Origin of the sequence: Vibrio penaeicida, assembly GCF_002933855.1 — a bacterium.
GTDB classification, from domain to species: Bacteria; Pseudomonadota; Gammaproteobacteria; order Enterobacterales; family Vibrionaceae; genus Vibrio; species Vibrio penaeicida_A.
Genome location: NZ_BFAQ01000015.1, coordinates 1 through 57,671 on the forward strand (window position 1 = coordinate 1; position 57,671 = coordinate 57,671).

Here is a 57,671-nt window from a genome sequence, read left to right on the forward strand (position 1 = left end):
GCTCCAGAGATGAACTCTCGCCTTGTAGATATTATTTAGCAATTGAGCATTTCAATGCTCGGTTGTATTTGGACATAAAAAGACCCCCAATAATTGGTGTCCAACTATTGGGGGTCAGTTCACACTAAGCTGGCGTTTTTCATTTTGAAACATGAGTATCAATAGAAGCTATGAAACTTCGTTTACCAATCCCAACTCTGGTTTTTCGGGATCCGTTTTTTCTGACTCCGCTTTTCCAAGATCAGGAGTTTCATCTGATTTCACTTCTGCTTTAGGCTCTCTGCCAAGCATGAGCAAACAAGGCGTTAAAACCAGAGTTAACACTGTCGCAAATGCCAACCCACCCGCAACAGCGGTTGCTAATTGAGACCACCACTGTGTACTTGGCGCACCAAATTCTATCTTCTGATTAATAAGGTCAATGTTCATTTCCAATACCATTGGCAGAAGACCTAAAATAGTCGTCACAGTAGTTAACATAACCGGGCGAAGACGCTGTACTCCTGTACGCAATATCGCATTGGTTTTGTCTAAGCCGCGCTTTCTCAACTGATTGTATGTGTCAATGAGTACTATATTGTTGTTAACGACAATACCCGCCAGTGCAATAACACCAATTCCTGACATAATCACGCCAAATGGTCTTTGGAAAATCAACAAACCAACAAACACACCAACAGTAGAAAACAACACTGCACTCAAAATCAAAAATGCTTGATAGAAGCTATTGAACTGGGTAATAAGAATCAACGCCATCACAGCCAGTGCAATCAAGAACGCCTTTTGCAAGAATGCAGATGAGTTTTCTTGCTCCTCATTTTGTCCGCGGATTTTGTATTCCACACCTGCAGGAAGCTCTAGTGCTGCCAAAGCTTCTTCAATCTTTGGTAGTTCATTGGCCAGGTTGTATTCATCTCCCTCTTTCATGTCAGCCATGATGTTGATGATACGGTGCCCATCGAGACGTTGAATAGCGTCTTGCTTTTGATGCGGTTTAATATCTGCAAAGTTGGTAATTGGCACTAACCCCATTTGAGTTTTGACTCTCAATTGATCAAAGCGCCCAATATCTCGCTTGTCTTCAGGGAATCGAACCAGAATATCCACTTCTTCATTTGCATCATCGGGAAGATAGTCACCAATTTTCAATCCGTTTGTGACAAATTGAACCGTGTTTCCTACTAAGGTTGCGTCCGCTGCAAAACGTGAAGCATCATCGCGTCGAATATCGATTTGCCAATCGATACCCTCTTTACTTGATGTGTCATTCAGGTTTGTGAACGCAGGGTATGAATCCGCCCAGTGGCGTACAATTTTCGCTCCCTCATCCAAATTATCAGGTTGGCTTGAAGACATCTCGATGACCAAGTCATTTTCTACTGGGGGACCCGCATCTGGGAATTTATATTCGATCTCTACCCCTGCAAACTTGTTTGTCACTTCACGAAGTTCTTCGATAATGACGGTAACTTTACGACGATACTGCCAATCAATAGGGGTAATTTGGATCTGCCCTATCTCATCTTTTCCGCCTGTTTTGGTATAGACACTCTCAAACTCATCGTGCCCTAAAACCACCGCTTCAACTTCACGCATGATGGTGTCTTTTTCACGTAATGATAAATCGCCATGTGAGCGCACTTTTACAGTAAAGAATGGAGGATCAACTTCTGGGAAGAACTCCGCACCAAGACCAGCTTTGTTATAAGCAAAGCCAACGGCAACCGCCAGTAAAATTGCAGAAAATAGAATTTTGAGAGGGTGCTTAATCGCTACAGACAGCGTTTTATAATATGCCCTTGTTAAACCTGTCGCTTTTTCAAAGTCGCCATCATGCAGAGCCACCATTTCTTTCTGCTTCGCGGGGGAAACATACTGTTGTTTACCTAACAGTCCCCCAAGAACCGGAACAAACAATAGCGCCATGACCAAAGATGCACTTAACGTAGCAATCAGAGTCAGCGGTAGATACTTCATGAACTCGCCCGTGGTATCAGGCCAGAATAGCAAAGGAGCAAATGCCGCAAGCGTAGTAGCGGTAGAAGCGGTAATAGGCCATGCCATTCGTTTTGCAGCATCTCGGTAGGCATCTTTCTTATCTACGCCTTCTTGCATTCTTCTGTCTGCAAATTCGGTCACTACAATGGCACCATCCACCAGCATACCAACGGCCATGATCAACGAGAAAAGCACGACGATATTAACCGTTAAGCCAAATATCGCGAGAACCAGCAGCCCCGTAAGAAATGATCCAGGAATGGATACACCCACCAAGAAAGCCGTTCGCGTACCAAGAATCGCAATGATCACGATGACAACAAGAATGATCGCAGAAAGAATGTTGTTTTGAAGATCATTAAGCATGGTCTTCACATCTTTCGACTCATCCCAAGTATATTTAACTAACAGGTTTGAAGGCCAATCGTCTCGCTTCTGCGCCTCTGCTAGAACCAGCTTAACCAGATCAACCGTTTCAATGATGTTTTCGCCTGCTCGTTTCTTCACATCGAGAACGACAGCGGACTCACCATCGAGTCGAGCGTAGCTTTCTGGATCTCGGAATGCACGTCTTACTGTCGCGATATCACCAAACGTGATGACTTGTTTCCCATCAACTTTTACAGGCAACTCTAAGACGTCTTTTAGAGAATCGAAAACCGAAGGCACTTTGACAGAAAATCGTCCATAGCCAGTATCGACAAATCCTGCAGCAACAACTTTGTTATTTTGAGCAATCAGATTGTAGATATCGCCTTGATCAAGACCATAACTTTCCATAAGAAGTGGATCGACAATGATTTCAACAACATCATCGCGGTCACCAGCAATATCAACTTCAAGAACCTGGCGGAAACCTTCCAACTTATCTCGTATTTGGCGACCTACCTGAACAATAGTGCGTTCCGGTACTGTTCCGTACAGCACAACGGATAAGATCGGCTGCTCGGAAGCTAAAGTCACTTCATTAACGGTTGGTTCGTCACTGTCTGCTGGCAGCTTAGCTTTCGCTAAATCGACCGCCTCTCGGACATCAGCCATTGCTTTATTGAGGTCAACGCCGACATTAAATTCCAGCATGACAGAAGCATGACCTTCTGAAGCCGTGGAATTCATCTCTTTTACACCTTCAATTGAGCGTAGCTCTTGCTCAATAGGTCGAACAAGCAATCGCTCTGAGTCTCCAGGCGAGATACCTTGGTGTCCAACAGAAACATAGATAATAGGGATGGTAATGTCTGGGCTGGATTCTTTAGGGATCGCTTGGTAAGTCAATGCTCCTGCGACCAAAATCAAGATCAACAGAGTGAGCATTGTGCGGCTACGTGAGAGTGCCGCATCAATTACAGAATACATAATACAGCCCTCTTATTGGCGAGTAGCAATCACAGAGTCGCCATCACGGACGAACCCTTGACCGACAGTAATAATATCCACTTCACTGCCCAGACCTGTCAGCCAAACACCGTCTTGTTCCGCTTTAACCAATTGAATTGGAATAAACTTAACGACATCTTTAGCTTGAACCGTCTTCACGCCTAAGTTCCCAGATTCATCTAGAGCCAACATCGCTGGTGTAACTTTAACGGCGAGCTGAGTCTCTAGCTCAAGATCCACTTCAGCACTTACACCTGCTGGTGTTTTCTGCCCTTTGTTTGGAATTTCAATTTCGATGGCAAACGTATTCGTTGATAGAGAAGAGACACGAGAAAGATAGCGTAAACGCCCTTCAATAAGCTCACCAGTTACCAAGCGAATAGAAGCAAGTTGATTCAATTTAAGTTGATGTACATGACGCTCGCTGACATCTGCCTCAATAACCAACTTGGAAAGGTCTAAGACTTTCGCGACTGGATCACCCACACCAACGAAGTCCCCGACTTCAATCATCATGTCTTCAACAAAGCCCGAGAAAGGTGCTTTAACTTCAGTATTACTTAGTGCCAATTGTGCATTTCGAACACCAGCACGAGCATCAGTCAAAGAAGCTTGTGCATTGCTGTATGCAACTTCACCTTGTAACCCTCTTTTTTTCAGAGAGTTCGCTGCTTTAAATTCTTTCTCTTTAACAGTCAGTAACGCTTTAGCTTTCTCAAGCCTAATATCCAAATCTGCCTTGTCTATTTGAGCAATAGCCTGCCCTTTTTTAACAAAGTCACCTTTACTGGCTTTGAGCGCGACAATTTTTCCAGCGATTTCTGCACCGAGAGTGGCTTCACGGTTTGGTGCAGTACGACCATAGAGGTTAATATTTTTGGCGGTGGGTTGAGCTATAAAACTATCGACAACAACCTTTGCGAGTGGGATGGTTTCTTCCTGCTTATTACTTTGAGGGGATTCTTCCGCTTTTAGAATGCCAAGACCAAGCCAAACGGTGAGAATAGTAACGAGTATGAGGGAGACTAGCCAAGGGCGTTGAGAGAAAAAGCCATTAGTTCTTGCAACTGGCATACAAATTCCTTGTTATATTTTTTTGTCTTATACGACTTCCTAACGCAAAAGACTCAATTTAGATGGGGATTATATCTGAGCAACCTTAAGCTCAGATTAACATTGAATGACCCAATGCTAATCAAGTATACGGAAACAATACACCGTACCGAACGGTGTTTTGCATGTAATCTCACAAAAAAATGAAAAAACCCAGTAAATTACTGGGTTTTCATGGAATTAAAGGGCGTATTAAAACTGCGACTACACGCTAAATGATGCTCCACAACCACATGTTGTCGTTGCGTTAGGGTTGTTGACGAAGAAGCGACTGCCTTCTAAACCTTCAGTGTAGTCAACAATACCACCCATCAGGTACTGAAGGCTCATAGGGTCTACAACGAGAACAACACCATCATTTTCGATAATCGAGTCACCATCATTGACGGACTCATCAAACGTAAATCCGTATTGAAAACCACTGCAACCACCTCCAGTGATATATACACGCAGTTTTAGTTCTGGATTTTCTTCTTCAGAAATTAGGAGCTTTACACGTGCTGCCGCCGTATCTGAAAAGGACAAGGGTACATTTATTTCACTCACAACGACCTCTCTCACGCGGCTTATTTCTTCAATACGCCGACTTATTAAAATTTCGATTATTGGCTGATTATCTAATACCTGACTGTTACGTTCAAGTATTGCCTATTTCAACCTAAGTCACACAAAACTTTAAATTGGATAATGCAAAACTCGCGGTTACCGTTACAATGCGTGCGTTCAACTTAAATAAGGATTTCTCCATGACCAAATCAGCCGAGCTGTATCAAAAAGCGCAAGATATTATCCCGGGAGGCGTTAACTCCCCTGTACGCGCTTTTAATGGCGTCGGTGGCTCACCGCTATTTATAGAACGAGCTGACGGCGCATTTATCTTTGATGCTGATGGTAAAGCTTATATAGACTATGTTGGTTCATGGGGACCAATGATTCTGGGTCACAATCATGTCGCTGTTCGTGATGCCGTCGTTGAAGCCGCTAATCGCGGACTGAGTTTTGGTGCGCCAACAGAGATGGAAATCAAAATGGCGGAGTTGGTATCGACATTGGTTCCTTCTATGGAACAACTTCGTATGGTGAGTTCTGGGACTGAAGCCACTATGAGTGCTATTCGATTAGCTCGTGGCTATACTGGTCGAGACAAAATTCTAAAATTTGAAGGCTGTTACCATGGTCATGCAGATAGCTTATTAGTGAAAGCTGGCTCAGGAGCACTCACCCTAGGTCAGCCAAGCTCTCCAGGTGTACCTGCCGATTTTGCTAAATATACCCTTACTGCAACTTTCAACGATCTTGAGTCGGTAAAAGAACTGTTTGCAGCAAACAAAGGGGAGATCGCCTGCATTATTGTTGAACCTGTTGCTGGCAATATGAACTGTATCCCACCCGTCGATGGTTTCCACGAAGGTTTACGCAGCCTTTGCGATCAAGAAGGTGCTTTGCTGATTTTTGATGAGGTTATGACAGGGTTCCGTGTTGCACAAGGTGGTGCTCAGGCTTACTACAATATTCAGCCAGATTTGACTACGCTAGGTAAAGTGATTGGCGGTGGTATGCCAGTCGGTGCGTTTGGTGGTAAAAAAGAAGTCATGCAACATATCGCGCCAACAGGTCCAGTCTACCAAGCAGGTACCCTTTCTGGTAACCCCGTAGCAATGGCTGCTGGCTACGCTTGTTTGCAGGAATTAACCTGTGAAGGCAATGAACAACGTCTAGCCGACGTGACCAAGCAACTGGCTGATGGATTTAAAGAACTAGCCGATAAAAATGGCATTCCTTTGGTTGTGAATCAAGTTGGTGGGATGTTCGGGTTCTTCTTTACCGATCAGACTAACGTTACTCGCTATGAAGACGTCACAAAATGCGACATTGAGCGTTTTAAACGATTCTTCCACCTTATGCTTGATCACGGTGTTTATCTTGCACCTTCCGCATTTGAAGCAAGCTTCACTTCTTTGGCGCACGGCAGTAAAGAAATTGATGCAACGTTGGAAGCGGCAGACCGCTGTTTTGCGATCCTTGCTTCTGAAGCATAAATTCTTATACCTATTTTTAAATGAATAAAAATCGGTCTATTTAGGGCAGCCTTCGCTGCCCTTTTTATCGCCAATTGAGAATAACTAAAGCGATAAGCACACAATTACACAGTGTAAAACGCGATGCTCTCTTTCTTGTTCCTGAGCATGCTTTCTCTTTCCTACAACACGCCATAACGCTTTTCTTTTGTTGATAACCAATTGTATTACCGCCATTATAATGCACAGACTAAAAAGATTAGAGGCAATACCGTGTCAGATAAACTCAAGTTATCATCCAGTCACTGGGTACTCGTGCTCGCGCTTCTGGCTGCTGGTTATGCGTGCTATTTGCTTGTTCAACCCTACGTTAACTCTATTATCTTAGCGTTTATCATCTCACTACTGATGTTCCCTGTGCATGAGTGGTTAGAAGATAAAATGCCAAACTACAAAAACACCGCATCTGTCCTATCTTGCGTATTGCTCACTGTCATTATTGTTCTGCCTTTATTGGCTGTCTTTGCCGCCATCGTTCAGCAAGGATCTGGCTTTTCTCAAAATGCCTACAACTGGCTAACTCACGGCGGAATTCAAGAAGCCACATCTCACCCATTTGTAATAAAGGCTCTCGGTTTTGTTAATGAGTATCTGCCTTTTGATGCCATTGATCCTCAGCAAATTGCCCAGAAAGTTGCAGAGTTTGTCTCTCAATTTGGTTCTCAGTTAGTGGCATTTAGTGCCAAAGTGCTTGGAGATGCGACCAGCTTCTTAATGGATTTCTTTTTGATGTTGTTTGTGCTTTTCTTCCTTTTAAGAGATCACGACAAAATCATTAAAGCTATCCGCCATATACTCCCTCTTTCTCGCAGCCAAGAAGACCGGCTACTGGAAGAAATTGAGAAAGTATCAAAGTCTGCAGTTTTAGGCTCATTTCTCACTGCAATAGCACAAGGCTTGGCAGGTGGTATTGGAATGTGGCTAACGGGTTTCCCTGGGTTATTTTGGGGAACAATGATGGGATTTGCTTCCTTCATTCCACTTGTTGGTACCGCTTTAATATGGATACCTGCGGCAATTTACCTATTTGTTACTGGTGATACAGGTTGGGCAGTATTCCTAACCATATGGAGTGTCGTCATTGTTGGCTCTATAGATAATATTTTACGTCCGCTGCTAATGCAGGGCAGTGCTGGAATGAACACATTGATGATTTTCTTCTCTCTATTAGGGGGTATCCAGCTATTCGGGTTAATAGGTTTAATCTATGGCCCACTCATCTTTGCCGTCACTATGGTGCTGTTCACTATTTACGAAGAAGAATTCCAAACCTTCTTGAATAAACAAGACAACAGTTAAATTCTGTTGGCCTAATTCCTTCGTAGGCACTTCAAGCTATGGTCGGATTGTGCGAGAATCCGACCATATTTTCCTTTTCGAGATCCTTTCATGTCAGCATTTACCGCTCCTAGTCAAATTGCAGAGCGAAATCTGGAATATTTTAATGGCAAACACGTATTGGTTGCGGGCGAAGCAGAAGATCTGTTTCCAATAGAACTCGGCAAGAATTGTGAAAGTGTTTCCGTATTTACTACGCATTATGGTTACTATCACCAACTCGAAAACCACTCCTCTATTCAACGTTTTTTCGGTGAAGAATTCACGGCGCCAACCCAAGCCGATCTCATCTTGCTGTATTGGCCAAAAGCAAAAGCAGAAGCTGAATATTTGTTAGCGATGTTGATGAGCAAATTCGGTGTCGATACGGAAATTGTTGTCATCGGAGAAAACCGTTCTGGCATCAAAAGTATAGAAAAATTCTTTAAACCCTATGGTGTCATTAAGAAATACGATTCAGCACGCCGTTGCTCATTTTACTGGGGGCAATGCACCTCTGAGCCCGCAGAATTTAACATTCAGCAGTGGTACAAAAGCTATGCATTGAATATTGACGGTGCTGACTTAACCATAAAAAGCTTACCCGGTGTGTTTAGCCATGGTGAGTTTGATATTGGTACCCAACTACTATTGAAAACGCTCCCTAACTTAGCAGGAAAAGTGCTCGACTTCGGGTGTGGTGCAGGGGTTATTGGCGCTGCGATGGCGAATCAATTCCCAGAAATCAACTTATCTATGTGCGATGTCAGTGCACTAGCCGTTGCATCTTCCAAGGCGACCCTTGCAGCTAACAATATTGAAGGTCATGTGTTTGCAACAGACGTATATTCAGATGTGAATGATTCTTATGATTTTTTAATCTCCAATCCCCCATTTCATTCAGGCTTAGATACCAGCTACAGTGCGACAGAAACATTGTTGGCTCAGGCCCCTGCTTACTTGAATAAAAGAGGGACATTACACATCGTCGCCAATAGCTTTCTAAAATACCCCCCAATTATTGAAAAAGCATTTGGGCACTGCGAGTTAGCCGACAAAACAACAAAATTCGCTATCTACCAAGCAAATAAAGCATAACGGTTAGAGTATATCTGCCAGCCTGTTCTCTCATGCTGGTAGCGGCGTTTACTACGCTATTGACGCGACAGTTGCCTAGCTTCACTCAAATTTTGCGTTATTGACCACGATTTGTATGGGACTTACTTGATTAAGAAAAAAAACCTCGTATAAACGTTAAAATCGTCATTTCCCGTTTTGTCGTTTTCGTCGCAGCCTACGAAAACGGCTTGAGTTGTTAATAGGCTTTTTTAAACGACACTTATGTTTAAACCTAATAAAAAACAAAAATTTAAACGTCTTCAGCACACGTTAATGGTGGCTTTTCTCGTTTTGAGTATTACGCCACTGACTATGATCGCGCTGTTTTTTCTCCAGTCCCATAGTAAAGATTTACAAGAACAAAGTACGTCTCACCTCCTTTCAGTTCGAGATACAAAAAAACAACAGTTGCTCGATTACTTCGAAGCAAAAGAGTCCGAAGTGATGGGCTTTGTCCGCTCTGAACTCGCGTACAACAGTGGCGGGAGATTCTACGGTTTAATTAATGCTTTTAATAACTTAGGCGAAACCATCGAACAGGCGCGAGACTATGCGCAACAGCGCTATATACAAGGTTCTGGCGATCAAATAAAAACGTCGGTATTACCAGAATCCGAAGACTACCAAGGTAGCGAGCGCTACCGATTAATGCACAAACGCTATCACCGCCGCTACGTAGACTTGCTTAAACGTAGCGATTTTGACGATATCTTGTTAGTGGATATGGATGGTAATGTCGTTTATTCTCTAAACAAATACGACAATTACGGCACTAACCTAAATACCGGGAAATACAGTGAAAGTAATCTTGGAAAAACATTTAACGCACTAAAAGAAAAGGTTAAAAAGCACAAAGACAATCAAGATTTCACACCTATCGCCATGTCGGATTTTGCCTTAGAAGGCAATGAGCATGTGGCGTGGTTTGCCGCCCCCATTGTGCAGCATGAATACCTACACAGTTACGCGCTATTTCGCTTGCCCAGTACCAAACTTTTGTCGCTGTTTGAAGATGCTGCGACAAGTAAAACAATCAAGGCCTTCCTAGTTGGTGAAGATAAAGCAGCTCGTATTTTTAACGTATCTCAAGAAGAAATTGACGAAAGTGCCGAGATTATCGACCTTGCTTTAAATGATCAAACTTCAGTAAAAACGTTTGTAAACACCTCTGGCGAAAACATTATTGCCGCGTACACGAACATTCAAATTCAAAACATTGAATGGGCATTAGTTGCGGAGCGTACGGAAGCAGAAGCTTTCGCTCGAATACAACAGCTTGAAAAAGTGTTCGTGGTCGCGATGTTTATCGCCATTATCTTGGTGGTGATTTGTTCACATTATCTGTCTAATTTTATTACCTCCCCCCTTCTCAAGCTAACTTGGTCGGCAGAACGAGTATCTGCTGGTGATCTTGATGAAGTGATGTTTGAAACAAAACGCAAAGATGAAATAGGCAGGTTAGGTGTCAGCTTCCAGCGTATGCAGCGCTCAATACGCGAAAAAATCCTAACGATTAAATCTCAAAATGAAGAGCTTGAAGCACATTTGAAAGTGATTCAGACCCAAAATGATGAGTTACAACTCGCCAACAAGTTAAAAGATGAGTTTCTCGCAACAACCTCTCATGAATTGAGAACGCCACTACACGGAATGGTCGGTATTGCTGAAGCTCTCATCAGTGGGGCAAATGGTCCAATCCCTGCCAATCAGAAACACCAATTAGACATCATCATTAACAGCGGTCAACGGCTGGCGACTTTGGTCGATGATTTACTCGATTATCATAAGATGCGTTATGGCAGCTTAGACATTCAAGCTTCAGCGGTAAACTTATCCTCATCTACCCGGCTTGTTTTGGAATTGTCTCAGCACTTGTTGGGGAACAAATCCATTCGAATCATTAACCAAGTCCCGATGGATCTTCCTTTGGTTTCCGCGGACCCTCAGCGCATTGAGCAAGTACTTTACAACCTAATCGGTAATGCTATTAAGTACACGTCGGAGGGTAAAATCGTTATTTCCGCGACCGTACTCGACGAAAAACTTAGGGTACAAGTAGTTGATACCGGACAAGGTATACCAGCAGAACAGCTGGAACATATATTCGAACCCTTAATTCAAGCTGGGCAAGATTCTAGTCGCTACCGACAAGGTGCTGGGCTTGGGTTATCAATTAGCCGCCAGTTAATTGAGCTGATGGGTGGAACGCTGTATGTCAGTAGCCAACCTTTAGTAGGAACCACATTCAGTTTTTCATTACCTCTAGCGTCTGAAGAAGAGATTTCCATATCCAAACAACTGGGAACACAAAGCCACTTTCAGGCGCCTGATAATTCAGACAGCGCTAAACTGGATGAGAATTCATTACCTGAAAATCCAGATGGCCCGCTGATTGTCGTTGCAGATGATGAGCCTGTGAATCTACAGATTCTGGACAGTTTCCTCAAAATGGAAGGCTATAGAGTTAAAACAGCAAAAGATGGGACTGAAGCATTAGAATTGGTTCAGCAAGAGAAGCCTGAGCTACTCCTTTTAGACGTTATGATGCCAGGCTTAAGCGGTTATCAAGTATGTGAGCAAGTCAGATTGAGTTATGACCATTCAGAATTGCCCGTCATCATGCTCACCGCTTTAAGTCAAACTAACGATAGAATCAAAGGCTTTGACAGTGGGGCCAATGACTATCTCACTAAACCATTTAACAAGTTAGAGCTAGCATCACGTATTAAAGCTCACCTCGCTGCGGGTAAAGCCGAGCTAAGACGAATTGAAAACGACAAGCTTCAAGCTGAATTAAAACAGCGTGCACTAGTCGAGGCAAACTTGCTTGAAACGCAAGGTAGGTTGCTTGAGCAGTTAGAGTCGGCTCCCGAAGCGATTCTCTGCCTGCGAGATGACGGTAGAATTCGTTTCGCTAATGAAGCCGCAACAAAACTATTTAAACGAACACAAGAGCAACTTAAACGCTCTAATGGCGATGAAGTTATCGCCCCTAAATATCTCAACCTTCAGGAAGATCACTTCTGCGGCGGTATTGATGTATACGTCGACGATCGACGCGACCACATTTCTGCGGATGTGCTTAAGCTCCCCGAAGGGTCCGATATCCATTACATGTATATATTCAATGTCGGTGGTGGCTTAAATGCAGCCAGAATTAACAATCTAGAAACAGCGGTAGAGGCTTTGTCGAGCTACGCATTTGAGGGAGATAAGGGTAAGCTTCAGCAACTTAAAGAGCTAGGTGGGGAGTTTACACGCATCGCCGATAAAGTGTCGGGACGCGGTGGTGATAAACAGGAACTGATGAGAGAAATTCTCGTCGATTCGATGACAACAGCCATCGATTACTGGGAATCTGAAACAGGTCAGACTAAATTCTCTTTTGCCGAGCAAAGTGGGCTATGGCGTGTATACCTAGACAGAAGTACACTTCAAACCCGAACTCTTGATAAGTATTTGAGAGTAGAAACACTACCAAAAACACCTAGATGGCGAACTGTAATTAACTCTATCGAGTTCATACTAGAGCATTGCCATACGCCTAGCGGCCAACGTGAAAAGTTGATTACACTGAGAGACAAGCTGCAAAAACTTTTGACTTCGTAACTCATAAGGCTTTTTAAAAGCAGGGGTTTGAAAGTAAAGGGGTGTTAAAGCAAAAAGCATTAAAGCAAACGAAGGCTTCGATTATGAAGCCTTTTTTATTGCTAGTTTCAGTTACTCTTTCTACTCAACAAAATGCCTTATTCCAATCACATTCAACCATCCCTGTAGCGTATAAAGCGCAATATTCTGACCGCCCCAAACTTGATTTAAACAAAAAAGCCACAAACCTTCAAACCTCCTTTTCACCTCTAGAAAGGTATTATAATTGAGTGCTTTTCTATTCAACGCTCAGTATTTTTATTCAAGAAACCCTCTACAGAAACAAGGTTTTTTTTCACTGTTATCTTTCGCTTAATTTCACGAACAACAGGGTTATTTTACCGTTTAAATTAACCTTAAAATCGCACACCTAAATCACCCCTAATTTCGTTGTTTTTACGAATTTATCAGGTAAACACCCCGTTTTGTTACGTCTTTGAGAAGCCAGTCACAACAAATTGTCAGAATAATTTTATCGATGTAAATTAACGTAAGAACCGCATAGTGAGTAAGATCTCTTTAAAAAGACAACCCTGAAAAAAGCCATAAAGAACCAAGAACAAACAGTTAGCAAACACTAACTAAGATAATATAAAACAGCACTTTATTAGACATTGATCACACCAATAGAATTGATTAAAAAATACACACCAAGGCTTATTTTGACGTTTATGACGTAGTTAAACGTAGTTTTAACGTTTTTAACGTACACCCTATTTGACCATTTACTCTGCAAGGTGTTTTCTTAGCCTTGACCGAGGGCTATAGGCCACCCAACTTCTCTCAATTTTCGAAGTTGGCGGATGTTGGGATAGCCGCGGCGAGTGTTTATCAATTGATGACATTCACATCCATTTAGTGAAATAAAAGCAATGAGTAAGGAACAGCTATGCTTGCCAATATTAAGAAGACAGCGCTAGCAGTCGCAGTAGTTGCAGCAGCAACTGCCGTCGCTCCTGTAGTTTCAGCTGCAGAGCGTAGTGAACTGACAATTCACCCTAAAGAGTTCACCACGTTCGTTCGTAACTTCAACCCATTCTTGGGCGCAACTCACCTTCACACAACTTGGGACTTCCTATACGAGCCTTTAGTTGTGTTTAACGAAATGCACGGCAACACGCCAGTTATGCGTTTGGCTGAAGACTTCAAAATGTCTGACGACCTAATGAGCGTAACCTTTGACATCCGTAAGGGTGTGAAATGGTCGGACGGCGAAAAGTTCACTGCAGACGACGTTGTATTCTCTTTCGACCTTGTAAAGAAAACACCAGCTCTTGACCAACACGGTACAAACAACTGGGTTGCTAACGTTGAGAAAATCGACGAGTACAAAGTACGTTTCCGTTTGACTGAAGCTAACTCAAATGTACCTTACGAAATTGCTAAAGTTTCTATCGTACCTGAGCACGTTTGGTCTAAAGTTGAAGATCCAACAACGTTTATGAACGAGAACCCTGTTGGTTCAGGTCCGTTCACAGAAATTGCTACTTTCACACCTCAACTTTACGTTCAATGTCGTAACCCACAATACTGGGACAACGATAACCTAGAAGTTGATTGTCTGCGTGTTCCACAAATCGCAAACAACGACCAGTTCTTAGGCAAAGTTGTAAACAGCGAAATGGACTGGACTTCTTCATTCATTCCGGACATCGACCGTACTTACGCAGCAGCAAGCCCTAAACACCACTACTGGTACCCGCCAGCAGGTACTCAGGCGTTTGTTGTAAACTTCAAGCACCCTGATGCAGCGAAGAACGAAGCACTTAACAATGTTGAATTCCGTCGTGCATTCTCAATGGCTCTAGACCGTCAAACTATCATCGACATCGCGTTCTACGGTGGCGGTACAGTGAATGACTTCGCATCTGGTCTAGGTTATGCGTTTGAAGCTTGGTCTGATGAAAAGACTCACAACAAGTACAAGGGCTACAACACGTACAATGTTGATGGTGCTAAAGCACTTCTGAAGAAAGCTGGATTCAAAGACGTAAACAACGATGGTTTCGTTGACACACCATCTGGTAAGTCTTTTGAGCTGTTGGTTCAATCTCCAAATGGTTGGACTGATTTCAACAACACAGTACAGCTAGCGGTAGAGCAACTTCAAGAAGTTGGCATCAAAGCACGTGCTCGTACACCAGATTTCTCTGTGTACAACCAAGCGATGCTTGAAGGTACTTACGACGTTGCATACACAAACTACTTCCACGGTGCTGACCCGTACCTATACTGGAACAGTGCATACAACTCAAACCTTCAAGAAGGTGCAGGTATGCCTCGTTTTGCAATGCACTACTTCAAAGACAGCAAGCTAGATTCACTTCTAGACAGCTTCTACAAGACTGCAAACAAAAACGAGCAGCTTGAAATCGCTCATGGCATTCAGCAAATCATCGCATCTAACCAAGTAACGATCCCTGTAATGTCTGGTGCTTACATGTACCAATACAACACAGCTCGTTTCACAGGTTGGTGGAGTGAGAAGAATCCTAAGGGACGTCCAAATGTTTGGGCTGGTATCCCTGAGCGTCTGCTTCACGTACTGGACCTAAAACCAGTTAAGTAAGCAATAACCTTTGCGGTGCGCATTCCGTGCACCGCTCTCTAAACCCTCTTCCTAGTTGTTTAAGGTATGGCGCTCGTCGTCAGGGGGTTTTTCGTTCCAAAAAGAGCGTCCTGAATCCAGGATCAGGTAAAAAATCTGGGTGAGTAAGGTATAAGTTATGGGATATTTTTTAAGACGTTTGTCGTTTTACTTTATTGCGCTGTTAGTTGCAGCCACTTTGAACTTCATCATTCCGCGAGCAATGCCAGGTGACCCAGTTACCATGATGTTCGCTAACGCTTCTGTTCAGGTAACACCTGAGCGTATTGAAGCAATGAAACAACTTCTGGGCTTTGTGGATGGTCCAATTTGGGTACAGTATTTTGCCTACATGAAAAACATCCTAAGCTGGGAACTGGGCACTTCAATTCAGTTCTACCCTCTTAGCGTAAACGAGCTACTTGGTAGCGCGTTTGGCTGGTCTCTTTTCCTAGCCGGTACTGCCGTTGTTCTATCATTTTCAATCGGTTCTATTTTAGGTATTTTCGCTGCGTGGAAACGTGGTAGCCGTTACGACACCTTTATCACTCCAGGTATGCTGATCATTCAAGCGGTACCGCAGGTTGTTATCGCGATGCTAGCTCTGTTTACCTTTGCGATTGGTCTTAAGTGGTTCCCTACGGGTTACGCTTACACGGCGGGTACATTACCTGAATGGACAAGCTGGGAGTTCTACAAAGACGCCGCTTACCACGCTGTTCTTCCATTATTCTGTGCTTCAGTAGTGCAAATCGGTGGCTTCTTGGTGAACATGCGTAACAACATGATCAACCTATTGGCTGAAGATTATATCACCATGGCGAAAGGTAAAGGTCTGAGCGAAAACCGTGTGGTATTCAACTACGCAGCCCGTAACGCCTTACTTCCAAGTGTGACAGCACTGTCTATGTCTCTTGGTATGGCGATCGGTGGTCAGCTTATCATCGAAATCATCTTTAACTACCCTGGTCTTGGCTCGGTGCTATTTAACGCTATTCACGCTCGTGATTACCAAGTACTTCAGGGACAACTACTCATTATGACCCTGTTTATGCTGTTCTTTAACCTGGTTGCAGACATGTTGTATGTGGTTCTTGACCCACGCCTACGTAAGGGAGGCAAATAATCATGAAAGGTTTCGCTAAATTAGTTTGGAGCAACCCCGTTGCTATGATTGGTGTCGTTATTCTGAGCCTATTCTTATTCATGGCTTTGGCTGCACCTATTATTACGAAACACGCGCCAGATAAGCGTACTGGTAAGCCACATGAATACCCTGGCTTTGTTGTTAAAGCTGCTCAAAATAATCCAGACGGTTGGGTTGCAGAAAACTTAGCAACAGATCGCCGCACCCTGCTTATGTCGAAAAAAGCAGACCATATTTTCGGAACAACTCGCATGGGTCGTGACGTATGGTCTCAGCTAGCATACGGTGCTCGCGTGTCGCTTTCAGTCGGCTTCGGTGCCGGTATTACCGTGTGTTTCCTAGCCACTATCATAGGTATCTCAGCGGGTTACTTTGGCGGTCGGGTCGATGACATTCTGACAGCCGCAATGAATATCATGCTCGTTATTCCACAATATCCACTCCTGTTTGTACTGGCGGCGTTTATTGGGGAGGCAGGACCGTTAACCATTGCCATCATAGTCGGGTGTACATCCTGGGCTTGGGGCGCAAGGGTTATTCGATCGCAAACACTGGCGTTGCGTGAGAAAGAGTTTGTTAAAGCAGCAGAAGTATTGGGTGAGTCTTCTTGGAGAATCATCTTTGTTGAAATCTTGCCAAACCTTATCCCAATTGTAGGTGCAAGTTTCATCGGTTCAGTTATGTACGCCATCATGATGGAAGCGACAATCTCATTCCTAGGTCTTGGCGACCCAAGCACTATCAGCTGGGGCATCATGCTTTACAACGTGCAAACCTCTTCATCAATGCTAATTGGCGCTTGGTGGGAGCTAGTCGCACCGTGTATGGCTCTGACATTGCTGGTTACAGGTCTTGCCCTGCTTAACTTCGCAGTAGATGAAATTGCTAACCCGCAACTGCGTTCTCACAAGGGTATGAAGCGTTGGAAAAAACTCAACGCTCAAGACCAAAAAGAACGTCAACCAGAACTTCCACCACAAAATGCACTTTGGAGCGGAGACAAGTAATCATGACTGAGCCACTCATTTCTGTAAAAGATTTGTGCGTGGACTACATTACAGACGCGGGCGATGTCCGCGCTTGTAACCACGTAAGTTTTGACATAGGTAAAGGGGAAGTTTTCGGTCTGGCTGGAGAGTCTGGCTGCGGAAAATCCACCGTTGCTTTCTCACTGATGCGTCTTCATAAGCCACCAGCATTCATTACAGGTGGTCAGGTTATCTTCAATGGCGAAGACATCCTTCAGTACGGTGACGAGCGTATGCAATCGTTCCGCTGGAGTGAAATGTCGATGGTATTCCAGAGCGCGATGAACGCGCTCAACCCTGTTCTCACAATGGAAGAGCAGTTCTGCGATGTCATTATGCGTCATACCAATATGACACGTGAACAAGCTGTCCGTCGTGCAGAGGGGTTATTGGAAATAGTTGATATCCACCCTAGCCGCCTAAATGACTACCCGCACCAATTCTCTGGCGGTATGCGTCAAAGGCTGGTTATCGCTATCGCGTTAGCTCTAAACCCTAAAATGATCATTATGGATGAGCCAACTACCGCGCTGGATGTGGTTGTACAGCGAGAAATCCTACAAAAGATCTGCGCATTAAAAGAAGAATTTGGTTTCTCCATTCTATTCATCACTCATGATATATCGTTGATGGTCGAATTCTCCGACCGCATCGGCATCATGTATTCAGGTGAATTGATTGAAGTTGCCCCTTCTAAGGAAATATTGGAAAGCCCGTACCACCCATATACTAAAGGGCTGGGAAGTTCCTTCCCTCCATTAACTGGTCCAAAAACCAAGTTAACTGGCATTCCTGGCAACCCGTTGAACTTACTGGAAATTCCACAAGGTTGTCGATTCCAATCGCGTTGCGACCGCGTACACGAAGCATGTACGACTAATGCAACAACACTGCGTCAAATAGAACCAAACCGCTTCTCTAACTGCCATTTATATGGACAACCAATCGCGACGGCCAAAGCATAGAGCCAACAAAAAATAAAAAAAGCGAAAAGAGAAACTGGAGACAATTATGAGCAAAGATTTTGGCGAACTACTGGTTGAAGGCAAGAATGTCGTAAAAGACTTCCCTATCAACAGTAATTCCTTAAACCAACCTATGATGCGTGCCATTAACGACGTGTCATTCAAAATGTATAAAAGCCGCGGTCTGTCAGTGGTCGGAGAGTCTGGTTCAGGCAAATCCACAACGGCAAAAATGATCGCGAAAATGTACGCCCCAACTGAAGGCATTATCGAATATAAAGGTCGTGACATTCAAGGCATTAGTAGTCGCAAAGACATGATGCATTATCGCGAAGGTGTTCAAATGGTATGGCAAGACCCGTTTGGTTCATTGAACCCAACGCATAATATCTTCCACCATATTGCACGCCCATTGCTGATTCATAAGAAAATCACATCTGGCAATAAAAAAGAGCTCGAAGAACGCGTATACGATCTTCTTGAGCAAGTGGGGCTTATTCCGCCAAAAGAAACGGCAGAAAAGTTCCCTCATCAGCTTTCTGGTGGACAACGCCAGCGCGTTAATTTAGCAAGAAATATTGCCGTTGGCGCTGAGGTCGTTTTGGCTGATGAACCAACCTCGATGTTAGACGTTTCTATCCGTGCAGGTGTACTAAACCTGATGGAAGAGATGAAGTTTGAAAAGCAGATGTCTTTGCTTTACATCACTCACGACATCGCAACAGCGCGTTACATCGCTGAAGACTTAGCCGTTATGTACGTAGGTCATATGGTTGAGTGGGGAGACACTGAAGAGATCATTCACGATCCTCAACACCCTTACACTCAGCTTTTGGTATCGGCTGTGCCGGATCCGAAGAAATCGATCCATGAAAAATTGAAAGGCAACAAAGGGGATATCCCTCTCTGGACACCAGAGTCAGCGGGTTGTCCGTTTGCCGGTCGCTGTACCCACGTTTCCGATAAATGCAAAGAGCAGCTACCGGGTGTTACTCAGCTATCAGACAATCACTTTGTCCGTTGCTATTTGTACGAAAACTAATCTGTACGAAAACCAATCCGTACGAAAACTAGGCTTCGCGAGAAGCAAGCTATACAAGATATTGAGGCACCAATTTGTGCCTCACTGATTTAATTTACGGGAGAACCCAATGCAACTCTTAACTAACCAGATAGGCTATGAGGCTTCAGGCGCTAAGCATGCGGTGCTTTGTGTTGACGAAGCACTCGAAAAAGGCAGCCTAGCTCTACTGGTAAGAGCAGACTCTAAAGACAGCGTTTCTGGAAGCATTGGTTCGGAAGACATGGCTTCTAAGGAGACAGCGTCTGAAGAAATTGTTGCTTCATTCCAGATTGGTGAAGCTACTCAAGTTGCTCACTGGCATCAAGGACTGTTTTGCGAAATCGATTTTTCAGAATTTTCGGAATCCGGTCGCTTCTTGCTGCAAGTTAACGAGTTGCAATCTTCTCCCTTCGATATTCGTGAGGGTGTGTTGATGAACACTACCTTCTCGGATGTCCTTCATTATTTTAAATCCCAACGTTGTGGTGGGATTTACGAGAAACAAGATCGCACTATCCCGCTGCTGAACTCAGACAAAACTGTCGATGTTCGAGGTGGTTGGTACGATGCATCAGGTGATGTCAGTAAATATATGAGCCACCTGTCTTATGCCAATTTTTTAAACCCTCAACAAACTCCAATGGTCGTATGGAATATGTTGAAAGGCTTAGAGTTAGTGGAGGAGCGCTCTGACTTTGCAGCATATTCTCGGGTGAGGCTAACAGAAGAAGCACTGTTTGGTGCCGACTTCTTAGCCCGTATGCAACACCCGGAGGGTTTCTTTTACATGACGGTCTTTGACAAATGGAGCAAAGACATAAAGCAACGGGAGATTTGTGCCTACGAGACGCAGGACGGTCACAAAAAAGACGACTACCATGCAGGTTTTCGTCAAGGTGGCGGAATGGCAATCGCAGCCCTAGCTTCCGCTTCTCGGCTTGATGTGTGTGGCGACTTTTCGCAAGAACATTACCTAGAAGCGGCGGAAAAAGGCTATTGGCACTTAAAGGAGTACAATACTCGCTACCTCAATGATGGTGTAGAGAACATTATTGATGAGTATTGCGCATTGATGGCCTGTGTTGAGTTATACCGTTCAACTGGTGAACAATGCTACCTGTCGGAGGCGCAAATGTGGGCTAATCGCCTATCGTTACGCCAGCTTACCGACGCACGTTTTGAACATTACTGGGCTGCCACAGACGATGGCAGTCGCCCTTATTATCACGCGGCAGAAGCAGGATTACCCGTTATTGCCCTTTGTGAATATTTGTCTGTTGAAAGACGCGAATCGCAAAAAGAAAAAATCCAAGAAGTCATCAATCAAGCGGTTGAGTTCGAACTTAATATCACTCATCACGTAGATAACCCATTTGGTTACCCTCGCCAATACGTTAAATCGGTTAATGGTGTAAAACGAGATGCGTTCTTTGTCGCACACGAAAACGAATCTGGGTATTGGTGGCAGGGCGAAAATGCTCGCTTAGGTTCCCTTTCAAGCATGGTTTATCTTGCCAAGCCATATATCACCGAATCGTTGCAAACTAAAGCTCAAGCTTATGCTCAGCGCTGTCTCGACTGGATCGTTGGCCTCAATCCCTATGACATGTGCATGCTAGATGGATACGGAAAAAACAACCCAGATTACTTACCACAATATGGTTTTTATAACGCTAAAGGTGGTATTTGCAACGGGATAACAGGTGGTTTTGACGACGAAGAAGACATCGCTTTCAACCCAGAAGGTCAGAAAGACGACATGCTTCAAAACTGGCGCTGGGGTGAACAATGGATCCCGCATGGCGCTTGGTACTTACTTGCCATCATGGCGCAGTTTTCAGTTCAAACACAAAACGCAGGTCAACCTCAGGATTAAAACGAATGACTCAGTATTTTGTCGGTATAGACGGCGGTGGCACCTCGTGCCGAGCTCGCATCAGAAATGAACAAGGCGAAACACTAGGCGAAGCCAAAAGTGGAAGCGCTAACATCATGTTAGGTGTCCAATTGGCTATGGATTCCATTGTGGCGGCAGTGACAGAAGCCGCCAAGCAAGGTGGGCTATCTGATGCCGATTTAACCAAAATGCATCTTGGAATGGCATTAGCTGGGGCTGAACAAGAATCCTTCTGGCAAGATTTTATGGCACTGCCACATCCTTTTGCCAGCGTCGTACTGAATACTGACGCCTATGGCGCATGTTTGGGTGCTCACAATGGTGAAAATGGCGCCATTATGATCGCCGGAACTGGCTCTTGCGGTATTTTGCTGAAAGACGGCGAACAACATGTTGTAGGTGGGCGAGAGTTTCCTATCTCTGATCAAGGTGGTGGCGCAGTTATGGGGTTACACCTCATTCAACAAGTGCTCTTAGCTGAAGATGGGATCGTGGCAAAAACACCGCTATCTCAACATGTCATGAGTCATTTCGACAACAATATAGACAATATTGTGACTTGGTCTAAATCCGCAAAACCGCGTGATTACGGTCAGTTCTCTCCAGCTATTTTCGAGCATGCCTACCAAGGCGATGAGTTGGGCGTAAAAATGCTTAAGCAAACTGCTTCCGATGTTGAAATGTTCTTAGTGGCATTGAACAAAAGAGGGGCAGAACGCATCGCTCTAATGGGCAGCATTGGTGAACGTATTGTCCAATGGCTATCTCCCCCTGTACAAAACTGGATTGTGACACCTAAACACGATGCCATCGAAGGCGGCATCATGATGGCTGGCAAACCAGAGCACAATCTATTTACTCTAAGGTAATATTTATGAATTATCGTGTCGATCTTGCTGTACTTTCAGAGCAAAATGGCGTCGCTCGCTTTGGTCTTACTCTGCATAATTTGAGTGATCAGGATATTTCTTCTTGGGCACTGCATTTTTCATTAGATCGATACATCCTTACGGATACCTTAACGCAAGGCAAAGTAGAGCAAGTCGGTAGCCATTGCATTCTCAGCCCTCAAAATAGTGAAGCTCTTGCTGCCAACCATCATTACTTTATCGAATTTTCGACTAATACATTCCCATTTCGCTATCTTGCCGACGGTATTGATGATGCCTACCTTGAAATCAAACAAGGTGAAGAATCGAAAAACGTCTCCGTCGATATAACGCCCATTGCTCTCTTGTCCCCCTATAAGAAGCGCGAAAGCATTCCACAAGTAGAAGCGGCAGATATCGCATTAATTCCCAAGCCAAGTAGCATTACGCAGCTAGATGGAACATTTGCGCTCACTCAGATGACTGGCTTTTCAGTTTCGACGTCTTTAGCGGAAGAAGCAACGGAATGGCTAATAGATGAAATAGCTCAAACGGCTAATATCAACCTGACACGCAATGAAAACGGGAATGTCATCTTTAGGAGTAATCCTACACTCGATAAAGGTCATTACAGCCTTAACGTTCAAGAGCATTCAATTACGTTAGAATCCGGCTCTCATTCTGGTTTTATGCATGCATGTGCGACCTTGATGCAGCTTATCTCGGCCAAGCAGGTCAATACTCACGTTCCGTGCATGACAATTAAAGACAACCCGAGATACAGCTACCGCGGCATGATGCTCGATTGCGCAAGGCATTTTCACAGCGTTGAACAAGTGAAAAAGATGATTAACCATCTTGCTTACTACAAATTTAACTACTTCCATTGGCACCTGACCGATGACGAAGGCTGGCGAATTGAAATTAAGGCATTTCCAGAGTTAACTGACATCGGTGCTAAACGTGGTCCGGGAATGGCAAATGATGCTCAATACAGCCATTTAGCCACACCTTATGATGGTTTCTATACGCAAGAAGACATAAAGGAAGTCATCGAATACGCCGCGCAACGTGCCATTACGGTAATACCTGAAATTGATATTCCTGGTCACTGCCGCGCAGCGATAAAAGCTTTGCCCGACTTATTAGTCGATAAAGAAGATCAATCCGAATATTTAAGTATCCAAAACTACTCCGACAATGTGCTTTCTCCAGCCATTGATGGCACTTATCAGTTCTTGGATACCGTGCTCACAGAAGTTTCAGATTTGTTCCCTTCGCCTTACGTTCACATTGGTGCGGATGAAGTTCCCAAAAATGTTTGGACCAAAAGCCCTCGTTGCCAAGCAATGATGAAAGAATTTGGTTACGACGATGCCAAAGAACTGCAAGGACATCTATTACGCCACGCTGAGAAAAAGCTGAAGTCCCTCGGAAAACGCATGTTGGGCTGGGAAGAAGCGAAACACGGCAATAAAGTCTCTAAAGAGACCGTTATTTATTCTTGGGTGAACGAAGAAGCTGCATTGGAATGTGCAAAAGATGGGTTTGACGTCGTGCTTCAACCTGCTCAAACCACGTACCTCGACATGACACAAGACTACGCGCCAGAAGAGCCGGGAGTCGACTGGGCCAATCCAATCCCTCTTGAAATGGCTTACCACTATGAACCATTAAATGAAGTTTCAGATGATGACCCAATTCGCCAAAGAATCTGGGGAATTCAGTGCGCCTTATGGTGTGAAAAAATATCAGACCCATCTCGTCTTGAATACATGGTATTCCCACGAATTTCTGCACTAGCGGAAGTCAGTTGGAGCCAAACCAAACAACGAGATTGGCTGGACTATTTGTCCAGATTGAAAGGACATCTGCCTCATTGGCAACGCTTGGGCGTGAATTACCGCTCGCCTTGGCAAGATTAACATTGCGTCAAGCAACGGCTTAGACGAAGAAATTACTCGTTTTTTTACTGCAACCCTTCGCAGTTTGTTTAAAAGGAAAGAACCATGAAATACGGCTATTTCGATAACGATAATCGTGAATATGTCATTACGCGTCCAGATGCACCAGCGCCATGGACAAACTACTTAGGCACGGAAAAGTTCTGTACTGTGATTTCTCATAACGCAGGCGGTTACTCATTCTATAACTCTCCAGAATACAACCGTGTCACTAAGTTTCGTCCAAATGCGACACTTGATCGCCCAGGGCATTACGTTTACCTGCGTGACGATGAAACAGGTGATTACTGGTCAATTTCATGGCAGCCAGTGGCAAAAAGCCTAGATGAAGCGAATTACGAAGTTCGTCATGGTCTTTCTTACTCAAAATTCAAATGTGAATATGCGGGTATTACTGCGACCAAAACACTGTTTGTACCAAAAGGCGAAGATGCAGAAATCTGGGATGTTGTTCTTAAAAATACGTCAGATAAACCTCGTACAATCAGTGCATTTTCATTTGTTGAATTCTCGTTCAGCCATATCCAATCGGACAACCAAAACCATCAAATGTCTTTGTACTCTGCAGGTACGGAATACAAAGAGGGTGTGATTGAGTATGACCTGTACTACAACACAAATGACTTTGAAGGCTTCTACTACCTAGCTTCTACGTTCAGCCCAGACTCATACGATGGCCAGCGCGACAGCTTTCTAGGCGCGTATCGCGACGAAGCGAACCCAATCGCAGTTGAAAACGGCAAGTGTTCTAACACAGCGCAAACTTGTTACAACCACTGTGGCTCACTGCACAAGCAATTCACTATCCAACCAGGTGAAGAAGTGCGTTTTGCCTACATTCTAGGTATTGGTAAAGGCAACGGCGAGCGCCTACGTGAAAAATACCAAGATCTCAATGAAGTGGATGCAGCATTTGATAGCATTAAAGCTCACTGGGATGAGCGTTGTGCCAAGTTCCAAGTGAAGTCACCAAACGAAGGCTTGGACACCATGATCAACACATGGACGCTATACCAAGCAGAAACATGTGTGGTTTGGTCTCGCTTTGCCTCTTTCATTGAAGTGGGCGGTCGTACTGGTTTGGGTTACCGTGATACCGCGCAAGATGCCATTTCTGTGCCTCACTCCAATGCTGAAATGACTCGCAAGCGCCTCGTTGATCTTCTACGTGGTCAGGTTAAAGCGGGCTACGGCTTACACCTATTTGATCCTGATTGGTTTGATCCTGAAAAAGCAGACGTTGAGCCTTCAAAATCGCCAACAGTCGTTCCAACGCCTTCCGATGAAGACAAGATCCACGGCATTGAAGATACATGCTCAGACGATCACTTATGGTTGGTTCCTACGATCTGTAAGTACGTTATGGAAACGGGCGAAGAAAGCTTCTTCGACGAAAGCATTCCATACGCAGACGGTGGCGATGCATCCGTTTATGATCACATGAAAGCAGCCCTAGACTTCTCGGCTAAATACGTTGGACAAACAGGTATTTGTAAAGGTCTGCGCGCAGACTGGAACGACTGTCTGAACCTAGGTGGCGGTGAGTCATCAATGGTGTCATTCCTTCATTTCTGGGCACTGCAAGAATTTATCGACCTCGCCAAATACCGTGGCAACGATGAAGATGTTGCTAAGTACACTGAAATGGCAGCAAACGTTCGTGAAGCTTGTGAAACGCACCTTTGGGACGACGAAGGTGGCTGGTACATCCGTGGTCTAACAAAGAATGGCGAAAAAATTGGTACAGCCCAGCAAAAAGAAGGCCGTGTACACCTAGAGTCCAATACTCTGGCGGTACTGTCTGGAGCGGTATCTCAAGAACGCGGCGAAAAAGCAATGGACGCGGTTGATGAGAACCTATTCTCTGAATACGGTCTGCACCTAAACGCACCTTCTTTTGCTACACCAAACGACGACATCGGTTTTGTTACTCGTGTTTATCAAGGCGTAAAAGAAAACGGGGCGATCTTCTCTCACCCGAACCCTTGGGCATGGGTTGCAGAAGCGAAATTGGGTCGTGGCGACCGTGCAATGAAATTCTTCGATGCATTGAACCCGTACAACCAAAACGAGAACATCGAAAAGCGTGTCGCTGAACCATACTCCTACGTACAGTTCATCATGGGTCGCGACCACCAAGATCATGGCCGTGCAAACCACCCTTGGTTAACGGGTACGTCTGGCTGGGCATATTTCGCCGTGACCAACTTTATTCTTGGTGTAAGTGCTGGATTTGAAGGCTTAAGTATTGATCCTTGTATCCCAACCGAATGGCCTGGATTTGAAGTGAGGCGTCAATGGCGTGGAGCAACGTACAACATTAAAGTGCAAAACCCAGATTCCGTCAGCAAGGGCGTGAAATCTATCACTGTGAATGGCGAAGCGGTAAGCGGCGTAGTTCCAGTACAAGCTGAAGGCAGCATCAACGACGTTGTCGTTGTTCTTGGATAAATTAGCTGTTCTAGGCTAACCCTTTTTGGTGGGAGAACTTTCTCCCACCCATTTATTTTTTGGTTCATTGTGAACCACGGAGAGAAATAGGATTTTAATATGATTAAGTTCGGTACAGGTGGCTGGCGCGCCTTTATCGGCGAAGAGTTCACCAAAGACAACGTTCGTCTGGTGGCTCAAGCCGTAGCCAATATCATGTTAAACGAAAAAGTAGAGGACAAAGGTTTCATTGTCGGTTACGACAGACGCTTCCTTTCTGATAAAGCAGGCAGCTGGTTTGCAGAAGTACTTGCCGCCAACGGCATCACCGTCAGCTTTATCAATAAGTTTGTTCCTACCCCAATAGTGATGTTTAAAGCAAAAGAGATGGGCTGTGCCTACTCAGCTTGCATTACTGCATCGCACAACCCTGCCGATTACAATGGCATAAAAGTCTTCATTGAAGGCGGTCGAGACGCAGACGAGATCATCACGCAAAAAATTGAAGATCAAATCTCAACGCTCACGCTTGATCAAGTCAAAAGTACCGACTTTGAGCAAGCTGTAGCTGACAAAACCATCATCGAAATCAACCCAATGAACGAGTTCGTTGACTCGATCATTAACTTTATTGATATCGAAGCGATCAAAAAAGCCAACTTGCGTGTGCTGATCGATCCTATGTTCGGTGTTGCAAAGAACGCACTACAAACGGTATTGATCAATGGACGTTGTGATGTAGACGTGATCAATGATGGCAAGAACCCAGATTTTGGCGGGCTGATGCCTTCTCCAAGTGCAGCCACGCTTTACCGATTAAAGCATTTGGTTGCCGCTGAAGGGTATGACATTGGTATCGGTACCGATGGCGATGCTGACCGCTTGGGCATTATTGATGAAAAAGGTGACTTCATTCACCCCAATGAAGTTCTAATTCTGCTGTACTACTATTTACTGAAGTACAAAGGTTGGAAAGGGTCGGTTGTACGTAACATCGCAACGACTCACCTCCTAGATAAGATTGCGGAAGATAACGGCGAAAAATCTTTTGAAGTGCCGGTTGGCTTTAAGCATATCAGCTCTCAAATGGAAGCAGATGATTCCTTGATTGGTGGTGAAAGCTCAGGCGGTTTGACCATTCGCGGTCACATCAAAGGCAAAGACGGCGTGTTCGCATCCAGCCTATTGGTTGAGATGATCAGTGTAACGGGTAAGAAACTCTCTGAATTACTGGATGAGATCTACAGCCAATATGGCTATGCCTATACTGCTGAAGGTGATTGCACTTTTAAACCAAGCGAGAAAGAAGCCCTTTACAACAAGATTTATGTTGAAAAGCAGCTTCCTGAGTTTGAATTTGAAATTGAAAAAGTCAGCTATGAAGATGGCGCAAAAGTTTACTTTAAAAATGGTGGCTGGGTGATTGCAAGATTCTCAGGTACTGAACCTTTGCTTCGTATCTTCTCTGAAATGAAAGACAAAGAAACTGCTGAAGCGACCGTTGCTTTGGTCAAAGAGTTCTTGTCACTCTGATCCTAAAGAACAATTGTCACAATTATTCTTTACGATACTTTGGACACACCGAGTTGCTAGTCACAGCTCGGTGTTCACCTATCAATTGATGGTGATATACCCCTATAGGTCCAAAAACAAAGCCCAGCATTTGCTGGGCTTTATCCTTTCTATTTCTAAATCTGGTTTTCGTCAAAACGCTAAAACACCATCAGATTCTATCTGAACATTCACTTTTTGGTTGATATCTAACGCTTCAGAAGAACTGGCAATCAAACGCGTGCCATTGGCTTCTATTATGTAGCGACAGTGGTCACCCATAAATTGCTGCTCAAGAATATGAATACTACTTTCACTATCAGCACTTACCTTAACGTGTTGAGGACGCAGCAGTAATTCACACTCTTGATCCATGCGAATCTCCGCCTGAGCTAAAGCCCCTAATACGCCAAACGCAGTATCAAACTGATCACTCGACAAGCGCTTCGCGGGCAGGTAACTTCCTCCACCAAGGAAATCCGCAACGAATTTACTGGAAGGTTGGTAATACAGCTCAGATGCGCTGCCAAACTGCTCAATAACACCATTATTCATCACCGCCATCTTATCGGAGAAGGCAAACGCTTCTTCACGGCTATGTGTTACAAAGATCGCGGTTACGCCTTGAGCTTTAAAGATCTTACGTATTTCTCGGATTAATTCATGGCGCACTTGCGTATCAATATTTGAAAATGGTTCGTCTAGCAATAAAAGATCGGGCTTGTACGCCAATGAACGAGCAATAGCGACACGCTGCTGCTGACCACCAGACAACTGATGAGGAAAACGATCGCCAAATTCATCCAATTTAACGAGCTTAAGCATTTCTGCTACTTTGTTCGTTTTCTCGGCTTCATTGCTCGTGCGCAGTCCAAAGCCTACATTTTGTTCCACAGTCAAATGAGGGAATAAGGCGTAATCTTGGAAAATCATGCCAATATTGCGCTTTTCTGGTGGCACCCAATCTTTACCATTGTCAATGGTTTGGCAGTTAAGCGTCATCGTCCCGCTCGCCAATGGAAGCAAGCCTGCTATTGCTTTTAGCAATGTCGTTTTACCGCAACCACTTGCTCCCAGTAAACACACTATTTCACCGTGTTCAACGGTCAAAGATAATGATTCCAGCACTGTCTGGGTTTGATACTGACACGTCAGATTTTCAATTGTTAATGCACAACTCATCAGTGATTTTGCTCCAGTGAACGGTTAACCATAATCAAGGGGATAAGTCCCACAAGCACCAACAGAACAGCCGGCATTGCCGCCAGCTCTAGCTGTTCGTCTGACGCGTAGTTAAAAACGTACGTTGCCAGTGTTTCAAAATTAAAGGGACGTAAAAGCAAGGAGGCATTGAGCTCTTTCATACATTCAATAAAGACGAGCAACCCCGCAATCAGCGCACCACGTCTCACTAATGGCAGATGGATTTTTCTAAGCATTTCATTGGCATTACAACCCATGGTGCGTGTCGCCATATCCAAAGAAGGTGATATCTTGTTCATGCTGCTTTCCACGCTACCTATCGCAACGGCCGAGAATCGAACCACCATGGCAAAAATAAGCGCAAACATAGAACCAGACAGCAATAACCCCGGTGGAGTAAGTTCCATCCATTTTGCAAAGTCGTTGATGCCATGCTCTACCGTATTAACAAAGGTCATTACACCAATGGCAAGGACTGTTCCCGGCACTGCATAACCCATTGAAGAAAAACGCATCGACATAACACTGTTTCTTCCAGGGTTGACTCGCTGGCAGAAGTTCACAATTAGGGCGACAGCCACACCAAACACTGCTGCAGTGAGTGATACCTGTAGGCTATTCAATGAATATTGGCGAAATTCATCCGTCCAGCTTTGTGCAAAATAGGTATAGGCGTACGAACACAATTGAAGAAGCGGTAAAATGAATGCGGCTGAGACCAGCCCCCAACACCACACTAGAGCTGCCCATTTCTTCCAACCTTGAAGTTCGTATCTCACATCTTCATGGCTATTAAAATGAGTTTGAAACAACTTTTGTCTGCGACGACTGTAGCGCTCCGCACTGATCAATAAGATCACGACCATTAACATGATAGAAGATATCTTAGCGGCTGCGGGCAATTCTGAATGATCAAGCCATGTATCATAGACAGCGGTTGTTAACGTATGAACAGCAAAGTAGTTTACGGTGCCAAAATCACCAATGGTTTCCATCGCAACAAGTGAAAGCCCCACCGCAATGGACGGTCTTGCCAACGGCATAGAAATTCGAAAGAAGCTAGTAATAGGCGAGCATTTGAGCAAACGAGCCGATTGAAGCAACGAAACATTCTGCTCCATAAAAGCAGCACGCCCCAAAAGGTATACGTAAGGGTATAAAACCAAAGCAAGAATAATAACAGCGCCAGTCAGAGTTCGAATATCGGGAAACCAATACTCACCTGGTCCCCACCCTGTCAGATCCCTCAGTAACATCTGAATGGGTCCTGGAAAATCAAACCAGTCCGTATAGACGTAGGCAACAATGTAACTAGGCATAGCTAATGGAAGTACCAATGCCCATTGCAGAATTTTTTCAGTAGGAAGCTTACACATGGCCATGAGCCATGCGCTGGGTACACCGAGTAAAATCGAAAGCAGCATAACACCAGCAACAAGTTTTATGGTGTTTGCTATGTAGATAGGCAGGACGGTGCTCATCAGATGCGGAAAAATATCCGACGGGCCGATGGACATATAAAAAATGGCAATTATTGGTAGTGCCAACAGCCCAGCAACACTCCAGCTGCTGATTTTCCAAGTAGTATGATTTTCTTTCATTGCCTAACGACTTCAAAGCAATATAAAGCTATGTTCACTTCATATCCCTTTTAAAAAATGCGGTAATTAGGAAAGTATATCAAAACGACTCTCATTTTGCTTTTTAATCCCTAAAAACTAACAAAGCCATCATTAACAATGAAATGAGTCAGCAACATCTTAGAGTTACTACTATCTGCACTGTTTATGATGGCTTTAAAAGGCATTTGCTCAATCACGAACGGACAACAGCCCCTAATAGATTGAGCAAAAGTTTCGAATTACAGGTCGAATTTAACTTCGTCTAGAAGTTTGATCGCTTTAGAGTGGTTACCTGCGATTTCTTCAAGAGAGATAGTATCTGCTTTGAAGTCACCCCAAGATGCAACTAGCTCAGAACGCTTAACACCTGCTTTAACTGGGTATTCGAAGTTTACTTCCGCGTACATAGCCTGAGCTTTGTTTTCTGTTAGGAATTCCATTAACTTTTTAGCATTCGCTTTATTTGGCGAGTGCTTAGCCATAGCCATACCACTGATGTTCACGTGAGTACCAGCTGCTTTTTGGTTAGGGAAATTAATGTAAACCGCTTCAGCCCAAGCAAGTTGATCTTTGTTGTTTACCATCTTGCCAAGGTAGTAGCTGTTACCCAAAGATACGTCACATAGACCTTCTTTGATCGCTTTAACTTGTGCACGATCGTTACCTTGAGGCTTACGTGCTAGGTTAGCTTTAACGCCTTCCAACCAAGTTTTCGTTGCCGCTTCACCTTTATGAGCAATCATAGAAGAGATAAGAGAAACGTTGTAAGGGTGCTTACCGCTACGAGTACAAATCTTGCCTTTGAATTGTGGCTTAGCGAGATCTTCGTATGTGAAGTCTTCACCTAGTTTGCCAACACGCTCACGAGAAGAGTAAACATTACGAGTACGTGTTGTGATACCAAACCACTCATTGTTATTGTCTTGATACTGAGCTGGAATGTTCGCTTCAATCACGTCGCTGTTTACAGATTGTACAAGACCTTTTTTAGACAACTCGGCCAGACGGCTGATGTCTACAGTTAGAATAACGTCTGCAGGGCTGTACTCGCCTTCTTGAGCTAGCTTTTCAGCCAAACCTTTCTTTGCAAACTTAACGTTTACTTTAATGCCAGTTTCTTTAGTGAACTCTTTGAACATTGGTTCAACCAAGAAAGGCTGACGGTAAGAGTATACGTTAACTTCTTCAGCGGCCATTGCAGAAGGAGCAACCACACCACACGCAATGGCGGAAAGGGTCAGCAATTTTTTCATCGTATTCGTCCTTAGTGAAAGCATAATGATAATGTTTATCAGTCGCCTTATTATATTCAAACGAATCTCATTGACAATCATACATTCTGTATCTAGATCAAAAAAACCTGTCATTTCTGACAGGTTTATCATTAATTTTGGTAACGACATGTTTCGTCTCAGTTTTATTTCACTGATACAAACTCCGGATAAGCCCCTACTCCACAGTCGTGCATGTCCATACCTTCAAGCTCTTCTTCTTCCGTCACTCGGATGCCCATTGTTACTTTGAGAACATACCAAACTACTAAACTTGCTCCGAACACCCAAGCAAAGATAACAGCTGCTCCAAGAAGCTGAGTTGAGAAAGCGGCGTCTGCGTTACTCACTGGTACCATCATCAACCCAAATAGACCACATACACCGTGCACTGAAATCGCGCCTACAGGATCATCTATTTTTACTTTGTCCATCGCGACAATACTGAACACCACCAACGCACCTGCAGCTACACCAATTCCGACAGCAACCAGAGGAGAAGGAGACAGTGGATCTGCTGTGATAGCGACTAGACCCGCTAACGCACCGTTTAACACCATGGTTAAGTCTGCTTTACCCCAAGTTGTTTTACACACAAGCAGTGCTGCGATTGCGCCAGCTGCTGCGGCTGCATTGGTGTTCAGGAAGATTTGACCTACCGCGGTCGCATTTTCAAAGTCCGACACCATCAATTGAGAACCACCGTTAAATCCGAACCAACCGAACCATAAGATAAACGTACCCAATGTTGCTAAAGGCATGTTTGAACCTGGAATTGGGTAGATTTCTCCATTCTTACCATATTTGCCTTTACGCGCACCAAGTAGCACGACGCCAGCTAGTGCAGCAGCTGCACCCGCCATGTGCACGATGCCAGAGCCTGCGAAATCACTGAAGCCTGCTTCTGACAAGAAACCGCCTCCCCAAGTCCAGTAACCTTCCATTGGGTAAATAAACGCAGTTAATACAACGGAGAAAATCAAGAACGACCAAAGCTTCATTCGCTCAGCCACCGCCCCTGAAACAACCGACATGGCGGTAGCAACAAACACGACTTGGAAAAAGAAATCAGACTCAAGGGAGTGATCTGCACCTTCACCTTGAGTGCCAATCAATGCGCCAAATGATGGCAACCAACCACCTTCAGCATTATCCACGTACATAACGTGATAACCAACCAACAAGAATGTCGTACAGGCAATCGCATACAAGCAAATGTTTTTGGTCAGAATTTCGGTAGTATTTTTTGAGCGAACCAACCCCGCTTCTAACATGGCAAAGCCAGCGGCCATCCACATAACTAATGCACCTGAAATGAGAAAGAAAAAGGTGTCCAGTGCATATCTGAGTTCGGCTACAGTTACTGATAGTTCCATAATAAAATCCTCAATTCCTTAAAGTGCTTCTGAATCCATTTCACCTGTACGAATTCGAATCGCTTGGTGAAGGTCATAAACAAAAATCTTACCGTCGCCAATTTTTCCCGTATGTGCTGCGTTGGTAATCGCTTCTACAACGCGGTCAACATTATCTGCTTGGGTGGCGATTTCTAATTTTACTTTTGGCAGGAAATCAACTTGGTATTCCGCCCCTCGGTACAATTCGGTATGTCCTTTTTGACGACCGAAGCCTTTCACTTCGCTGACGGTCATCCCCTCAATACCTACGTCCGACAAAGCTTCCCTTACGTCGTCAAGTTTGAATGGTTTAATAATGGCATTGATTATTTTCATCACGTCCTCTCTGATTTGGTGTAATCCGTTAACACCTAGACAACAATCAAGGAGCGTGCCAAAAACCTAATAAGCTGATTCTAAAGAATTAATGTACTTTCGATGATTAAACAAAAAAGAGGATGCACAATATTGGTGCATCCTCTTCCCGAATTTGAAGCAGAGCTCAATCATTTCCCCATTTTGGGGACAGGGTAATGAAAAGCTGAAATTTGAAGCGTTAGTAAGATTTCACGAAGTCCTTCCACGCCTTGACCAAATCAACAAAATCCTCGAAACCACAACTCGCACTACTCTCACTTTCGTAAATGTGCATATCTGGCTCATCACATTCAGGCTGGTAAGCGAAACCATTTTCTTGAATAGTCACTTCTTCACGGGTGATCAATACACTGATCTCTCGCCCTTCGATTTTGTCTTCGTGATGCTGACCGTCAACCATCCACTCAAGCCTTTGCAAAATACCGTCAATCACACGGATTTGAGCGTTCACCTCTTCTTGAAGCCAACGTCCTACGATCTCATGCCCCATACTGCATTTAACTAAATAATCTCCAGTCAGGCTGTTCTTTGTGAATTGATATTCCATGGCGTTTTACTCGCAAAATCTTGAGGGAGCGGAGTGTATCACTTAGTAGAAGGAGAGGCGAAGCTCACCTAATTCTAATTTTAGAAAATAAAGAGGAAGTGAGTGATACGATAGTGAGATTAGAAAGTAAAAAGCGCAGGCAAAGCTGCGCTTACAAAGATTAAAGACCTGAGATCGTATCTTCGGAAGAGTTGTAATAACCGGTCCTTACACTTCCACCATGATTACTCACTTTCACTTCTTTTGTATTTGCTACATAAGTAATATCAGCACTTACAGAACGAGTACTCAAATACTCAGCGATGTAGCGGTGATCTCCTTGAGAATTTTCACTGTAGCTGAATGTCGTGTTTCCATGCTCAAAATGCGAATAAAGTATATTCGTTGGTGTTTGCTCTACAGTGAATTCGTATTTAAATGCTTTATCTTTAGCGTCATAGCTAAATATTTCTGGTTTAAATGCCGTTTCAATCAAAGGAAAATCCGGAATTGAAATATCAAAAGATGCACTAGTTAGAATAAAGCCAGCACCACCATTTTTTATTGAAAGTGAAACATCTAAAGTACCCAAATTGCCGACAGTCAAAGGCGTATCAGTCAAAGCTGAGTTTGTCAAAAGTTCAAGAAATTTATCGTCCGTTTGACCTGATGCCTTGGCTAATGAATTAAGAACTACAGAGTTTACATAAGCGACTTGTCGAGCTGCATTTTCAACATCAACTGTCAATAAGCTATGACCTTTAAGGTTAACGATTGGACCGTACAAAGCCTCAAGAGGTAAATTTACATCAACATGTGCTCCTTTTGGACTCACTGTATCGGTAGAACCACTTCCACCTCCGCAACCCGATAATACCAAGGAGGATGCCAAAACTACAAAAACACTCTTTTTCATTTATTTACTACCTAATAACCAACAAAGCACGCATGGTACATTCAGATAATTAATATTCAAAGAGTTACTCATTGATATGACTCACATTATTCTATAAATAATGACTCTATTTCTCGTTTAGTTTACTTTGGTACTTCCTTACTTTCGAAAAAACATAAATGTTAAACAATTACAGTCAGTTAAAATCATACTCATTGCCATTTTGAAAATTAAACATACATTCAAGAACAATTCGGCATCTTTAGAAACAACGGTTAATAGAGTCCAATTTTTTGAGTGGCTCATAAGTGAACTAGCGTGCTTCATAGCCGACTTTCTAAACCTACAGTGCCAAATTAATACAGTTAGGGTGAAATATAAAAAAACGGTCCAAAATTTGGACCGTTTTTAAAGAGCAAATTATTTACCAAAGAGGCAGTCTATGCAGGCTCTTGGAAGATAACTGTGTCTGCTTTTTCCGTGTACTGCCCCATCTTGTGGAAGTTTAGGTAACGGTATGTATCCGCAGCAGTTGCATCGATTTGCTTAGCGTACTCTAGGTACTCCTCTTTTGTAGGAATACGTCCAAGTATTGCACCTACCGCAGCAAGCTCTGCAGACGCTAGATACACATCAGCACCTGTACCTAAACGGTTAGGGAAGTTACGAGTAGATGTAGACATAACGGTTGCTTTGTCCGCTACGCGTGCTTGGTTACCCATACACAGAGAACAACCTGGTGTTTCAATACGAACCCCTGCACGGCCATAGATACCGTAGTATCCTTCTTCGGTTAGCTGGTCACGGTCCATTTTCGTTGGTGGTGCAATCCACAAACGTGTATCCAATTGACCATTGTGCTTATCGAGCAATTTACCCGCAGCACGGAAGTGTCCGATGTTCGTCATGCATGAACCAATGAATACTTCATCGATATTGGTACCCTGAACTTCAGATAACAAACGTGCGTCATCTGGGTCATTTGGAGCACATAGAATTGGCTCATGGATGTCAGCTAGGTCTATTTCGATAATGTGCGCGTATTCGGCGTCATCATCTGCTTGCATCAACTCTGGGTTAGCTAACCACTCTTCCATTGCAGTAACACGACGTTCGATCGTACGAACATCGCCGTATCCCTCAGAAATCATCCACTTAAGCATGGTGATATTAGAGTTTAAGTACTCTTCAATGGATTCTTGAGACAGTTTAACTGCACAACCTGCTGCAGAACGCTCTGCCGAGGCATCTGAAAGCTCAAACGCTTGCTCTACAGTTAGGTGTTCAACACCTTCAATTTCAAGAACACGACCAGAGAATTCGTTGATCTTACCCGCTTTTTCAACTGTCAAAAGACCTTGTTGAATGGCGTAGTAAGGAATGGCATGTACTAGGTCACGAAGTGTAATACCTGGTTGCATGTCGCCTTTGAAACGTACCAAAATAGACTCAGGCATATCCAGAGGCATTACCCCTGTAGCTGCTGCAAATGCAACCAAACCAGAACCCGCTGGGAATGAAATCCCAAGAGGGAAACGTGTATGTGAATCACCACCTGTACCAACAGTATCAGGTAGAAGCATACGGTTTAACCATGAGTGGATAACGCCATCACCAGGTCGCAGTGATACACCAGCCCGGTTCATGATGAAGTCTGGCAATGTATGGTGCGTATTCACATCAACAGGTTTCGGGTATGCCGAAGTGTGACAGAATGACTGCATAACCAAATCAGCCGAGAAGCCAAGACACGCCAAGTCTTTCAATTCATCACGAGTCATTGGACCAGTCGTATCCTGAGAACCAACCGTTGTCATTTTAGGCTCACAATATTGACCTGCACGTACACCTTCTACACCACACGCCTTACCCACCATCTTCTGAGCTAGCGTGTAGCCTTTATCTGAAGCAGAAGGATCAATTGGCTTCGCGAACAAATCGGTATCAGCAAGACCAAGAGATGCACGAGCACGGCTTGTTAAACCACGACCAATGATCAATGGAATACGACCACCAGCACGCACTTCATCCAGCAGAACTTTACTCAATTCAAAGCTTGAGATTTCAGTACCGTTTTTGTGTACAACACCTTCATACGGGAAGATATCAATGATATCGCCCATGTTCATCTCTTGTACGTCTAGTTCAATTGGTAATGCGCCGGAATCTTCCATTGTGTTGTAGAAGATTGGGGCAATCTTGCCTCCTAAACAGACACCACCGGTGCGCTTGTTTGGAACAAAAGGAATATCTTCACCCATGAACCAAAGAACAGAGTTAGTCGCCGATTTACGAGATGAACCTGTACCAACAACGTCACCGACATAAGCTAACTGAATACCATCTTTTTGCAGCTCTTCGATTTGCTTAAGAGGACCAACGTTACCCTGGTCATCAGGTTTGATACCATCTCGTTCCATCTTCAGCATCGCTTTAGCGTGTACTGGAATATCCGGGCGAGACCATGCATCTGGTGCTGGAGATAAGTCATCGGTATTCGTTTCACCCGTAACTTTAAATACCTTAACGGTAATTTTCTCTGCGACTTTTGCTTTTGATGTAAACCAATCTGCATCAGCCCATGATTGAAGGACTTGCTGAGCGGAGGCATTGCCTGCTTTGGCTTTCTCTTCAACGTCATAGAACGCATCAAACATTAACAATGTATGGGAAAGTGCTTTTACAGCGATTGGGGCTAAATCGGCATCTTCTAGTAAAGAAACCAGTGATTCAATGTTGTATCCACCTTGCATGGTACCCAAAAGTTCTGCCGCTTTTTCACGGCTGACTAACGGGGACGTTACTTCACTTTTAGTAATTGCAGTAAGGAAGCCCGCTTTAACGTATGCGGCTTCATCTACACCCGGTGGAATACGATTTTCTAGAAGATCAATAAGGAAAGCTTCTTCGCCTGCTGGCGGATTTTTTAATAATTCTACAAGTCCCGCGACTTGTTCAGCATCAAGGGGTCTAGGTACAACTCCTTCTGCGGCACGCTCTTCGACGTGTTTACGGTAGGCTTCAAGCACGACTCATTCCTCTCATTGCGGTTTGACCTCCCTTGTGATCAAGAAGTACAAACATCCTTGGAAAAACTTGGCTGCCTTGCCGCTTTTATTATGAATAGTCTTATTCTGATTCTTAATAATCAACAGCGGCATAGGGCCAAACTGTGGGGTGGAGAATAGCAAATTTAACTTAAAATTAAAATCTTATCATTTTGACCAACATAGCAACTTGAGACTAAAGTTCTATGAATATGGTTGAATTATTTTGAATTAAAATGCAGTTCCCACGATCAGATATACTGAATTGAAATTTTGCTCTGTTTGTCCGTACGCTAGAATTATAGGCCCTATTGGAGATTTTACACCCGCAAAAAGCGAGCCTGCGACGTACATCGGTGCTTCACTGATTTTAATGTTCGGATCAGACCATACTCCACCATATTCAGCCGACGCACCTATGTAAACTGGTGATTGAAACAAGCCAAAGTTATTGTCAAACCAACGGTATCGATAGACTAAACTACCGAATATCTTGTTTTGACCGATAAGACTTTTACCCGGGATACCTGATAAATTTAGAAAGCCACCCAGTGACTTAGGCATTATGGGAACAGAAGCATTACGGCTTCGTGTGACCTCGTATTCAGCCATCCCTACCAAAGTATGACGTTCATAGCTCTCTGCATGCCCTAACTTTATCGCAACTTCATTAACACGATCACTGGTGTATTCGTTATCCTGATCTTCTTGAATATTGTCTTCCGATGCCAGCAATTCAAAATGCGCTAGGCTACCACGAGACGGAAAATTCATGTCATCAAACGTGTCGTACCGATACCGAGCAAATACGCCTTTACGGTTAAACATCCCTTGCCCTAATGTGGGTAAGGTCGATATCGAAATTTCACCAACAGTATATCGAATACCCGTCTTAAACTCCTGATCAAATGTGGGGTTTACGCCCAGAGCAAGTTCTGATGAAAACTGAACATAGTTAATCGGAATGTAATCCTTAACGCCCCCAAGTGAAATGTCTTCCAATCCGTCTGACCCAAATGGTGCTTTCTTATTTTCATTCCGATAAGTCATTTTTGCACTGGTAAAGACGTTCTGCTCATTGAATATCGGGCTATATAATTCCGCTTCAATCAGTTTTTCAGAGCCCATTTCGAGATTGGTTCGAATTTCTGCACCTTTATCATTCAGGGCAGTGAAATTGGTACTCACTCCAATGGAGTACTGACTTGTCGTTTGAAAATCATCTTCAAGGAAGAAGCGAAAGTTCACGTAGTTTGGTCCCCAATCTTTCTCATTGACTTCAATATGCAGCGTGGTTTTTCCATCTTCTTGTTGGTAGCGGTAAAGAACCTGTTCAAAGCGGTTAAGTGAATATAACTGCTGAACGTGTTCTTCCAATTCTTCTAAACCATATCGGCGTCCAGCTTCTAAACCAAGAAACTGCTTTAGCACGTTTTCGTTATAGTGGCTGTTATTGTGGATAACAATGTCGTCAATTAGGAGCTCGTCGCCGTAATCGATAGCTTTTCGAGCTTCTTGTTTTCGGTAAATGTACTTTTGGTAAAGAGCAGGTGTAACTACAAAGGACTCTAGCGCGTCTTTAGATTCAATAGCCGCTAGATAGCCCAATTCATACGCATCTGGCATGCGGGAAAATTCAGTTGTCGACATATTGCCAACCTTGGGTGTAAGCAATACATCTTTATCTTGTAAATGGGTTGCTTGTCGCTGAGTGCTACGTTGCACCATGTAATTGGAGAGCTGATCACCGACATTTAGGAACGTTTTTAGCTCTTGTTTGGACTGATAATTCGTACTGATGTCCACAGCAATAACCAAGTCAGCCCCCATAGAGCGTGCGAGCTCAACAGGCATATTGTTGGTTACCCCTCCATCAACCAGCAATTTTTCCCCCAAAGGAAATGGCGGCAGCGCTCCGGGCACAGACATACTGGCCATCATGGCATCTGTTAAGTAACCACTTTCCAATACGACGGGTTCCAGCTCAACAATATCTGTCGCTACAGCACGATACTTCACCGCCAAATCATCGAATGATGACATAGGCGGAATGTTTCCTGCCGACTCGCGCAGAATCTTATACATGTTCTGCCCTTGCACCACTCCACGTGGCGCCGTGACTTCAATCCAACGTAACCCTAAATCTGTCTTGATCTGGTATCGGTCAAAATATTCTTTTTCACGGACGGGCAAGTGCTCTCTCTCAACACGATCTCGATAGCCACTGTTCCAATCTATCGTATGGATAAATGATTCAATTTCATCCGCCGACATGCCTGTAGAATACAACCCGCCAACAAAAGCCCCCATGCTGGTGCCTGTAATGATATCAACAGGAATATGCATCTCTTCCAGCGCCTTCAGCACACCAATATGAGCCGCACCTTTTGCTCCACCGCCAGCGAGTACAACGGCGATAACAGGTCGTTCTTTCTCTTCAACTTGCTCCTGAGCCGCAACAAAAGGGCTCAGTAAAGCCGCAACACTTACAGTTGCCACCGTCACAGTGAAAGTTGCTATTCCATTAAACTTAGAGAAAAACAAAAGCGCTCCTTTATTTCATATCCCTATATACATCGACTGTTCTAGTCAAACAAACTGCTCAACCATTTGGCCGGTTCACTTTTGCAAGCTTCACGCGCATTACCTTTCTTATCCCAAACAGGAAGCGTAAACGCTTTATCGCAATCGACTTTTAATCCGCCATCTGGTTTAAGCGCAAACCCTAAGGTGGTAATTTGTGCTGGCCACGGAAGAATTAATTGCTCTGGAATTCGGTTTTGCAAATATTGGTGGTACACCCGTAATGCGCCACTAGCACCCGTTAACTTGGTGGGCTTGTTATCATCACGACCAAGCCAAAGCGTTACCACTTCTCGTCCATCCACCCCAACAAACCAACTGTCACGAGTATCGTTACTGGTTCCGGTTTTCCCTGCGAGTGTCATACGGCTAAATTGACCTTGCAAATAACGTCCGGTTCCCTCGGCAACCGCTTTCTTCATTGCATAAGTGGTTAACCAAGCCGCTTGTTGCGATATTCGTTGCGATACTTTGGGAATAGATCGATACAGGACGTTTCCATCTAAATCTTTTACACTTCGAAGCGCACTCAGTGGCGCTTTCTTACCTGAGTTAGTCAGTGTTTGGTACATTTGAGCGACTTGGTAAGGTGTCAAAGAAAACGATCCAAGAAACATCGACGGCACGGGGCGAATTTCCTGCCGATCGACACCTAGCTTTTCAAATGTATCCATTACTTTGGGGATACCCAATTTCAGCCCGAGCCTTACTGTGGGCACATTTAATGATTTCGCAAAGGCTTGATACAAAGACACATCACCGCGGAATTTTCGGTCGTAATTCTTAGGTGACCACACGCTCCCCTTACTGCCTTTGAGAGAAAATGGCGTATCATCTAACGTGGATGCTAACGTGTATTCCGACGGATTCTGTAGTGCCGTGAGATACACCGCAGGCTTAGCCAAAGAGCCGATCGGTCTTGAAGCGTTCAATGCTCGATTGAAGCCGTCATATCCGGTTCGTTTTCCACCAACCATAGCGCGAATTTCTCCGCTGCGTCTATCCACTGCTATTCCAGCTGCCTCCAATCCTTTCCCAGATCGCAACTCCAATTGAGGGATTTTGGATTTCACCGCTTTTTCCAGCTCAAATTGCGAAACGGGATCCAAAGACGTAAAGACTTTTAGCCCGGTTTGCCTTTGGAAGGCCTCACCCACTTTTTGCTTTAGCTCGCGACTAACCTGCTGAAAATAGGCCGGCTGGCGGCTGGCTATTTGCGGTTTATCTTGCGTATCCAAATCGCGGCTGGCTGCCATTTCAAACTGGTGAGAAGTCAGAATGTCGTGCTGCATCATCAAACGTAATACCAGATCTCGACGCTCTTTCGCTCGCTCAGGTTTCCGGACTGGGTTGTAATAAGAGGGACCTTTTACCATTCCCACCAGCAAGGCAATTTGGTCAATACGAAGCTCTTGCAAAGGTTGACCAAAATACAACCTCGACGCCAAACCAAATCCATGAATGGCTTCACCACGGCTTTGACCTAAGTACACTTCATTCAGATAGGCTTCTAGTATTTCATCTTTGCTGTAACGATAATCCAATATGAGGGCGATATACGCTTCTCGGACTTTTCTCCAGAGCGTTCGTTCACGAGATAAAAACAAGTTTTTCGCTAACTGTTGGGTCAAGGTGCTCCCGCCCTGAACAGTACGCCCCGCCTTTACATTTGCCACCAATGCTCTAAGAATCGCAAACGGCGAAACCCCTTCATGTTGATAAAAATCTCTGTCTTCTGTCACGAGTAAGGCATCAACCAGCACTTCAGGGAATTGCTCTCGCTTTAAGAAGAGGCGGTTTTCTTCTGTGTTTTTTTCCAACATTCCAAGCATTTTAGGGTCGATACGTAAGTAGCCCATATCTCGCTCGGATTCGAGCGATTTGATCCTTTCTAAACCTTGGTCGTTGAAATACAACATCACGTGGCGGGAAGCTTCGGGGCCGTCTTCAAATTCGAAATCACGGCGAATAAGTTCAATTTTTGTCGATGAAGACGAATACTCCCCCGGGTGTCGAGGAGCGCGGACTTTACGATAATTGAGTACATCCAGTTCTTTACGAAGCTGCGGTAATGTCACAGGGCTTCCGGGGCTCAACGTCAATACTCGTCCATAAACGACTGTTGGTAGCTCAAATAGCTGGCCTTCAAATTTCTGGCGAACCACACTATCAAGGTAGATACCGACAAAAACCAACACCGCAAATACGGTAACGGTTGTTTTCCACGCTAACCCCCAAAGAGTGCGTAACCAACCTTTTGATGTTTTCTTTTTTGTTTTATTTTGACGAGGGCGTTTCTTTTGAGTGCTCTTTTTAGCCGTTGTTTTTTTTGTCGTTCGCTCTGACGCTTTCTTTTTATCTGTCATGAATTCAACTGTCGTTTGGTTTTCGTTGTCGCCACATGGTTAGCCGGATCATCTGGCCAAGGGTGTTTAGGGTAACGCCCTTTCATTTCTTTTTTTACTTCGTGATACGAGCCCTGCCAAAATGCGGCTAAATCTTGCGTGATTTGAATCGGTCTTCGAGCTGGAGAAAGCAGTTCTAGCACCACAGGAATCCGTCCATTAGCCACCGTTGGAGAAGTTTGTTCACCAAAAACTTCCTGTACTCTTACTGAAAGCATTGGCGGCTTTCCTTCTTGATAATCGATTTGCCGACTTTGCCCTGTTGGTAATGTATAACGCTCCGGCAGCCATTCATCGATTTTCTGGTTCAATGGCCATCCTAAATAGGCAATGAGAGCTTGATGTATATCGACCTTTTTTAGGGTCTTCATGTTAGAAACACCGTTCATAAATGGCAACAGCCACTCTGTCAGATTATCAAGCAAGCCCGAATCTGAGACGTCTGGCCATGTTTCTTCCTCAATCCATGCCTGACCGCATCGAATGCGTTGAAGTAAACGCTCAGATTTGTCCGACCAAGGGAGAGTATGCGTGCCGCTTTCACGGATATAATCCAACAATGCGCTGGATTTTTGTTGCTCGCTGATATCTTGGGTTGGTTTGCTTTCTAGCACAATAGCACCTATTTGTAGCCTTTCCTCTGCTAAAAGCTCTCCTTTTTTGTCATCCCAGTACACATAAGTGGCTCGATTCACTTTATTTTCTGGTACTGCATCCAGCGGGCAAGCTAAATAAACTTGGCTATCACTACGGTGACTTTTCATCAGATCTACGACAACCAAATACTCATTTTTCACTAACGAAGACAATGAATCGACCTGCGCGCCATGCCCATTCGCCAATAGGTAATTCTCACTTTCTGTTTTTCTTTGCCTGGCAATTCTGTCGGGATAAGCCCAGCAAAGACATTCACCAGCAAGTGATTCATCAGCACTCCCTTTTAAAACCGAGCTAAACCTAGCAGCTAAACTCGACATTCTGGTTTGTACTTTCTTTTGTTTTTGATGATGACCGTCTTTGAAACGCTGCAAGGCATGAATCAAGTTATCACCTTGCCGCTCAGGCTCTTCTATCAAAGCCGTTAACGTTATCGCACACTGCAAATAGGCAGTTCCTTTCGAATGGGCTTTTAATAACATGGCAGCAGTCCTTGGGTCGGATCCCAGCGCCTGTGCCTGTTTTCCTAGCTCAGTCAACGCACCAGATTCATTCAATAAATCGAGCTGATAAAGCAGATCTTTTGCTGTATCAATGGCGGCTTTGGTTGGCACGTCAAGCCAATGGGATCGCGAAAATGTCCCACTCCCCCATTGAAGCATTTCAAGCAACACAGAAGACAAGTCGCTCCGAAGGATTTCTGGCTCTGGTACTTTGGGTTGCTGCTGGAATTGTTGCTCGCTGTACATACGCACGCAAATGCCTGGTTCTAGCCTACCAGCACGGCCGGCACGTTGATGAGCAGAGGACTGCGCAATCCTTTGTTGCTCTAATCGAGTGATGCCTGTTTTTAACTGAAAACTGGCAAAACGCTCCAACCCACTGTCAATAACAATGCGAATTCCCTCAATGGTCAAACTGGTTTCCGCAATATTCGTCGCTAACACAACCTTTCTTTTTCCCTGCTCAGAAGGAGAAATAGCCAGTTGCTGCTCAGCAAACGTTAATTGACCGAACAACGGGAACACATCAACGTCAGAATCAAGTTCACTCAGCAATTCCATAACTTGGTTGATAGCACCTGCCCCTGGCAAAAAAACCAAGATAGACCCGTCTTCACTACTAAGAAGAGTGCGAACTTGTTTTGCCACAACCGTTGTCAGCCTGTCATTGGGCATCAGTGGTGCATACCGGTATTCAATAGGATAGCCCCGACCATCCGATTCAATATAAGAAGCCGAAGGCAACAGCCCTTTTAACGCCATTTCATCAAGTGTCGCAGACATAACAAGCAATGTTAGGTCTTCTCTAAATACTTCTTGGATCTCCAAGCAAAATGCCAAACTGGTGTCTGCGTGGATACTGCGCTCATGGAATTCATCAAAAATGACCATAGCGACACCATTCAGCTCGGGATCAGACTGAATCATTCGCGTCAAAATACCTTCAGTAACCACTTCTAAACGCGTGTTTTTGCTTGTTCTCTTTTCTCCACGAACACGGTACCCAAAGGTCTCACCCACCTTTTCCCCTAATTGCTTAGCAAGATAGGTGGCAATATTTCGCGCAGCCAGCCGTCGAGGTTCCAGCATGATAATTTTGCCTTCCACCGTATTTTGCTTGAGCAGCTGTAAAGGTAAGTAGGTTGATTTCCCGGCCCCTGGCTCCGCTTTAAGCACCACTTGGTGTTGTGTTCTTAATGCAACTAACAATTCAGGAAGAACGGCTTCTATCGGGAGTGGTAACGTAGAGGATTGTGACAATGGGAGATCCTTGTGCTGTAATGAGTTCGATTTACAAACCGTATTCTTGATGCAAGGTGAAACATGATACTCACATGCGCTTTAATTGCAGTGAGCCCTCACCAAAGCATTGTACATAATAACAGTATCGAACCCCAAACGACGACTTATGGAATTTACTTCACCATTACAACGCGCAACGCTGATTAAAAGATACAAACGCTTTCTCGCGGATATTGAGCTGGATGATGGCTCCGTAACCACCATCCATTGCGCTAATACGGGAGCAATGACCGGTTGTGCCGATCCCGGAAATACGATTTGGTACTCCACATCCGATAATCCGAAAAGAAAATACCCTTGCAGCTGGGAGCTTTCACAAAACGCTCAGGGTGACATGATATGCATCAACACCGCAAAACCCAATGCTTTGGTGGTTGAAGCGATAAATCAGGGGCGTATTCCTGAGCTAACAGGATATGACTCTCTAAGAACAGAGGTGAAATACGGTAATGAAAACAGCCGTATTGATGTCTTACTAGAAAGCGAAGATCGCCCGAAGTGCTATATTGAAGTGAAAAGTGTGACTTTATTAGAGGAAAATGGACAAGGCTATTTTCCTGATGCAGTCACAACGCGAGGACAAAAGCACCTTCGCGAGTTGATGGAAGTCTCAAAAAATGGAAGCAGAGCCGTACTTTTTTTTACTGTTTTACATACTGGTATTGAAAAAGTGTCTTCAGCACACCATATAGATGCGAAATATTCACAACTGTTAAATCAAGCGAAAGAAAGTGGCGTGGAGATATTGTGCTACAAAGCCAAGCTCTCTGAACGTGAAATGCAACTGATTCAAAATGTTGAATTTATCAACAACCATGAAAAATGATGCGAACTTCACAATGGCAAGGGCCCACAATTACGAGTCGTTGCCACCAGCTTTTCTTTCTGCTATAGATACCCGCCTTAATTTGTCTGCTGGTCAGTCAAAAAGGTGTAAGTAGGAGATGCTGTATGCCAGAAAGTAACAAAAGAAAAACGCTAGGCATCCTAGCAATTGCAGGGGTTGAGCCTTACCAAGAAAAGCCAGGTGAAGAGTACATGTCACCTGACCAGTTAGCTCACTTTACAAAGATTTTAGAAGCTTGGCGCAATCAGCTCAGGGAAGAAGTCGATCGCACTGTGCATCACATGCAAGACGAAGCATCAAACTTTCCAGATCCTGTTGACCGTGCTTCGCAAGAAGAAGAATTTAGTTTAGAGCTACGTAACCGAGATCGTGAGCGCCGCTTGATTAAAAAAATCGAGAAGACGCTTGATAAAATAGAAGATGGTGACTTTGGTTATTGTGAATCTTGCGGTGTTGAAATTGGCATCCGTCGTTTAGAAGCTCGCCCAACTGCTGATTTATGTATCGATTGTAAAACGCTTGCTGAAATGAAAGAAAGACAAATGCAAGGCTAATATCAGCTGCGCTAAAGCAAGGATAAAAGGGAGCCGATTTGCTCCCTTTTTTGATGAATACCATGAGTAAATCCAATTATATAGGGCGCTTTGCCCCATCCCCATCAGGTCCTCTTCATTTTGGCTCACTTATTGCCGCTTTGGGCAGCTACTTCCAAGCTAAGTCTCAACATGGAAAGTGGTTGGTTCGAATGGAAGATCTCGATCCGCCCAGAGAAATGGTTGGTGCGGCTAATTTGATTCTATCGACTCTAGAAAAATATCACCTATTTTGGGATGACGAAGTCATCTTTCAAAGCCAGCGTCACAACGCCTATCAAGCGCAAATTGATCAGTGGTTAAAAGATGGGGTGGCGTATTACTGCGAATGTAGCCGAAAACAAATAAAAGACGCCGGTGGTTTTTATCCCGGCACTTGCAGAGCAAAAAAATTAATCGACGACCAACCTTGTGCTGTTCGACTTACCATGACGCACCCTGTGACCGAGTTCAACGATTTGCGGCACGGTTCAATACCTATTCCAATCTCTTTGGCACAAGAAGACTTTATTATTAAACGACGAGATGGTTTATTTGCTTATAACCTTGCGGTTGTTTTAGATGATATTCATCAGGGCGTAACGGAAGTGGTTCGCGGAGCCGACTTAATCGAACCCACAGGTCGCCAAATCAGCCTATATCAAATGCTTAAAAAATCGCCGGTTCAATACTTACACCTGCCGTTAGCCATTGATGACAGAGGAAATAAGCTCTCAAAACAGAATCGTGCAGAGGGTATTCGCCAAGACGATCCCAAACCTGAAACATTGTTAGCAATGAGCTTCTTAGGCTTTGATATTAAAAAAGAATTAGAGCAAGCTACTCAAGATGAAATACTGCAATGGGGCATCGAAAACTGGCACTTAAAACAGTTGCCAGACAAGATCAAAATCACGTCCCCATTCTCAAACAAGGACAGCTAAGCTATTATTAGCCGCAATTTTTGAGCACAAACGTAATAGAGGTGGGCTATTTTTAGTCAAGTTACTCGCTTTTGCCGTAAAATCCTTACCAGCAAAGGCCAAAAAAATAGTCGCTCAAACGGAGAAATTACTCTGAATATTATTACACGAGAAGAGCACAACATTTCTCGCAAACAGATAAGCGACAACGCACTCAAAGTGCTCTATCGCCTGCATAATGCTGGATACGATGCGTTTCTGGTAGGCGGTGGAGTACGTGACCTTTTATTAGGCGAACAACCAAAAGATTTTGATATCGCGACTAACGCAACCCCAGAACAGATCAAAAACCTGTTCAGAAACTGCCGTTTAATTGGGCGTCGATTCCGCCTTGCGCACATTATGTTTGGGCGCGATATCATAGAAGTTGCCACTTTCCGTGGTCATCATCAAGAACCGACAAAAAACGTTGCTGCACAGTCTAAAGAAGGCATGCTGCTTCGTGATAATGTGTATGGCACCATAGATGAAGACGCAGAACGTCGTGATTTCACTGTCAATGCAATGTATTACAACATCGCCGATTACAGTATTCATGATTATGCAGGTGGTATTGATGATCTTGATGATGGGCAGATCCGTCTTATTGGCGATCCAGAAACACGTTATCGAGAAGATCCCGTTCGAATGCTGCGTGCTGTTCGTTTTGCCGCTAAGTTGGATATGGATATCTGCGAAGGCACAGCAACTCCAATCAAGGAGCTTGCGCACCTGCTACAAGACATTCCAGCAGCGCGGTTGTTTGAAGAGTCACTAAAACTTTTGCAATCAGGCTACGGATTGGAAACCTACCACCTATTACGTGAGTACGACCTTTTCCAACCATTGTTCCCTGAGATTGCTCGTGAATTTACTGAAGAACAAGAAAGCCCAACCGAAAAAATGATTGAGCTGGTATTGGAATCAACAGACAAACGCATTCAAGATGGCAAGCGAATTAATCCAGCCTTCATGTTTGCAGCGTTACTTTGGTACCCATTGAATCAACTGGCTGAGAGATTGATGGAAAAGCGTAATTTCGCTTACTACGACGCCATCATGGAAGCCAGTAATATGATTCTAGATGAACAAGTTAGAAGCCTTGCAATACCTAGAAGACACACCGCGACCATTCGAGAGATATGGCAGCTCCAACTGCGCTTACCAAGACGTAATGGTAAACGAGCAACACGCTTACTTGAGTTGAATAAGTTCCGCGCGGGTTTTGATTTCCTTGAAATGCGAGGCGAAGTCGAGCAAGGTGACACCAAAGAGTTGGCGAAATGGTGGCAAACTTACCAAAATGCAGGCCGCAATATGCGCCAAGCAATGGTAAACGAATTAGGCGGCTCAAGCACTGGGCAGCGCCGACGTAAAACGTACAGAAACAAAAAAAGAAAGCCACAGGAATGATTACCGTATACATCGCTGTTGGCAGCAATTTATCTGATCCCGTCACTCAGGCAAAGCAGGGAATTGAAGCGCTTAAAGACATTCCAAACACTGAATTCGTTTGCACTTCTTCCCTGTACAGCAGTACGCCAATGGGACCACAGAATCAACCCGACTACATCAATGCCGTGGTTGAAATAAAAACCAGTTTGACGCCGCTTGAACTTCTCGATTGCACTCAAAAAATCGAACTTGAGCAAGGGCGTGTCCGTAAAGATGAACGATGGGGACCAAGAACCCTCGATTTGGATATCATCTTATACGGCAATGAGGTGATCGATTCAGAGCGTCTTATCGTTCCGCACTATGGAATGAAGGTAAGAGAATTTGTTCTCTACCCACTCGCTGAAATCGCACCACGTTTAACTCTCCCTGACGGGACGCAACTGCAGACATTGTTGGAGAAAACTGACCGTAATGGTCTCAACATCTGGTCGTCGTAAGTTGCCCCTAATAAGGATATAAAATGAAAAATGTCACTATTAATACGCTAATGACCTGGAAGCAAGAAGGTCAAAAATTCGCTACATCGACCGCGTACGATGCCAGCTTCGCCCAATTGTTTGAAGAACAAGAAATGCCATTGCTTTTGGTTGGTGATTCATTGGGTATGGTACTCCAAGGTGAAAACTCGACATTGCCCGTCACCATCGATGATATTGCTTACCATACTCGTTGTGTGCGCGCTGGTAGCCCAAATTGCCTCTTGCTGGCAGACATGCCTTTCATGACTTATGCAACCCCTGAGCAAGCTTTTGAAAATGCCGCTAAGCTCATGAAGGCAGGAGCAAACATGGTCAAAGTTGAAGGTGGAACGTGGCTAGCTGAGACCATCAGTATGTTGGCAGAACGCTCTGTACCTGTTTGTGCTCACCTTGGTTTGACTCCGCAATCTGTCAATATTTTCGGTGGCTTTAAAATTCAAGGCCGTGACGCTGAACGTGCGGAACAAATGGTACAGGATGCCATTGTTCTCCAAAACGCTGGTGCACAACTTCTAGTGCTGGAATGCGTTCCAGCCTCTCTTGCGAAACGCATTACCGAAAGCCTGACTATTCCAGTAATCGGTATTGGTGCAGGTCCGGATACTGATGGTCAAATATTAGTGATGCATGATATGTTTGGTATTGCAGCCAACTACATGCCAAAATTCTCCAAAAACTTCCTAGCTGAAACTGGTGATATTCGTAAAGCCATTACGAAGTACAAGGATGATGTACAAAATCAGATTTTCCCAGGTGTCGAACACACCTTTGAGTAAGGAAACATAATGCAAACTTTCACTGATATTGCATCCCTTAGAGAACAAATCAAACAGTGTAAACGCGATGGTCGTCGTATTGCATTTGTTCCAACCATGGGTAACTTGCACGAAGGGCATCTTACACTCGTGCGAAAGGCTCGTGAGCACGCCGACATTGTGGTGGCGAGTATTTTTGTTAACCCAATGCAGTTTGAACGTACGGACGACTTAAATAACTACCCGCGTACGCTTGAAGAAGATTTGAGCAAGCTGAACGGTGAATCGGTCGAGTTTGTGTTTACACCAACACCCGAAATCATGTATCCGGAAGGTCTAGATAAACAAACATATGTTGAAGTTCCAGGGCTGTCTCATATGCTTGAAGGCGCATCGCGTCCAGGACATTTCAAAGGCGTATCAACTATCGTTGCTAAGTTGTTCAACATTGTTCAGCCAGATGTCGCATGCTTTGGCGAAAAAGATTTTCAACAACTTGGCATTATCCGTCAAATGGTCATCGATCTCGCCATGGACATTGAGATTGTAGGTATACCTACCGTCCGTGAAATGGACGGTTTGGCAATGAGTTCTCGCAACTCTTTACTTACTATTGATGAGCGCCAGCGGGCTCCTGTCGTTGCTCGTACAATGCGCTGGATCAGCAGCCAAATTCGTGGCGGGCGAGATGATTACGCATCCATCATTGAAGATGCTAACGATCAGCTGCGTGCTGCCGACTTGCTGCCTGATGAAATTTTTATTCGAGATGCTCAAACACTTCAACCCATAACGAATGAATCGTCTCAGGCTGTTATCCTAATTTCTGCACACTTAGGAAAAGCTCGCTTGATTGATAATCAAGTATTTGAACTGACAAATGATGTAAAAGAGAGCAATGAAGACAAAAGCGAGTAATAAAAGATAAAGGTAAGTAATCACTTTTTCTCTTAAGCCTTAAGCTAAGGACTTCTGTTCCAAATTACATAAATGAAAAACGGGTCGCTCAGGCGACCCGTTTTATATTTAATGCTTCTAGAAGCTATCATGCTCTAAAACACGCTCTCTTGAGAAAACGTCATTGATAGACTAGCTTCGCAGCCCTATCCCTTTAGCAACCAAATAATGCGCAACGGCGTACAAGCCAATAATGAATACACCTAAGACTCCAAAAGAAGTGGCAATCCCAACATCCGACACACCTAAAAAGCCATAACGAAAGGCATTCACCATGTAGACAATTGGGTTAATTTTCGACACACCCTGCCAAAATTCAGGCAGCAAGCTGATCGAATAAAACACGCCACCTAAATAGGTTAGCGGCGTTAGAACGAATGTAGGGATAATGGAGATATCATCAAAAGTACCCGCAAATACCGCGTTGATGAGCCCACCTAATGAGAACACAACTGAGGTGAGAAAAACGGTGGCAATAATAATGCCCCAATGTTCAACTTGCAGATCGACAAAAAACAGTGAAACCAAGGTAACAATAGCGCCGACCAATAAGCCACGTACCACACCTCCCATCACAAAGCCCGCAATAATGACATAATTGGGTACCGGTGCGACCAACAGCTCTTCGATATTTTTCTGGAACTTCGCACTAAAAAAGGAGGAGGCAACATTAGAATAGGAGTTAGTGATCACCGACATCATGATAAGACCGGGAACGATGTATTCCATATAGGAAAATCCGCCCATTTCACCAATTCTTGAACCAATCAGGCTACCAAATATAATGAAGTAAAGCGTCATAGTAATTGCTGGCGGAACCAGAGTTTGTACCCAGATCCGCATGAAGCGATTCACTTCTTTCGCCAATAGGCTTTGGAACGCCGTCCAATACAGTTGATACATCTCTTTACCCCTGCTCTCTTACAATGGTCACAAACAGCTCTTCCAGTCGATTGGCCTTATTGCGCATTGAGAGCACATGAACACCACTTTCTGTCAATTGAGTGAATACATGATTCAACCCTTCCGTTTTTTCTAATTCAATCTCTAAGGAGTCATTCACCAAGCTCTGAGAATTAACACCAGTAAGCTCAGGTACTTTAGCGCCATGTTCTAAATCCAAAATAAAGGTCTCAACATGAAGCTTATTGAGTAAATCTTTCATCGTGGTGTTTTCAATCAGCTCACCGCGATTGATTATGCCAATATTACGACACAGCATTTCAGCTTCTTCTAAATAATGCGTTGTCAAAATAATGGTAATACCTTGCTCGTTGATTTCTTTCAGGAAATCCCACATCGAGCGTCGCAATTCAATATCGACCCCCGCTGTTGGTTCATCCAAAATCAATAGTTGCGGCTCATGCATCAACGCCCTTGCAATCATTAGGCGTCGCTTCATACCTCCTGAAAGGTTGCGAGCTCGCTCTTCACGCTTCTCCCATAAATCGAGTTTCGTCAGATATTTCTGCGCTCGCTCTTTGGCTAACCCTTTGCTTACACCATAGTAACCCGCTTGCTGCAATACGATTTGCTCTACCGTTTCAAACTGATTGAAGTTAAATTCTTGCGGTACTAGACCTAAATTTTGTTTAGCCAGTTCTAGATGTGAATCAATATCATGCCCAAAGACTTTCACGTTCCCTGAGCTTTTATTAACGAGAGAGGTGATAATTCCAATGGTTGTCGACTTCCCCGCCCCATTAGGACCGAGCAGTGCGTAAAAATCGCCTTTTTCGACATTCAAACTGATGCCTTTTAAAGCTTCAAACCCACCCGCATAGGTTTTTCTAAGTTGTTCTATTTCTAATGCGTACATGCTTGTCGCGCTCTTTTCGAAGATAACCAAGAGGAAATGCTGACGATGTGTCAACTTTTCAAGTCTATTGGCCAAATAAAAAGCGCAGCTCGTTGGCTGCGCTTTTCTTTATCGTTTCAAACTCTGTTATTCAAAATCCGCTTTTCGAACGTATTTCACTGCTGATTTTAATGCCTCATAGCGGAACGAGAAAGTATTCCCATCATCCACCAACTCAAGAACGTGGAACTTCTCAAGCTGCTGACGCGTACGTTCATTCGGACATAACAAATACACTTCACAGTCAGCATCTTTTGCATCTTTAATGGCATTTTCCAGCGCTAATCCAACTGTAACATCGATCATAGGAACATCGGTTAAATCCAAAATCATCACTTCATAATCGGAAATACTGCTGTGCTGGCGTGATATCGCCTTCGATACACTGAAAATCATAGGGCCAGAAAGATAGAAGAACAAAACCTTGCTGTTCGCACTATCAAGCAACTTTCTCTCGCTGTCGGTTAGAGGTACATCATCTTCATCCGCATCACTGATGGCCTTTACTTGACGCGCTTGTTCACGGCTCAACCTTTCAATAATAATGATATTAGAAATGAAAACGCCAAGCCCTACTGCAACAATCAAGTCAACAAATACAGTGAGAAGCATAACACCATACATGATCGCCATACCTTGAACACTGACTTTATGCGCTCGCTGAATGAAACTCCAATCTAAGATATTGAAGCCCACATACACCGCGATGCCTGCCAATACCGCCATTGGAATCGGTTCAGTCAATCCGCTCGCAACCAACACCACCAACGCTAAAACAAGTGCGCGTATCACGCCAGATAGCGGTGAACGAGCACCAACTTGAATGTTCGTTACCGTTCCCATGGTTGCACCTGCACCAGGTAAGGCACCAAACAGACCAGAAATCATGTTTGCTAATCCCTGACCACGCAACTCTTTGTCGGAGTCATGCTCTTTACGAGTCAGTGAGTCACCAATAACAGCAGTCAACAAAGTATCAATACACCCTAGAGTACCCAGGACCAATGCATCGATTACCATGGTGGTAAAGACTTCGGCATTAATGGTCGGAATAACAAAAGAAGGCAAACCCGCAGGGATTTCACCAATTCGGCGAATACTATCGAAATCGAAAACAATCACAGAAAGAAGCGTTACCGCCACCAAGGCAACGAGCTGGGCAGGAACATATCGACGATATTTTTTAGGAAAGAAGAATAATATGCCTAGGGTCAGTAGACCAAGGAACAGTTCACTAAACTTCATCCCAGAAACCATATCCGGCAACGCACTTAGTGTTCCAGTAACTCCTCCCGATGGCGCGGGGTGACCAAGCAATGGCGAAAGCTGCAAAATTATGAGTATCACACCAATACCTGACATGAAGCCTGATATAACGCTATAAGGCATTAGCGTTACGTACTTACCAAGCTTGAGCGTCCCGAGCATGATTTGAAATGCACCCGCCATCATGACAACGGTAAACGTCATCGCCATGCCACTTTCTGGATATTTCGCGGTCATGGTGGTCAATACTGCCGTCATAATAACGGTCATAGGTCCGGTGGGTTCCGAGATCAGGCTCGATGAGCCACCAAACAAAGCGGCAAATAGGCCAACCAGTATCGCCCCCCAAAGCCCAGCTTCAGCGCCGGCTCCCGATGCAACGCCAAAAGCGAGCGCCAATGGCAATGAGATAATAGCTGTGGTGACGCCACCAAATAGATCACCTTTCAGATTCCAATCCGCGAATCGATTTCCAGTCAAAATATTGCTCCTGCATGAATAGAAATGCGGGCGAATTTTACCATTGAGTGACGCAAATCACACGACCATTTCACAATGTCATGACGAAATTGGCTATGAATAATTTATAAAACAAATGCAAACGTTTGGCATCAATGCATACGAGATATGAAAAAAGAGTAATAAAACGTTTCTATTATTAACAAAATGCTAATCTGACCAGTCACAAAATCATCAAGAACATTGATTTGAAAGAGGTATGAGGCGTCAAGCTTGTGTATAGTGGCGCAAATAAAAAGGAAATGTAGCATGCCGGATATCAAACAGTTATTTAACAATAACTCTTCTTGGGCTCAAACCATCAAATCTGAAAAGCCTGAGTTTTTTACCAATCTAGCTGAAGCCCAGCACCCCGAATACCTTTGGATAGGCTGCTCTGATAGCCGTGTACCTGCTGAACAGCTGACGGGCTTAGCCTCTGGTGAATTGTTTGTTCACCGCAATGTCGCCAACCAAGTGATTCACACCGACCTAAACTGCTTATCCGTTGTGCAATACGCTGTAGATGTACTCAAGGTAAAACATATTATTGTATGTGGGCACTATGGTTGTGGTGGCGTTAATGCGGCAATAGAAAACCCTCAGCTAGGGCTTATCAATAACTGGTTGCTGCATATCCGAGATTTGTACCTAAAACACAGAAATTGGCTGGGCAGTCTCCCTCGTGAAGAATGGTCAAACAAGCTGTGTGAAATTAACGTGGCCGAACAAGTCTACAACCTCGGTAATTCCACCATCATGCAATCAGCGTGGGAGCGTGGTCAGGAAGTTCAAATTCACGGTTGGATTTACGGTATTGGCGATGGGGTACTCAATGATCTTGGTGTTCGCTGTCACAGCCGAGAATCGTTGGAAGTGTCTTATCAGGCGTCTATTGCGAAAATTTTAAATGTTGACGCCAAGAATAACGACTGATCAAATTTTTCACCCTACCTTCAGCTTGATTTCCAATTATTTAGCGTCTAAAAAAGCGGTCGAATTATCGACCGCTTTTTGTTGGCTTTTTTCTAAATAGTCATATTTTAGTTCAACAACAAAAATGCTATCAGTCCAAACCCAAGAATCAGACGGTAGATAACAAATGGCGTCATGCCCATTTTGGAAATCAGTTTCAAAAAGAAATGAATACAGATGTAAGCGCTGATGAACGAGGTCACAATACCCGTCATCAAGAACCCCATATGAACAGGCTCGCCACTGGTGACCAATTTCATGCCAAGGTAACCACCTGCCAACGTGATGATTGGAATAGACATTAAGAATGAAAAACGCGCAGCAGCTTCACGAGTAAAGCCAAGATAGAGCGCTGCTGTGATGGTAGCCCCTGAACGCGATGTACCTGGAATCATGGCTAAGGCTTGAGAAATACCGATGAAAACCGCTTTTTTCCAGTCTGCCTGATATTCGTCGTCTTTTAGTGGAGAGTTCTTATCCACCCACCAGAGCAGTAGCGCAAACACTATCGTCGTGGTCGCTATCACCCAAGCGCTACGCAAGTAGATTTCGATGATGTCTTTCATAAACAAACCAAACACGCAGGCAGGAATCGTGGCAAGAACAATCATCCATGCCAGTTTGGCTTCTTTACTTCTGTCGCCTTTAAAAATGGACGCAAACAATGCAGCAAAGAGGGTAACGACTTCTTTACGAAAATAAATAACGACAGCAAGTAACGTCCCCACGTGAACGGCAACATCAAATGCTAAGCCTTGATCTTCCCAACCTAGAATGGCAGAAGGCAAAATTAAGTGGGCAGAACTGGAAATAGGAAGGAATTCTGTTAGACCTTGAATTAAGGCCAACATAAAAGCTTCAAAATAACTCATTGATTAAAATCGCTATCAAAAGGGTTCACTGGAATCAGTGAATCTAAATTATCCATTGTTTGCCAAACCTGTGTAACGGTTCTGCCATCATTTGGGATAACTAATTGAGGGCAAAGCTCATACATAGGCTGAATAACAAACGCGTATTTATAGATGTCTTCACGTGGTAGAGATGGCGTACTGGACACGACATTACCATACAAAATAATGTCTAGATCTAATGTACGATCTT

The 57,671-nt window shown here is 44.2% G+C and carries 41 protein-coding genes (1 of these 41 running past the window's edge); 22 read left to right on the top strand and 19 right to left on the bottom strand.

The genetic code is table 11. The features are described from left to right. Window positions 1–168 precede the first annotated feature (168 nt). The 3 genes from VPNCDNU1_RS08305 to erpA all read right to left on the bottom strand — a co-directional run bounded on the left by VPNCDNU1_RS08305 (window position 169) and on the right by erpA (window position 5,034). Window positions 169–3,354 (bottom strand): efflux RND transporter permease subunit, encoded by a 3,186-nt coding sequence (locus VPNCDNU1_RS08305; RefSeq protein WP_104399919.1) that lies wholly within the window; start codon window positions 3,352–3,354, stop codon window positions 169–171. A gap of 12 nt (window positions 3,355–3,366) precedes the next feature. After that, window positions 3,367–4,449: an efflux RND transporter periplasmic adaptor subunit gene (locus VPNCDNU1_RS08310; protein ID WP_104399920.1), complete on the bottom strand. Its 1,083-nt coding sequence runs from the start codon at window positions 4,447–4,449 to the stop codon at window positions 3,367–3,369. A gap of 243 nt (window positions 4,450–4,692) precedes the next feature. Continuing rightward, window positions 4,693–5,034, bottom strand: a complete 342-nt coding sequence (gene erpA, locus VPNCDNU1_RS08315) for an iron-sulfur cluster insertion protein ErpA (protein ID WP_104399921.1) — start codon at window positions 5,032–5,034, stop codon at window positions 4,693–4,695. A gap of 200 nt (window positions 5,035–5,234) precedes the next feature. On the opposite strand from erpA, the gene hemL reads away from it, so the two are divergent. The 14 genes from hemL to VPNCDNU1_RS08390 all read left to right on the top strand — a co-directional run bounded on the left by hemL (window position 5,235) and on the right by VPNCDNU1_RS08390 (window position 28,133). Continuing rightward, on the top strand, window positions 5,235–6,527 hold the full coding sequence (gene hemL / locus VPNCDNU1_RS08320) for a glutamate-1-semialdehyde 2,1-aminomutase (protein ID WP_104399922.1): 1,293 nt from the start codon (window positions 5,235–5,237) through the stop codon (window positions 6,525–6,527). A 252-nt stretch (window positions 6,528–6,779) separates the two neighbouring features. Next, window positions 6,780–7,865 (top strand): AI-2E family transporter, encoded by a 1,086-nt coding sequence (locus tag VPNCDNU1_RS08325; protein ID WP_104399923.1) that lies wholly within the window; start codon window positions 6,780–6,782, stop codon window positions 7,863–7,865. A 90-nt stretch (window positions 7,866–7,955) separates the two neighbouring features. After that, complete coding sequence (gene rsmC / locus VPNCDNU1_RS08330) at window positions 7,956–8,981, top strand: 16S rRNA (guanine(1207)-N(2))-methyltransferase RsmC (RefSeq protein ID WP_104399924.1); 1,026 nt, start codon at window positions 7,956–7,958, stop codon at window positions 8,979–8,981. 243 nt (window positions 8,982–9,224) lie between these two features. Beyond that, window positions 9,225–12,611 (top strand): ATP-binding protein, encoded by a 3,387-nt coding sequence (locus VPNCDNU1_RS08335; protein ID WP_104399925.1) that lies wholly within the window; start codon window positions 9,225–9,227, stop codon window positions 12,609–12,611. Between the two features lie 928 nt (window positions 12,612–13,539). Further along, on the top strand, window positions 13,540–15,219 hold the full coding sequence (locus tag VPNCDNU1_RS08345; protein ID WP_101113264.1) for an ABC transporter substrate-binding protein: 1,680 nt from the start codon (window positions 13,540–13,542) through the stop codon (window positions 15,217–15,219). Between the two features lie 157 nt (window positions 15,220–15,376). Beyond that, window positions 15,377–16,363, top strand: a complete 987-nt coding sequence (locus VPNCDNU1_RS08350) for an ABC transporter permease (protein WP_101113265.1) — start codon at window positions 15,377–15,379, stop codon at window positions 16,361–16,363. A 2-nt stretch (window positions 16,364–16,365) separates the two neighbouring features. Further along, complete coding sequence (locus VPNCDNU1_RS08355) at window positions 16,366–17,391, top strand: ABC transporter permease (protein ID WP_104399927.1); 1,026 nt, start codon at window positions 16,366–16,368, stop codon at window positions 17,389–17,391. A 2-nt stretch (window positions 17,392–17,393) separates the two neighbouring features. After that, complete coding sequence (locus VPNCDNU1_RS08360) at window positions 17,394–18,377, top strand: ABC transporter ATP-binding protein (RefSeq protein WP_104399928.1); 984 nt, start codon at window positions 17,394–17,396, stop codon at window positions 18,375–18,377. Window positions 18,378–18,423: 46 nt separating this feature from the next. Then, window positions 18,424–19,419, top strand: coding sequence for an ABC transporter ATP-binding protein (locus VPNCDNU1_RS08365; protein ID WP_104399929.1), 996 nt, complete (start codon window positions 18,424–18,426; stop codon window positions 19,417–19,419). 109 nt (window positions 19,420–19,528) lie between these two features. Beyond that, the gene (locus tag VPNCDNU1_RS08370; RefSeq protein WP_104399930.1) at window positions 19,529–21,316 is read left to right on the top strand and encodes a glycoside hydrolase family 9 protein; all 1,788 of its coding nucleotides are present in this window, start codon (window positions 19,529–19,531) and stop codon (window positions 21,314–21,316) included. A 5-nt stretch (window positions 21,317–21,321) separates the two neighbouring features. Beyond that, window positions 21,322–22,206 carry an N-acetylglucosamine kinase gene (locus VPNCDNU1_RS08375; protein WP_104399931.1) on the top strand — a complete coding sequence of 295 codons (885 nt, stop codon included), beginning with the start codon at window positions 21,322–21,324 and terminating at the stop codon, window positions 22,204–22,206. A 5-nt stretch (window positions 22,207–22,211) separates the two neighbouring features. Then, entirely contained in the window at window positions 22,212–24,131 is a 1,920-nt protein-coding gene (locus VPNCDNU1_RS08380; protein WP_104399932.1) for a beta-N-acetylhexosaminidase, read from the top strand. An 84-nt stretch (window positions 24,132–24,215) separates the two neighbouring features. After that, entirely contained in the window at window positions 24,216–26,621 is a 2,406-nt protein-coding gene (locus tag VPNCDNU1_RS08385; RefSeq protein WP_104399933.1) for a GH36-type glycosyl hydrolase domain-containing protein, read from the top strand. 99 nt (window positions 26,622–26,720) lie between these two features. Further along, window positions 26,721–28,133, top strand: a complete 1,413-nt coding sequence (locus tag VPNCDNU1_RS08390) for a phosphoglucomutase/phosphomannomutase family protein (protein WP_104399934.1) — start codon at window positions 26,721–26,723, stop codon at window positions 28,131–28,133. Window positions 28,134–28,304: 171 nt separating this feature from the next. On the opposite strand, the gene VPNCDNU1_RS08395 is transcribed toward VPNCDNU1_RS08390, so the two are convergent. The 11 genes from VPNCDNU1_RS08395 to hrpB form a co-directional block, all read right to left on the bottom strand. Beyond that, a complete protein-coding gene (locus VPNCDNU1_RS08395) occupies window positions 28,305–29,333 on the bottom strand; it encodes an ABC transporter ATP-binding protein (RefSeq protein ID WP_104399935.1) in 1,029 nt (342 codons plus the stop codon). Continuing rightward, on the bottom strand, window positions 29,333–30,955 hold the full coding sequence (locus tag VPNCDNU1_RS08400; RefSeq protein WP_104399936.1) for an ABC transporter permease: 1,623 nt from the start codon (window positions 30,953–30,955) through the stop codon (window positions 29,333–29,335). Before VPNCDNU1_RS08400 ends, VPNCDNU1_RS08395 begins: the two co-directional genes overlap by 1 nt. Before the next feature lie 260 nt (window positions 30,956–31,215). Beyond that, window positions 31,216–32,229 (bottom strand): Fe(3+) ABC transporter substrate-binding protein, encoded by a 1,014-nt coding sequence (locus VPNCDNU1_RS08405; RefSeq protein ID WP_104399937.1) that lies wholly within the window; start codon window positions 32,227–32,229, stop codon window positions 31,216–31,218. Window positions 32,230–32,393: 164 nt separating this feature from the next. Then, window positions 32,394–33,623 (bottom strand): ammonium transporter, encoded by a 1,230-nt coding sequence (locus VPNCDNU1_RS08410; protein WP_101113277.1) that lies wholly within the window; start codon window positions 33,621–33,623, stop codon window positions 32,394–32,396. An 18-nt stretch (window positions 33,624–33,641) separates the two neighbouring features. Beyond that, window positions 33,642–33,980 (bottom strand): P-II family nitrogen regulator, encoded by a 339-nt coding sequence (glnK, locus tag VPNCDNU1_RS08415; protein ID WP_101113278.1) that lies wholly within the window; start codon window positions 33,978–33,980, stop codon window positions 33,642–33,644. Between the two features lie 220 nt (window positions 33,981–34,200). Then, entirely contained in the window at window positions 34,201–34,569 is a 369-nt protein-coding gene (locus VPNCDNU1_RS08420) for a YacL family protein (protein ID WP_104399938.1), read from the bottom strand. A 160-nt stretch (window positions 34,570–34,729) separates the two neighbouring features. Further along, window positions 34,730–35,464 (bottom strand): hypothetical protein, encoded by a 735-nt coding sequence (locus tag VPNCDNU1_RS08425; RefSeq protein WP_104399939.1) that lies wholly within the window; start codon window positions 35,462–35,464, stop codon window positions 34,730–34,732. A gap of 419 nt (window positions 35,465–35,883) precedes the next feature. Beyond that, window positions 35,884–38,472 (bottom strand): bifunctional aconitate hydratase 2/2-methylisocitrate dehydratase, encoded by a 2,589-nt coding sequence (gene acnB, locus VPNCDNU1_RS08430; RefSeq protein WP_104399940.1) that lies wholly within the window; start codon window positions 38,470–38,472, stop codon window positions 35,884–35,886. Window positions 38,473–38,721: 249 nt separating this feature from the next. Further along, entirely contained in the window at window positions 38,722–41,034 is a 2,313-nt protein-coding gene (locus VPNCDNU1_RS08435) for a patatin-like phospholipase family protein (protein ID WP_237324105.1), read from the bottom strand. A gap of 41 nt (window positions 41,035–41,075) precedes the next feature. After that, window positions 41,076–43,439: a penicillin-binding protein 1B gene (gene mrcB / locus VPNCDNU1_RS08440; protein WP_104399941.1), complete on the bottom strand. Its 2,364-nt coding sequence runs from the start codon at window positions 43,437–43,439 to the stop codon at window positions 41,076–41,078. Further along, window positions 43,436–45,898: an ATP-dependent helicase HrpB gene (hrpB, locus tag VPNCDNU1_RS08445; protein ID WP_174715132.1), complete on the bottom strand. Its 2,463-nt coding sequence runs from the start codon at window positions 45,896–45,898 to the stop codon at window positions 43,436–43,438. The genes mrcB and hrpB overlap by 4 nt, the downstream gene beginning before the upstream one ends. 148 nt (window positions 45,899–46,046) lie before the next feature. Between hrpB and sfsA the strand changes: the two genes are divergently transcribed. The 7 genes from sfsA to panC all read left to right on the top strand — a co-directional run bounded on the left by sfsA (window position 46,047) and on the right by panC (window position 51,931). Beyond that, on the top strand, window positions 46,047–46,766 hold the full coding sequence (gene sfsA, locus VPNCDNU1_RS08450) for a DNA/RNA nuclease SfsA (protein WP_104399943.1): 720 nt from the start codon (window positions 46,047–46,049) through the stop codon (window positions 46,764–46,766). A gap of 125 nt (window positions 46,767–46,891) precedes the next feature. Further along, entirely contained in the window at window positions 46,892–47,341 is a 450-nt protein-coding gene (dksA, locus tag VPNCDNU1_RS08455) for an RNA polymerase-binding protein DksA (protein ID WP_101113285.1), read from the top strand. A gap of 53 nt (window positions 47,342–47,394) precedes the next feature. Continuing rightward, complete coding sequence (gluQRS, locus tag VPNCDNU1_RS08460; RefSeq protein ID WP_104399944.1) at window positions 47,395–48,303, top strand: tRNA glutamyl-Q(34) synthetase GluQRS; 909 nt, start codon at window positions 47,395–47,397, stop codon at window positions 48,301–48,303. Between the two features lie 81 nt (window positions 48,304–48,384). Further along, a complete protein-coding gene (pcnB, locus tag VPNCDNU1_RS08465; RefSeq protein WP_237324108.1) occupies window positions 48,385–49,734 on the top strand; it encodes a polynucleotide adenylyltransferase PcnB in 1,350 nt (449 codons plus the stop codon). After that, window positions 49,731–50,216, top strand: coding sequence for a 2-amino-4-hydroxy-6-hydroxymethyldihydropteridine diphosphokinase (gene folK, locus VPNCDNU1_RS08470; protein WP_104399946.1), 486 nt, complete (start codon window positions 49,731–49,733; stop codon window positions 50,214–50,216). The genes pcnB and folK (VPNCDNU1_RS08470) overlap by 4 nt, the downstream gene beginning before the upstream one ends. A gap of 23 nt (window positions 50,217–50,239) precedes the next feature. Continuing rightward, a complete protein-coding gene (gene panB / locus VPNCDNU1_RS08475) occupies window positions 50,240–51,034 on the top strand; it encodes a 3-methyl-2-oxobutanoate hydroxymethyltransferase (protein ID WP_104399947.1) in 795 nt (264 codons plus the stop codon). Window positions 51,035–51,043: 9 nt separating this feature from the next. Beyond that, entirely contained in the window at window positions 51,044–51,931 is an 888-nt protein-coding gene (gene panC / locus VPNCDNU1_RS08480) for a pantoate--beta-alanine ligase (protein WP_104399948.1), read from the top strand. Between the two features lie 171 nt (window positions 51,932–52,102). On the opposite strand, the gene VPNCDNU1_RS08485 is transcribed toward panC, so the two are convergent. The 3 genes from VPNCDNU1_RS08485 to VPNCDNU1_RS08495 form a co-directional block, all read right to left on the bottom strand. Continuing rightward, entirely contained in the window at window positions 52,103–52,873 is a 771-nt protein-coding gene (locus VPNCDNU1_RS08485) for an ABC transporter permease (protein ID WP_101113291.1), read from the bottom strand. 4 nt (window positions 52,874–52,877) lie between these two features. After that, complete coding sequence (locus tag VPNCDNU1_RS08490) at window positions 52,878–53,789, bottom strand: ABC transporter ATP-binding protein (RefSeq protein ID WP_101113292.1); 912 nt, start codon at window positions 53,787–53,789, stop codon at window positions 52,878–52,880. Window positions 53,790–53,915: 126 nt separating this feature from the next. Then, window positions 53,916–55,574 (bottom strand): SulP family inorganic anion transporter, encoded by a 1,659-nt coding sequence (locus VPNCDNU1_RS08495; RefSeq protein ID WP_104399949.1) that lies wholly within the window; start codon window positions 55,572–55,574, stop codon window positions 53,916–53,918. A 288-nt stretch (window positions 55,575–55,862) separates the two neighbouring features. On the opposite strand from VPNCDNU1_RS08495, the gene can reads away from it, so the two are divergent. After that, complete coding sequence (can, locus tag VPNCDNU1_RS08500; protein WP_104399950.1) at window positions 55,863–56,528, top strand: carbonate dehydratase; 666 nt, start codon at window positions 55,863–55,865, stop codon at window positions 56,526–56,528. A 107-nt stretch (window positions 56,529–56,635) separates the two neighbouring features. Here can and VPNCDNU1_RS08505 read toward each other — a convergent pair whose 3' ends face one another. Beyond that, window positions 56,636–57,439, bottom strand: a complete 804-nt coding sequence (locus VPNCDNU1_RS08505; RefSeq protein WP_104399951.1) for an undecaprenyl-diphosphate phosphatase — start codon at window positions 57,437–57,439, stop codon at window positions 56,636–56,638. Further along, window positions 57,436–57,671, bottom strand: partial view of a 2-amino-4-hydroxy-6-hydroxymethyldihydropteridine diphosphokinase gene (gene folK, locus VPNCDNU1_RS08510; RefSeq protein WP_104399952.1) — the 3' end only. It continues 259 nt past the right edge of the window; only the last 236 of its 495 coding nucleotides appear in the window; the start codon falls outside the window, past its right edge; it ends in the stop codon at window positions 57,436–57,438. Before folK (VPNCDNU1_RS08510) ends, VPNCDNU1_RS08505 begins: the two co-directional genes overlap by 4 nt.

Bases quoted from the DNA above. Each gene is read 5' to 3' on its own strand.
- VPNCDNU1_RS08305 (WP_104399919.1), bottom strand. From the start codon at position 3,354: ATGTATTCTGTAATTGATGCGGCACTCTCACGTAGCCGCACAATGCTC.
- VPNCDNU1_RS08310 (WP_104399920.1), bottom strand. From the start codon at position 4,449: ATGCCAGTTGCAAGAACTAATGGCTTTTTCTCTCAACGCCCTTGGCTA.
- hemL (WP_104399922.1), top strand. From the start codon at position 5,235: ATGACCAAATCAGCCGAGCTGTATCAAAAAGCGCAAGATATTATCCCG.
- rsmC (WP_104399924.1), top strand. From the start codon at position 7,956: ATGTCAGCATTTACCGCTCCTAGTCAAATTGCAGAGCGAAATCTGGAA.
- VPNCDNU1_RS08335 (WP_104399925.1), top strand. From the start codon at position 9,225: ATGTTTAAACCTAATAAAAAACAAAAATTTAAACGTCTTCAGCACACG.
- VPNCDNU1_RS08345 (WP_101113264.1), top strand. From the start codon at position 13,540: ATGCTTGCCAATATTAAGAAGACAGCGCTAGCAGTCGCAGTAGTTGCA.
- VPNCDNU1_RS08350 (WP_101113265.1), top strand. From the start codon at position 15,377: ATGGGATATTTTTTAAGACGTTTGTCGTTTTACTTTATTGCGCTGTTA.
- VPNCDNU1_RS08355 (WP_104399927.1), top strand. From the start codon at position 16,366: ATGAAAGGTTTCGCTAAATTAGTTTGGAGCAACCCCGTTGCTATGATT.
- VPNCDNU1_RS08360 (WP_104399928.1), top strand. From the start codon at position 17,394: ATGACTGAGCCACTCATTTCTGTAAAAGATTTGTGCGTGGACTACATT.
- VPNCDNU1_RS08365 (WP_104399929.1), top strand. From the start codon at position 18,424: ATGAGCAAAGATTTTGGCGAACTACTGGTTGAAGGCAAGAATGTCGTA.
- VPNCDNU1_RS08370 (WP_104399930.1), top strand. From the start codon at position 19,529: ATGCAACTCTTAACTAACCAGATAGGCTATGAGGCTTCAGGCGCTAAG.
- VPNCDNU1_RS08375 (WP_104399931.1), top strand. From the start codon at position 21,322: ATGACTCAGTATTTTGTCGGTATAGACGGCGGTGGCACCTCGTGCCGA.
- VPNCDNU1_RS08380 (WP_104399932.1), top strand. From the start codon at position 22,212: ATGAATTATCGTGTCGATCTTGCTGTACTTTCAGAGCAAAATGGCGTC.
- VPNCDNU1_RS08385 (WP_104399933.1), top strand. From the start codon at position 24,216: ATGAAATACGGCTATTTCGATAACGATAATCGTGAATATGTCATTACG.
- VPNCDNU1_RS08390 (WP_104399934.1), top strand. From the start codon at position 26,721: ATGATTAAGTTCGGTACAGGTGGCTGGCGCGCCTTTATCGGCGAAGAG.
- VPNCDNU1_RS08395 (WP_104399935.1), bottom strand. From the start codon at position 29,333: ATGAGTTGTGCATTAACAATTGAAAATCTGACGTGTCAGTATCAAACC.
- VPNCDNU1_RS08400 (WP_104399936.1), bottom strand. From the start codon at position 30,955: ATGAAAGAAAATCATACTACTTGGAAAATCAGCAGCTGGAGTGTTGCT.
- VPNCDNU1_RS08405 (WP_104399937.1), bottom strand. From the start codon at position 32,229: ATGAAAAAATTGCTGACCCTTTCCGCCATTGCGTGTGGTGTGGTTGCT.
- VPNCDNU1_RS08410 (WP_101113277.1), bottom strand. From the start codon at position 33,623: ATGGAACTATCAGTAACTGTAGCCGAACTCAGATATGCACTGGACACC.
- glnK (WP_101113278.1), bottom strand. From the start codon at position 33,980: ATGAAAATAATCAATGCCATTATTAAACCATTCAAACTTGACGACGTA.
- VPNCDNU1_RS08420 (WP_104399938.1), bottom strand. From the start codon at position 34,569: ATGGAATATCAATTCACAAAGAACAGCCTGACTGGAGATTATTTAGTT.
- VPNCDNU1_RS08425 (WP_104399939.1), bottom strand. From the start codon at position 35,464: ATGAAAAAGAGTGTTTTTGTAGTTTTGGCATCCTCCTTGGTATTATCG.
- mrcB (WP_104399941.1), bottom strand. From the start codon at position 43,439: ATGACAGATAAAAAGAAAGCGTCAGAGCGAACGACAAAAAAAACAACG.
- sfsA (WP_104399943.1), top strand. From the start codon at position 46,047: ATGGAATTTACTTCACCATTACAACGCGCAACGCTGATTAAAAGATAC.
- dksA (WP_101113285.1), top strand. From the start codon at position 46,892: ATGCCAGAAAGTAACAAAAGAAAAACGCTAGGCATCCTAGCAATTGCA.
- gluQRS (WP_104399944.1), top strand. From the start codon at position 47,395: ATGAATACCATGAGTAAATCCAATTATATAGGGCGCTTTGCCCCATCC.
- folK (WP_104399946.1), top strand. From the start codon at position 49,731: ATGATTACCGTATACATCGCTGTTGGCAGCAATTTATCTGATCCCGTC.
- panB (WP_104399947.1), top strand. From the start codon at position 50,240: ATGAAAAATGTCACTATTAATACGCTAATGACCTGGAAGCAAGAAGGT.
- panC (WP_104399948.1), top strand. From the start codon at position 51,044: ATGCAAACTTTCACTGATATTGCATCCCTTAGAGAACAAATCAAACAG.
- VPNCDNU1_RS08485 (WP_101113291.1), bottom strand. From the start codon at position 52,873: ATGTATCAACTGTATTGGACGGCGTTCCAAAGCCTATTGGCGAAAGAA.
- VPNCDNU1_RS08490 (WP_101113292.1), bottom strand. From the start codon at position 53,789: ATGTACGCATTAGAAATAGAACAACTTAGAAAAACCTATGCGGGTGGG.
- can (WP_104399950.1), top strand. From the start codon at position 55,863: ATGCCGGATATCAAACAGTTATTTAACAATAACTCTTCTTGGGCTCAA.
- VPNCDNU1_RS08505 (WP_104399951.1), bottom strand. From the start codon at position 57,439: ATGAGTTATTTTGAAGCTTTTATGTTGGCCTTAATTCAAGGTCTAACA.